The sequence below is a fragment of the Pedobacter humicola genome (assembly GCF_056490705.1).
Genome location: NZ_JBWJIG010000008.1, coordinates 115,343 through 173,013, shown reverse-complemented (window position 1 = coordinate 173,013; position 57,671 = coordinate 115,343). Strand labels below are relative to the sequence as shown.

Here is a 57,671-nt window from a genome sequence, read left to right as displayed (position 1 = left end):
TGTTAAATTCGTGTTTGATGCTGTTCAGGAAATCCGATTTAACATCAGTTTCTTTTTTCTGCCGCATCCAGCTGATATAGGTATAATAATTAATTCCCACAATAATGATAATGCACAGCGCGACCAGCGAAAATGTCGGCAGCATTTGATAGGCTACTTTTAAGGTGCGGCCAGGAGGATCAACAAAAAGATTAAAGGTAATTCTATAGTCGTAAACCAGTTTGCCGCTAACCGAAAGATTGGTTACCCTGTTCTGAAGGCTTGGATCGGCCAGGGTACCATCAATGACCACACCGAAGGGTGTTTTTTGGGCTGCTTTAAAGTCGGTATGGCTATGGTTGTCGAAAATGGTGATATTCCCGATTTTGGTGTCGAAGTTGATTTCTATCTGCTGGAAAGTAAGGAGGTATTGTAGGTTGCTGTCAAGGCCGTTCCTTTTTACGATCGACTGGAAAACACTATCCATAGTACTTTCCTTTTGCAGGTCTTTTAACAGGGTGTTGCTCACGCGTTGAGAAAGCTTAGCAAATTCTTTTTTATTACTGAGGTAAGCTTGTTTTAGCGCTGGCATATTACTGGAGAGGATTGAATCGATGATTTTTCCACCGCCCCTATACACCTTATCTTCTGATATACTGCGTCCATATTCATCGTTGATCAGCGTTTTTTCCTTTAAACTATAGTCTCTGTCTCTCAATACATAAGAATTATAGGTTAATCTGAGCTGTACCAGGAGCAAGATCAGAAAACTGACCAGCACAACGGACTTATATATACGATCTTTCATTTTATCCCTTAAAAATAGACGTATTATTCCACAAATACCATAACGTTAAGCTTTTGTTAGGTTTCTGTTACGGTTTCGTTCGACAAATTTCTATGATGTAGCATGTAGCTTTGGGTAATCAAAGTAAGATGGGGTTCTACAACCGGATTTTAACTGATCAATCAAGAAGGATAAATATCTGTAAGCCAGTTTAACTTTCGAAATAAAAACACAAATACATAACCAAACAAAAAAGAAATGACCTTTAAAAGGATTTTATCACTATTACTTATCGTTTCGGGAACGACATCTATTTACCCGGCAATGGCCCAGCAGAAATCGGCCAATAAACCTTTACCCGAGCTTCAGCAAGATTTTGTTGACCTTGGGCTTGGCATGTTTATCCACTACGGAATGCCTACTTTTATGGATCAGGATTGGTCTGACCCTGATGCCGATCTTTCCCTGTTCCAATCGCCAAAACTCGACGCCGACCAGTGGGCCAAGGCCGCAAAATCGGCAAACATGACCTATGGCTGTCTGACCACCAAACACCATAGTGGATTTCCGATCTGGAATACCAAAACTACAGCCTATAATGTAATGAACACGCCGTTAAAACGCGACGTGGTAAAGGAATATGCAGATGCTTTCCGTAAAAACGGATTAAAGGTAATGCTGTATTATTCTATATTGGATACCCACCATGGCATCCGTCCAAATCAAATTACGCCAGCGAATGTTAAAATGATCAAAGATCAGATTACCGAACTGCTCACCAATTATGGCGAAATCACTGCTTTGATTATTGATGGATGGGATGCGCCCTGGTCGAGGATTTCTTACGATCAGGTGCCTTTTGAAGATATATATTATTTAATCAAATCGCTGCAGCCAAATTGTTTGGTAATGGATTTAAATGCGGCTAAATACCCAACACAGGCGCTATTTTATACGGATATTAAATCTTACGAGCAGGGCGCAGGTCAGTTTATTTCTAAAGAAAACAACAAACTTCCGGCGCTTGCCTGTCTGCCGCTTCAGGCCAATTGGTTCTGGAAAACATCTTTCCCTACAACTCCTGTAAAAAATGTACCCGAACTGGTGAACAAATTCATCATTCCTTACAATGGTGCCTACTGCAATTTTATATTGAATGTGGCGCCAGGTAAAAATGGCCTGATCGATGATAATGCTTTAGCGGCACTTAAGGAGATGGGGCAGATCTATAAAAAACCTGCAGGTCTTCCACGCACCCCTCAATATGCAGCCCCGATCATTTCAAGCAATATTGCCAAGCACATCAAAAGCAACAGTAGCTGGGGTGATGACATGAATATTATGGATTTTGCCAATGATGATGATTTCGGTTCAAGCTGGTCATCTAATCCTACCGTAAAAGCACCTTGGTATGAGCTGAACTTCGAAAAAGCTGTTCCTTGTAATATGGTGGTACTTACCGCAGGCAATAACCGAAAAGCTACCTATAGTTTACAATATTATGCAAATGGCAAATGGAATGCGCTAACCGCAAAAAATGAAGGCGAGAAAAAAGTGAACATTTTTAGGTTCGAGCGCATCTGGTGCGAAAAAATAAAAGTAAGCATTAGTGATTTTGACAGTCCGCCAACGATTGCTGAACTAGGCGTATTTAACGAAAGAAAATAAGATAGCTTAAGCCGGATCAATTTTGGCCCGGCTAATTTATTAACCGCTCTTGTTTACCAGGTGTAAGTGGAAATTGACTACTCCAGGGCATCCCGATAAACATTTTTTGAAATAAACCTACAATAACCAACCAAACTTTATGAACCAAAATTTTACCGCTAGGGTAAGGCATATGCCTTATCTGGGAAGCCTGTGGATACTGCTCTCGGTATTCGCTGCCTGTTTGTTGCTCCTGAGCAACCCCACTTATGCGCAACAGGGCGCAACAATCAAAATTACCGGAACGGTTAAAGATTCGCTCGGTTTAGGTATACCTGGGGTTAGTCTTCAGGCAAAAGGGCAGAGCACTATGGGGACCGTTACCGATGGCGATGGTAAATTCTCGCTCAATGCGACGGCCAAATCTATTATTGTGGTATCGTCTGTCGGTTTTAGGCAGGTAACATTCGTCGCTGACCCCTTAAAACTAAGGGTAGACCTCATCCTGCACTCCGATGATAACAATCTTTCTGAGGTGGTGGTTACCGCTTTTGGAAAGAAGGAGCGGAGAGAAGCCATGGTGGGCTCGGTGACCAGCATTACACCTTCGAAGCTAAAGATCCCCTCAAGCAATTTGACCAATGCTATGGCGGGGCAAATCGCAGGGGTAGTGGCCTATCAGCGGAGCGGTCAGCCCGGATTAGACAATTCGACCTTTTTTATCCGTGGGGTAACCACTTTTGGTTACAAGCAAGATCCATTGATCCTGGTAGATAATGTTGAACTAACCCCAACCGATCTGGCCAGGTTGCAGGTGGATGATATCGCCAGTTTTTCCATACTAAAAGATGCCAGTGCAACAGCTTTATATGGCGCCCGTGGTGCCAATGGGGTAATCTTGGTTACTACCAAAGAAGGTGTAGAAGGCAATGCGAAGGTAAACGTACGTTTTGAAAATTCCATTTCTCAATCGACGCAAAACCTCGAAATTGCCGATCCCATTACCTTTATGAAGATGTACAATGAGGCCTTAACTACAAGGAACCCATTAGCGGTACCCAGATATAGCCAAAATGACATTTATAACCGCGAGCAAACTTTGAGCGGAGCTCCGGGAAGTAACAAATATGTTTATCCTGCGGTAAACTGGATTGATGAACTTTTTAAAACCAGTACCAATAACCAACGCCTCAACGGGAGTGTGAGTGGTGGCGGGAAAATTGCCAGGTATTACATCGGTACTTCTTACAACCGCGACAACGGAATATTAAAAGTGAGCCCGGTAAACAACTTCAATAATAACGTTAAACTTGAAAATTATCAGCTGCGTTCAAACGTCAACATTAATGTAACACCAACTACAGAAGTGGTATTAAGGCTTTCGGGCACTTTTGATGAATACAACGGCCCGATTACGGACGACGGCTCTTTTTCCGCCGATCTGTATAAAAAGGCGCTTCACACCAGTCCGGTATTGTTTCCGGCATTTTATCCCGCCGACCCATCATTGGGGATTGATACGCACATCCTTTTTGGAAACAGCTCAACTGAAGGAACAGGAAATACCGTCGGTTTTTCCAACCCTTATGCCGACATGATGAAAGGATATAAATCCTTTTCCAGATCGAGGATGTCGGCACAGCTGGAACTGAACCAGGACCTGAACTTCCTGACAAAGGGCCTGACCTTTAAAGGGCTCTTTAATACCAACAGGTATTCCTATTTCGACCTGACGAGACAGTATTCTCCGTTTTTTTACAACATAGCTTCTTACGATCGGGTGAGCAATCAATACAGCCTCAACTGGATCAACAACCAACCGGGCCAGGCTTCAGAATACCTGAGCTTTGAGCCGGGCTTTAAGGACATCAATACATTTGTATACATGCAGGGCGTTGTCGATTACTCTAGGCAGCTCGGTAGTAAACATAACATCAGCGGTACAGTTATCGCAACCAGGCAACAACGTTTATATGCCAATGCGATCGATCCGGCTACAGGCTTATCAAGCCTTCAATATTCACTTCCTTACCGGAACGTAGGCCTATCTGGAAGATTAGGTTATGGGTATGATAACCGCTATTTTGCTGAGTTTAACTTTGGTTACAACGGATCGGAACGTTTTGCGGAGAAAAACAGGTTTGGTTTCTTTCCTACAATAGGCGGATCCTGGGTTATTTCGAATGAAAAATTCTGGAATGGCGGCTTGAAAGAGGCTGTAAATAAACTTAAACTGCGGGCAAGTTATGGCTTGGTGGGTAATGATGCCATTGGTGCACAACGTTTCTTTTACCTGTCGAACGTAAACCTGAATGGTGGTAATCCGGCTTATTTCGGGCAAACCAACGGTGTAACCAGGCCAGGGGTGAGCATTACCAATTACGCCAACGATGCGGTTACCTGGGAAACTTCCAGACAGACCAATATCGGACTGGAAATCAGCTTATTTAAAAGCCTGAACATCATTGCAGAGGTTTACAAGCAACACCGTTATAACATCCTAATGGAACGTGCCTCTATTCCTACCAGTATGGGATTGGAATCGGGTGTGAGCGCAAACTTAGGTACCGCCGATTCGAGGGGGATCGATTTTTCTGCTGATTATAGTAAAACCTTCAGGGGTGGATTTTGGATGTCGGGAAGGATGAACTTTACCTTTTCGCAGAATAAATACGGCCAATACGAACAACCAGCCTATAAAGAACCATGGAGAATACTCTCCGGACAGAAAATTGGAGTAAGGTGGGGTTACATTGCCGAGCGTCTTTTTGTTGATGACCAGGAGGCTGCAGCTTCGCCAACCCAGCTTTTTGGTGCCGGAGCATCTGCGCCTAAGGGCGGCGATATCAAATATACCGACGTTAACAATGATGGAAAGATCACCGAAGCGGATCAGGTTTTTATCGGTTTGCCTTCAACACCTGAGATTGTGTATGGTGCGGGTTTATCGATGGGATTCAAAAAGATCGATCTTTCCCTATTCTTTCAAGGGGTAGGCCGTACAAGTTTCTTTATCGATCCTTCACAGGTTAGTCCATTTTTGGAGAACAGACAGGTGCTTCAGCCATTTGCCGATAGCCATTGGACAGAAGAGAACCAGGATCTGTATGCCAAATATCCGCGTTTGGGAACCACCTCTTCTGAGATCAGCAATAACCTCCAAACCAGTTCCTGGTGGATGCGCGATGGTGCTTTTATTAGGTTGAAGTCGGTAGAAATCGGTTATACTTTCCCTGATAAGTTATCAAAAAAAGCATTTCTGTCTAACTGCAGGATCTACTTCAACGCTTTAAATCCGCTTACCTGGAGCAGGTTTAAAGACTGGGATCCGGAACTGGCCTCTAATGGCTTCAGCTATCCGATTCAGAAAGTGTATAACATCGGAATCAATGTAAACCTATAAGCAGACCTGTAATGAAATTCAATTTTAAACTTATCATACTTCTTGTGGTGATTTCGGGAATGGCCCTTTCCTGCAAGAAATACCTGGATGTAACGCCAGATAACGTGGCCACCATCGATTATGCTTTCAGAAATAGAAACGAGGCCGAAAACTACCTTTTTACCTGTTATTCTACGATACAGAATATGGGGCCATCCAATAACGATGCTGCCTTTACCACTTCTGGCGAGATTTATTTCCCCAATACCTTAACCGAGGCTACATTGGGTAGCAGAGATGCAGAACAAGGTTTTCACCTGATCAGGGGCGTACAAACTACGGATAACCCCTCACTAAATTACTGGGATGGAGAACAGCTTGGTCAGCCCATTTTTAAAGCCATTAGACGGTGTAATATTTTTCTGGAGAATATCGACCGTCCGAAAGATCTGCCCCAATTTGAACGCAACCGCTGGATTGCCGAGGTAAAGTTTTTAAAGGCCTACTACCACTTTTATCTGTTAAGGATGTATGGCCCGATTCCATTGATTAAACAGAATTTACCGATAGATGCCGGCACAGATGAGGTAAGGGTGAAACGTGCCCCGGTTGACGAAGCCTTTGCCTATATTGTATCCTTATTGGATGAGGCCACGCCCGATCTTCCACGCACCATACAGGATCCGGCAAGGAGTTTAGGCCGGATTACGCAGAACATTGCCCTGTCGGTTAAGGCTGAGGTGCTGACTACACAGGCCAGTCCCTTTTTTAATGGAAATCCAGATTATATCAGCTTTAAAGACAAAGATGGTCTCAATCTGTTCCCGGCTGCTTTTAGTGCAGAAAAGTGGAACAAGGCGATGCTGGCCTGCCAGGCAGCCGTAAAATCATGCGAGGAAAGCAATCTTTCTCTTTACCGTTTTACCTCTCCGGGCAATCTACCAACCATACCTCCCGCATTGAAAACCGTGATGGACATCAGGCAGAGCATTACCGAGAACTGGGAAAAAAATCCGGAAGTCATCTGGGCACTTAACCCTGAATTTGGGCTGCAATCGATGGCGATGCCAAGACTTACCAATGCCATGGTACAGAACATGGGCGGTGCACCGGGCAATTTTGCGGTACCTATTGGTATGGCCGAGCTGTTCTACTCGAAAAACGGCGTTCCCATGGCTGAAGATGCTGGCTACGATTATAGAGGACGATACGCCGTTGCTGCAGTACCTGCCGAAAGTAAATACTATTTAAAAAGTGGTTATCAGACCATTAAAATGCACATGGATCGGGAGCCCCGGTTTTATGCCGACTTATCATTTGATGGAAGTTGCTTTTTTGGCAACGGACAAACCGATCCGGAAAACATGTTGTATGTACAGGCCCGAGGCGGAACTTCCCTTGCTGGTCCGAAAGATAATATCAGGGTTAACGTATCGGGATACTGGCCGAGTAAACTGGTAAACTATCAATCGGTTTTTGGTACAGAAGTTACTCAAACAGGTTTTAGAATGCCACTGATCAGGCTCGCCGGACTTTATTTGCTTTATGCAGAAACACTTAATGAGGTAAACGGTCCTTCGGCAGATGTATATACTTATATCGATAAGGTACGCACACGTGCAGGTTTAAAAGGCGTGAAAGAATCCTGGGCATCATACTCTACAAATCCTGGAAAGGCTTCGAGTAAAGATGGCCTCAGAGCGATCATTCAGCAGGAACGCCGTATTGAGCTTTGTTTCGAAGGAAGGATTGGCTGGGATTTAAGGCGATGGAAGGTGATGCAGGATGTGTTGAGCAAACCGCTCCAGGGTTGGAACATTCAGGATACTACGCCTGAGGGGTATTACCGTCAGCGCAACCTGGTGATTCCGGTATTTGGCCTGAAAGACTATTTATGGCCGCTGAAATACAACGACCTGATCGTAAATCCGAACCTGGTTCAAAATCCTTATTGGTAAACTCTAAATAGATGATGATGAAAATTAGCTCAAAAATATATAACAGGCTTTGTACTATGCAGTTTTTTGCGTTGTTACTAATGGCCTCCTCACTTTATTCATGTAAAGAAAGCGAAGGTTTTAATGAGGTGGTATCGACAGATATGACAAAACCTGGCGCACTTACCGGTGTAAAAGTAGAAAACCTGGCTGGTGCGGCGGTAATTTCTTATGTCCTGCCCAATTCGGAAAACCTGCTTTATGTTCAGGCCGAATACCGGATCAATTCGCGAACCGTAAGGCAGAGCAAGTCTTCTTATTATAGCGATACGATCAGGGTAGATGGCTTTGAAAAAAGCGAAGATTATGAGGTTACCCTTTATGCAGTATCGCGTGCAAATGTAAAAAGTGATCCTGTACAGGTACGTGTCCGCCCGGCAACGCCATCTTACCTGGCGGTTTATCCTACTGTACAGCTTCAGGCCGATTTTGGTGGGGTGAATGTAACAGCCAGTAATCCTGCTAAAAAACCAATTGGGGTAATCGTGATTTCGAATGATAAAACCACTGGAAAAATGCTGCCTATCGAACAGTTTTATACCGAAGCCGAAACTATCAATTTCAGCGTAAGGGGATTCGATACGCTAAAAAGAGATTTTGGGGTATATGTGACCGATAGATGGGGAAATATCTCTGATACTTTGTATAAATCGATCAGTCCCATTTTCGAAATTATGGTGCCAAAAGCACAGTTTAGTGAATATAGACTACCATCTGATTCACCTCTAGGTGCCATATCATTGGGATGGAATACCACCAGACTCTGGGACAACAATACCTCAGATCCGGGATGGCACACAGAAGCGGGTTATGGTAAGCCACTTCAGCTCTGTACTTTCGATATGGGCGTGCTCACCAAGCTCAGCCGTTATAAGATATGGGAAAGGGGGGAAGCCTATGGAAACGATTATTCTTATAACCATGGTAACCCTAAAGCCTGGACACTCTGGGGATCGGCCAAAGCCGCACCTACGGATATCGAATTGCCCGTTACATCAGCAAAAGGTACCGTTGTTGGCGACTGGATCAATCTGGGCAATTTCAACTGTCCGCCACCACCTTCAGGCAATGCACCCGGGCAAACTACTCCGGCAGATCTTGCTGCAGTTAAAGCTGGGTTTGAGTTTAACATTGCCCTTGATATTCCGAAGGTAAGGTTTATCAGGCTGGCTGTAAACTCTACCTGGGGCAATGCAGATTTTGCCCACGTGATGGAATTATCTTTCTGGGGAAACACCAACTAAAATTTATACAGATGACAACTAAACATATAAACAGCATAATTCTGGTTTTTATGACCATTGCAGTGCTTTTCGGCTGTAGCAAGGATGCGCTTGATTACAGAAAATATCTCGAAGGAAAAGAGCGCGTATACCCAGGCTTTCCAGGCAAGGTTGGGGCAGCCCCCGGTAATTACAGGGTAAAACTGAACTGGAAGGCCAGTCCTGATCCAAGTGTAACCCGTTACAAAATATTCTGGAACAATTCTGCAGATTCATTGGAAATGGCGGCTCCTGACCGCGCCATTACTGATGTATCGGTAATCATTCCTAAACTGGTGGAATACAATTATTCCTTTACCATCTACTCTTACGATAAGGCCGGCAATAAATCTGTGCCCGTTCAGATCAGCAATGTAAAGGTGTATGGTGATAGTTATAAATCGAGTTTAACCAATCGCTTTCTGGTGTCAGCAGATCCATATCAACTCGATGACACCGGTATCACGCTTAACTTTGAAAAACCAGATACCATCAACATCGCGACAGAAATACGTTACACTCATAAAGATGGCACCGTTCATAAAAGTTCGTTAAGCCCTGATGCAAATTCGATCAGGCTGGCCGACTACAAATCTGGTACAAAAATTTATTTCAAGTCGGCCTATGTGCCTGTAAAATCTGCAATTGATACTTTTTATACTGCAGATTTTGACTCTTTGACCAATATCATGGTACCTGTGGATAAATCGCTGTTCCGTCCTTTGAAACTGGCCAATGATGTGGGGACTTATTCAGGGGAAACCTCTTTATCGAAACTGTGGAATGGCAATAAAGCGCCTACCGGATATCCGGATATTTTCCATAGTGACGATAAGACGCCGCTTCCACATCACTTCACTTTTGATATGGGCAAAGCGATTACGAACCTGGCACAGTTCGAGATCATAGGCCGCGATTGTTGTAATAATCCCACCAAATTTGAGATCTGGGGAATCGCCGATCTTACCGGTGCAGAAACACAGTCGCCAGGTAATTCTGCCGGCTGGACAGCGGAATCGATAGGAAGAGGGTGGACACTGCTTAAAACGGTTGAACGTTCGGATGATGGATCAGCGCCATTTAAAGTGAGCCTTCCGGATGGGCTGCCTGCCATTCGCTATATCCGTATCCGGGTAATTCAGGTAGCCAGTGGTGATCCCAATTATAGCAATATTAGCGAAGTGTCCTTCTGGAATAAATAGGTTTCTCCTGTACAATGGAGGGAAAATAAAATTATGAATAAAACTAAAATTATCATTTATGTACTGGTCCCAATTTTTTTATTGGGACTAGTTTCAAGATCCAATGCACAAGCGAAGAATCAAATCAACAAAACAAAAAGCACCCCTGATTCGGTTTGGAAGGAACATTGGTTCGAACATCAGGAGAATCTAAAATTGGTAGAGAGCAATGCGAATGTGGCTGTTTTTTACGATAAAAATATGCCCGCCAATGTTAAATGGCCGATCGCTATAATGGCAGATTGCTGGGCCTATGTGAAGCGGAATTATGGAGAATTCGGACCGGATCCTAAACTGTATGTGATCCTGCACCGCGCAATGGGAAAGGATTATGGTGGAGGTCACCCATCGCCCTTTTTTGATGCGAGCCATGATTATAGAAACGTTATCGATTGTGGTTTAGCGCAATGGGACAACCCAGGCGGAGAACAGATTGGTATGCCGATCCACGAAATGGGACATATCGTAACCAGCGCCAGTCACGGTACAAAGGGTTCGCCATCGGATGTACTGTGGGGCGATAGCAAGTTTATGGAAATCTTCAATTATGATGTACTTAAGAATATAGGCATGAGCGACGAGGCCAATAGGGTATTTACACAGATGCAGACCCAGTATGACGATTTTCCCAGATCAGGTACACAATGGTTCAAGAATTGGTTTTTTCCTATTTATAGCAAATATGGCGAAGGAAAAGTGTTGAACAGGTATTTTGAACTCCTGGCGATAAATTTTCCTAAAAACAAAAACGGCCGCTTTAAGAGAGAGCTCAACTACGGTGAGTTTGTACATTTCTGGAGTGGCGCAGCTGGCGTAAACCTACAGGATGTCGCAACAAAGGCTTTTGGTTGGCCAATGGAGTACGATCTTCAGTTTAAGCAAGCACAAAAGGATTTTCCGAAACTGCCTTATAGGACAGAAAATAGTTCCAGATAAGCACAAAAAATCATATAAAATATTTCCATTGACGACTTTGTTAAATCATGGATTTGATAAATCATGAATGGATAAGATACCGGTGAGGACCGGTCATAAACCAGCTTAGTTAAGATTGATCTTATCAATAGCTGATTTAATTTGGTCAAAACATAGGTTGCGGCGGATACCCAACCTATGTTTTATTTATAAAGCAATCGAATCTAGACGATACTATTTTAGTAAGTAAATGGTCTCGGAGTGTCGTCATTTCGAGCGTAGTGTAGCGAAGCCGAGAAATCTATTTTCAAATTTGATATTACTCATAGATCTCTCCATTCCGCGGTGCTTCAGTCGAGAGGACGACTTTTCCAGAGACGCATAAATGATACCTGTCGAAGGACCTTTTTAAATACAATTGCAGGCATTCAAACAATGATGATATTTTGAACCCTCAACCCCAATTCCTTTATTTTTTACAAACAAAAAATGCGCACCGACAAACATCTGTGTTTATCTGTGCGCATCAGTGGTTAATTGGGTATTTACGATTTAATAAAAGCCAAAAGATCCTTATTAATCGTGTCAGCTTCAGTAGTTGGCATACCATGAGGAAAACCTGGATAAGAAATCAATTTTCCGTTTGGCAATAATTTAGCCGCTCTAGGCGCCTGGTTAAAGGGAACAATTTGGTCGTCTTCTCCATGTAATACCAATACCGGAATTTCTACACTTTTTAAATCTTCTGTGAAATCTGATTCGGAGAATGCTTTTATACCTTCGTAATGCGCCAATACAGAACCCATCATGCCCTGGCGCCACCAGTTGTGTTTTATACCTTCCTGAACGGTTTTACCTTCACGGTTCCAGCCATAAAATGCTACCGGAAAATCGTAAAAATATTGTGCCCTGGTAAAACCGGTACCCTGGCGGATTTCATCAAATATAGCCAAAGGCACCCCTTCCGGATTGCTTTCGTTTTGGATCATAATCGGCGTTACTGCACTGATCAATACAGCTTTGGCCACGCGGCCTTTCCCGTGTTTTGCAACGTAACGGATTACCTCACCACCACCGGTTGAGTGGCCAATGTGAATGGCATCTTTCAGATCGAGTGCTGCTGTGAGTTCTGCAATGTCGGCTACATAAGTATCCATATCATTGCCATTAGCACTTTGTCCTGAGCGACCATGCCCACGGCGGTCATGCGCAATCACGCGGTATCCCTGTTTTAGGAAAAACATCATTTGTGCATCCCAGTCATCACCTGATAATGGCCATCCATGATGAAAAACAATTGGCTGTCCCGTTCCCCAATCTTTGTAATAAATTTCAGTTCCGTCTTTTACTTTAATGGTACTCATAGCTTTTTTTTATTAGATTAATTTTAATTGTTTAAAACAGTTTTTGCGAATCACCCAAAATTAAAAACGGATGTTGAAGTGATCACTACACTGTATGTTAAGTTTCTTACTGCCATATTACAATTTGTGATCCATTTAATTAAGTTTTTGATTTATAGATATTTAGCATTTGTTTTTTAATTATTTATTTGCGTTATTTCGTTAATTTACGTTAGTTATCTGGTAGAACCAATTATTGCTAATGTTTTTATGCACAGAATACTTGTATTGGATAAAACAGCAGGTTGAAGCAGAAGTTTCTGTTGTAATTTAATTTACAGGTTAACGATGTTTTAGCCCGTTTCAGCTGTTATTTAAGGTAAAATCACGTTATCTCGTCAGTTATTTTGTTGAAATATGAGGCTTTTTAAGCTCAAATAACTGATTATTTGTTGATTATATTTGTGGTTTACCCTTTGTTGAAAAAAAGCCATGCATTATACCCTTCTTCAGTTTATTATTTTACTTTCAGTAGCTTTCCTGTTAATCATGTTGGCGCAAAAGGTAAAAATTTCCTATCCCATATTTTTAGTGCTGGCAGGTTTGGGAATCAGTTATATCCCGGGCATTCCCGCTATGTCGATTGATCCTGAAGTAATCTTTCTGATATTTTTACCGCCCTTACTTTATGAAGCCGCCTGGTATACCTCCTGGAACGATTTCTGGCGTTTTAAAAGACCAATCAGTTTGCTGGCCTTTGGTTTGGTGATCATCACCTCGCTGGCGGTCGCATTTTTAAGCTCCTCCATGATCCCGGGTTTTACATTGGCCATGGGCTTTCTTTTAGGTGGGATTGTATCTCCACCCGATGCGATTGCGGCCACATCGGTACTTAAAAATATAAAGATTCCAAAACGCATCACAACAATATTAGAAGGTGAAAGTTTGGTTAACGATGCATCCAGTTTAATTGTTCTCCGTTTTGCCTTAGCTGCGGTGATTACGGGTCAGTTTTCACTTTCAAGTGCGGCTGGCGACTTTTTCTTAAGTACCTTAATGGGAATTGTGATCGGTTTGGCGGTAGCGCATGTAGTGTACCTTATCCACCGGTTTTTACCTACTACACCAAGTATCGACGCGGCCATTACTCTAATTTCGCCATATTTTATGTACCTGGCGGCAGAACAGTTCCATTTTTCGGGTGTGATGGCCGTGGTTAGCGGTGGTTTGTTCTTGTCTTATCGTTCGCACGAAATTTTTGCAGACGGGCAAAGCCGCCTGCAGGCCATTAATGTTTGGGCCACATTGGCTATCATTCTCAATGCTTTTGTATTTATCCTGATCGGCTTAGAACTGCCTGTAATTATGGCTGGCTTAGAAGGTTATTCACTTTGGCAAGCCTGTGGTTATGGACTGATCATTAGTGCGCTGGTGATCGTGCTGCGTATTGCCTGGATTTATCCTGTAGCCTTTATTCCGAGGTGGTTATCCGTAAAGGTGAGAAGGAGTGAAGCACATCCCGGCTGGAAGGGCCCTTTAATTATTGGTTGGGCCGGCATGCGCGGCGTAGTCTCTTTGGCTGCAGCGCTTTCATTGCCACTTACTACTGCGGCTCATATTAATTTCCCGCACCGTAACCTCATCATCTTTATCACCTTTGTGGTGATTTTGGTGACGCTGGTTTTTCAGGGACTTACTTTACCATACATCATCAAAGCGCTTCGTATTGATGAAATCGACGCACTGATGCCCGATGAACAGCAAGAAGCCAGCATTAAACTACGTCTTTTACAGGTTTCCTTGAACCGCCTGGAAGAAAAGTTTATGGAAGAAACTGAGGGTATTGCTTTGGTTAAAGGTTTAAAAAATGAACTCGAAAACAGTTTGAACCATGCATCCAGAAGGCTGGAGTCGATGGAATGCGAAGCAATCGAAAATGCCGAGATGGAAGTGTATAACCATATTTTAAAAGATATTTATCATATACAACGTCAGGAGCTGCATAAAATCCGAAGGGAAAAAGGCTTTAGCGATGAGGTCATCAGGAAACAGGAAATGCAAATCGATTTATCGGACACTAAAATTCTGCATGGTAAAATGACACTGAAAAGTAATGGCTAAATGGTTTTGCATCAATAAGGTTTGGCATAATGTGACTTATGTCGGGAGAGATTTTTCAACATAGTTCAGAGATCTCTCCACTACGGAGAGATCAATACCTCGCGGCCTATTGATGTCACTCCAATATTCTTCTGAAAAACTGACCTCTCAGGATGATAAATCACGGAGCTTAATCGACCCTTGACTCCAGACGACCAACTTATGAATAACTGCCTATTTAACAAATTCAAACTTTATCCCTAGTTTTTTAATTTTTGAGTTTAGGGTTGTTGAGGGAATATTCAGGATTTCTGCTGCTCCGCCAGCTCCAAATATCTTGCCTTTGCACATGGTCAAAATATTCAAGATATGTTCGCGTTCCATTTCTTCCATGGTTTTGATTTTGAAATGATCTTCACCAGTGAAACCTGTTACTGATGGCAAATTGGGAAGGTCAATTTTAGTGATCGTTTCTCCTTCGGTCAACAACATCATTCTTTCTATCAAATGCTCCAATTCCCTGATATTTCCCGGCCAGTCGTATGCCTGTAAGTCATGAAGTGCTTCTGCGGAAATTCCGGTTACATTAGAAGAACCTTTTTTGCCGAAATTGTCAATAAAATAGCTTGCCAGTGCAGGAATATCTTCCTTGCGCTGCCTCAAGGCAGGCAATTCAATGGGAAAAACATTCAAGCGATAGTATAAATCCAGCCGGAATCTGCCTTCTGCAACTTCTTTCTCCAGATTCCGGTTGGTGGCGGTTATAATCCTGACATTTATTTTTCTGGTATAATTGCCGCCTAAACGCTCGATTTCTTTTTCCTGAAGCACCCTTAATAGCTTTACCTGTGCCTCCAGCGGGAGCTCGCCGATCTCATCTAAAAAGATAGAACCACCATCTGCCTGTTCAAATTTACCGATCCGTTTTTCGTTTGCCCCTGTAAACGCCCCTTTTTCATGCCCGAAAAGTTCCGATTCAATTAAGGTTAAAGGTAAAGCCGCACAGTTTACGGTAACTAAGGGTTTGTTTTTACGGGGAGATAATTGATGGATGGTCTGGGCGATTTTCTCCTTACCAGTGCCACTTTCTCCCAAGATCAGCACTGATGTATCATCAGGTGCTACCAATTCTAATTTTTTGAAAGCCGCGTGCAATAAGGTGCTATTACCGATAATGCCATTAAAATCTTTCGGAATTTCTGGCTTTTCCCTTTTAACAATCGGTTTTTCAATGTTAGCTAAAGTTGGGGCAGGGATTTCTACCTCAATATTCTTTCCATAAATAACATGATCTAGAACCAGCTCCAGGCTTTTCTTAAACTGATTCATCACCCCTGTATGCACTTTTGTATATAAATCAGGGAAATGGTTGAAGAAAGCGAACTGGAATTGTTCACCCTCTTTTTCAATGTCGGTAATCAGGACCGATTCAAGCTGGTAATGATCAGAAAGCGCTTGAACCCATGGTCTTTCCATCCTCAGTTTTCTAAAATCATAACCATTGAAAATCGATTTTCCATTATGAACAAGTGCTGTGCTGTTCCAGGCTTTAAAATCACGACTGGAAATATTGACTGCTTTCAATAAGCTTTCGTTATTCAGCATGTTAAATTTGCCATCAGGCGAACGCAGAATATTTAGGTCTTTTGTAGTCGTCCGGGGATTTGATTTGCTAATCGAAAGGAAATCGAAAGGAACAACCGGATGCAATACGGCACTTATTTGTTTCAACCGTTCCGAAATCGGTTCCTGCTTTGCCAGAATGTACTCAATCTGTTTGTGTAGCGAGGGTTCCGCGTGCTGATTGTATTTCAAATTCTGCTCGTGTCTGTAACGTGCAATATCCAGCATCACCATCAGGTCTTTCTCCCGAAAAGGTTTTACCAAAAAACCATAAGGCAGGGTTGCTTTTGCGGCTTCCAAAATCCCCTGATTGGTATTTGCGGAAATATAAATAAAGGGAATTCCCATTTCGGTAAGTTGCCCGGCTAAATCAATGCCTGTTTTGTCGCCCTGTAAAAAGATGTCCAGCAATATCCAGTCGGGTTCTTTGGTTACGATCAATTCGAGCGCCTTTACCACTGACGGCGCAATTCCACACACTTTGTAACCTGCTTTTTCGAGCATGATCCTCAGATCGTTGGCTACAATAAATTCATCTTCTACAATTAAGATTTTCTGTTTCATTTTCAGGCGGGCATAATGTAAAAACCGGCAATCAACAAGCGGTTTGAGCAGATTTAGGCCATTCTACGTACTCAATTAAAATACCAGGAGCTAAGTTTTTGTTTATCAGTGTGTTGTTTTGCTTTGTTGATTTTTAAGTTCATGATATATCGTCGATTTACTAAATATCACTATCGTTTTATACCCAGCTTTTTAATTTTAGAATTCAATGTTGTCGCTGGTATGCCCAGGAGTTCGGCTGCACCACCACTTCCAGCCACCTTCCCTTTGCAGAGTTCCAAAACTCTGATGATGTGGTCTCTCTCATTATCGATAATCGTTTTTATTCCGTTTTGTGAAAGGGGTTCCTCGTTTTTAATTCCAAGCTCCAAATGATCAGGATTAAGTTTTCCATTCGACGAAAGCAGTACGCTTCTCAAAATCACATGTTCCAGCTCTCTGATATTACCTGGCCAATCATATAACATTAGCCGGTCCATAAAATCAGTGGGGATTTCCGAAATGTTTTTACCTACAGCCTTTACATGTTTCTGAACAAAATATTCAGCCAATAACGGAATGTCGGTTTTTCGTCGGCAAAGTGAAGGCACATGTATGGGGAAAACATTAAGGCGATAGAAAAGATCAAGTCTGAACCGGCCCTTGGAAATTTCTTTTTCTAAATTGAGGTTGGTCGCTGCAATTATTCTTAAGTCGACTTTAATAGATTGTTTGCCGCCAATCCGCTCAATTTCTTTCTCCTGTAGAACCCTCAGGAGTTTTGCCTGTAAGTCGAAGGGCATTTCGCCAATCTCATCGAGAAAGATGGTGCCACCATTGGCCTCTTCAAATTTCCCGATTCTGGTGTGAATGGCACCTGTAAATGCACCTTTTTCATGCCCAAATAAAATAGATTCAATTAAATCAGCGGGTAAAGCGGCACAGTTTACTGCTACAATAGGTTTTGTGTTTCGGTGTGATAGCCGGTGAATGCTTTTGGCAATTTCCTCTTTCCCTGTTCCACTTTCTCCGGTAATCAATACCGATGTATCCGTAGGGGCTACAATTTTTATTTTATCTAAAACATTAAGCAAAGCCGTGCTTTTGCCGATAATATTTTCGAAATCTTTTTTAGCCGAGGGATAGCCGTTTTCCTGATGCAAAACCGATTCCGTTCCCGCCTTTTCCAGTTCGACAATATGTGCCAGTTTTTTCTCCAAAGTGCCTGATAAGAAATTAAGCAGTTCCATGTGGGCAGGCTGATAAATATTTTCCGTTCTGCTGTAAAATGAAAAGCTAATCTGATCGCCATTTTCCAGATAGAAGGTTTTGACCAGATTGGAAGAAAGGTGATAGGTATTGGCGATTAAATTTTTCATTGGCGCAGCCTTTTTTACCCCTTCGAAATCATCACCGATATAAATGGCATCGGTTGTCGTTTCTGGAACCAGTTGATTGATGGCATTGTATTCTGCCCTGCTTAAACCTGCATATTTTAAAAATTCATTGGCTGTAAATAAGTCGTACTGATCAAAGTTCTTTCTGGTAATTCCAATTTCGCTATACCGTGTCCCATCTTTTCCTATGCCCGAAAGTGCAATAAAATCAAAAGGAATATAGGGTTGAAAGGCACTTGCGATACATAAGATTTTTTTTTGCCAGGTTAACGATTTCATGGAGATATCTACAATAAAATCCTGCATAAATCGCTCACTGCTCATTTTCATGTTGTTGCTGTTTTCCTTGCGGTAACTGGCAATATCAATGCTTAATAGAACATCCCGGTCGCGGTAAGGCTTAACAATAAATCCGTAGGGGCAGGTAGACTTTGCGGCCTCCAGCACCTTCTCGTTCGAATTAGCGGAGATATAAATGAAGGGAATCTCGCTTTTCATCAAGTCGTGAGCCAGGTCAATTCCGGTTAGCCGGCCCTTAAGGTAAATATCCAAAAGAACCAGGTCTACCTGATGTTTTTCTAATAAGACCTGTGCGTTTTTAACAGAATCAGCAATACCAACAACCTGATAGCCGGCACGCTGCAAAATCATCTGCAAATCGTGCGCCACGATAAATTCATCTTCAACAATAAGAATCTTTTCTGTTTTCATCTCTCATTAATCTTTCAATGGGAATAAATCCTCATTTCTGTTCATAAAAATCAGGCTTAACGAAACACCGTTGTTGCTTTCCATCGTAAAAACCCCATCAATTTGGGCACTCAATCCTTTCATTAAAATAATACCTAAAGTGTTGCTCTGTTCATAATCAAAATCGGGGGGCAATCCAATACCGTTATCCTTAATGTACAAGTGGTAATGATCTTCCTCACATTCTTTAAGGGCAATAACCACTTTTCCACTGTGGCTATTGGGGAAAGCATATTTAAAAATATTGGTAATGGCTTCGTTAATGATTAAGCCAAGTGGAACAGCTTTTGAAATGTCGAGTTCGAGATTTAATATATTTAAATCGAAACTGATCATTTTATCATCGTTTAAACTTTCCTTCAAATATTCTACCAATTCAACAATGTAAGGCTGGATGTTGATGGTGGCCAGATTTTCTGTTTGATAGAGTTTCTGATGAATCAATGCGATACTTTTAAGCCGGTGCTGACTTTCTTTTATGGCTTCAATTGCCGATAAATCTTCCAGGTAATAACTCTGACTGTTGAGTAAACTCATGGTTAATTGCAGGTTGTTTTTAACCCGGTGATGCACTTCCTTAATCAAACCTTCCTTTTCTTCGATTAATTTGTTTTTTTGTTGAATATTCACTTCAAGCTCAGCATAAGCGAGGTCTATTTCGGCTTTTTTCTTGACCAATGTATCATGAAGTTTCTTTTTCAACCGGAATCTGCCATAGATTAAAAGAAGCACAATGGTTAAAAAAGCAAGGCCGGCTATAGTGGCGTTTTTGATCCATTGAATGCGGTTAAGTTCCTGGCTTTGCAACTGCGATTTTTTCCTGAGGATTTCATTTTCATTTTCCTTTTGTGAAGCCTGAAATTCAATTTTCAATCGTTCAATGGTATTTAAATTATCCTGGCTGAGCATGGAGTCCCTCAGCTTATGAAAGTTTTGCAGATGGATAATGGCCTCAGCCGGCCGATCTGTAGAGGCATCTATTTTGTAAAGGATTTCATTTAAACGGATCTGCCTTGGCAAGGTCATGCTGATCTGGTTTTCTCTTGCCTTTTCTGCAAACTGTAAAGCAAGCCCATATTTATTTTGTGCAAAGTAAAACTCGCTTACAGAGAAAAAAACGGAAGTTTGGAAAGGGTTAGAGTATGTTTTTAATGTAGCCTCATCCAGCAGCTTATTAAAATACTGTTTAGCCAGATCATATTTTTTTAATGCAGCATAACATTCGCCAAATGCCAGAAACATAAAATACTCATGTCCGCTTGATGGATTGTTAACCTCGCTCCATGTTTTTTGGAGGATGGACAATGCTTTTTTAGCTTCTCCTAATTTGATCATCTGGCTTGTAATAGAGTAGGCGGTAATAAACCGGAAAGGATCATTTTTTTGTCGACCGTTAAGGGTTTTGCTGTACCAGGCTATACTTTCTTTGGCTTTGCCCATGGCTTCATAAGCAGAACCTACCCGGTTTAAATAGGTGTCGAGTACTTCCTCATGACTGCTCTGCGCTATTTTTACACTGAGCAGTGCACAATTTAATGCCTTACTGAGGTCTCCTTTTCTTTCGTAAACTGCTGAAAGTAAATCGTACGCCATTGGCAGATCTGGAAGTTTGAATTTTTTATCTAAGGCGATTACCTCAAAAAGCTCCTGTATAGCCAGGTCAAACTTTTCTTCTTCTAAATGGAAATCGGCCATCGCTTTTAAAAGCCTCGCCTCTCTATATTTTTCATCGAAAGAAGTGCCAATCTCCTTATACAAGGCATGCGCTTTGGCAGCGCGATTATAGAATGTTTTGTTTTTGTAATCTGAAACCGTATCGGGAACATTAATGTAATAAGAATACCATGCACCGGCTTCAAAACGCTTGTTACCGATTTGTTTAGCGATGGCAATTGCCTTTTCATAAATGAGTGCCTGCTGCACCCGTAAATGTTTTTTGTTTAAAAAACCAGAGTAAGCCATCAGGCTGTGAAATTCCCAGTTTGAGGATTTAAGTTGATTACTTAAACGGAGTGCCTTTTGCAGATAAGGGAACGCCTTTGCTAAGTTTACTTGCTGGTTTTCTTCTTGATTGACGAAATGATTGGCAATTTTGATGAGGTATTGTACGCGGTTTGTATCCGGTTTAGATTCTGTCAGAAGCGTTCTTAATTTTTCAAGCGAATCTTTAGGGTTTAAGCCGTTTACCTGATTTCTGGCCGAACTGCTGTTACTTTTAATGAATATTAAACTAAAAACCACAAGTATGGCGAGTAAAACCATCATTTTATTGATGTACTTTATTGTTGCGGCTTTTTTAAGCAATCTGTTTAATTCGATCATTCAATTCTACTTATTCAGGATGTGTTCCCGTTTAATCTTAAATTTTTTAATTTTGGAGTTGAGCGTCGTCGCTGGAATGTTTAAGATTTCTGCTGCTCCACCAATACCGGATATTTTGCCCTTACAGCGTTTTAATATCGATAGGATATGGTCGCGCTCGTTCTCGTGGATGCTTTTTATCTTCTGCTCTTCAGTAGGGTTAACCGCCTCGTTTCTGTCGATTTTAGGAAGGTGGATCTCTTTTAATATGCTGCCTGACGCCAATAATATGCTCCGTTCAATCAAATGTTCGAGCTCCCTGATGTTTCCCGGCCAGGGGTAGAGCATCAGTTTGTTTAAGGCGCTTTTGGAAATGGCGTTTACCTGTCGCCCGGTTTTCTTCGAAATACGTTCGATGAAAAAGGTGACAAGAGGAGGGATATCATCCAACCGATCCCTTAAGGGGGGGATGGAAATTGGAAATACATTAAGCCTGTAATAGAGATCGCTCCTGAAATTTCCTTTTTCTACCTCTTTTAATAAATTTCGGTTTGTTGCGGCTATGATTCTAACATTTGTTTTAATTACATCTTTGCCGCCTATACGCTCAATTTCTTTTTCCTGTAGGGCGCGAAGTAGCTTTACCTGAAGTTCTAATGATAGTTCGCCAATCTCGTCCAAAAAAAGTGTTCCATGGTGTGCCAGTTCAAACTTGCCAATCCGGCGTTCTGTTGCACCTGTAAAGCTGCCTTTTTCATGACCAAAGAGTTCGCTTTCGGCCAGGCTGGCTGGGATTGCAGCGCAATTGATTTTTACCATAAGTTGGTTGCTTCGAAGTGAAGAATTGTGTAGCGCCCTTGCGATAAGTTCCTTCCCGGTTCCGGTTTCTCCAGTGATCAATACCGTGCTGTCAGTGGCCGCCACAGCGTCGATCAGGTGAAAGATATCTTTTAACGACTTGCTCTGTCCGATAATATCGGTATGGTTGTATTTATGTTGAATCTCTTCCTGCAGGTAACTTTTCTCGTCTTCTAATTTTTGTTTGTATTCGTTGATTTCCGCAAGTTGCTGTTCAATTTTTTCATTTGCAAGGATATTTGATATCGCTATTGAAATTTGTAGTGAAATACCCTGGAGTAAATCAAAATAAATATTCGATAATGAATTTTTGTTTTTAGTGTAGAGGTAGAAGAACCCAATACAACCTGATCGATCGACCATTTTTAAGCCGATCATTTCTCTAATGCCCTTGTTGTGCCAAAATTCCAGCCAGGCTGGCGCATCTGCCCATGTTAAAACTTCTTCAACATTGAAAACGATTGGTTTTTCCAATGAGATCATGGCCCTGCACATGCCGTCGTCAAGTGTGTACTTTTTAGACGATTCTGGCGCAATACCTGTGGTTTTAAGGAAATCTTCTTTTTGGTTGTAGATAAAAGCACTATGTGTTTTCTGGTCATCATTGATCAGGCAGATGACGAAATCATCAAAATCAAATAGTTTTTTTAGCTTTTGATCGATAACCTCGAAGAGATCAAGTTTGTTGCGGATAGAGGCGATCGAATTGCTTAAGGATAAGAGTACCGCGTTTTCTATTTCCTTTTGTTTAAGCCTGTTAAACAATAAGGTGTTTTCGTTTTCGAGAGAGGAGACCATATTCGTATTGGGGCGGGTATTCTTGATGTTCCGAACTTCAGACAGATTACCCTTGCTTTCCATAAAGCTAAGGTAGGACATATAAAATTAAATAATGATTTTTAATATGTTAAATATGTAACGATATTTCGTTAATTTAATATTTAATTGTCTGATTTTTAGTGCTTTTATGTGTATTATGCAAGTTGATATTTTTTGTATTATTTCGTTATATACCGTCTAGCTTACATACTATCCTCATAATGTCCTGCTGAACTTGTTTCAGCATCATTGAAATCATTGATCTTTCTAAAAGATCCTGATCCCGATCTTCAGTACAGGATGATACCTCAATTAAATTATTCAGAAAATCAACTACGTACCCAACCCTGTGCCCTTTGTGTTTTCCTCCATTTTCCCGGTGGTTAAAAAAACATAGCTTTTCCTCAACGCCCTTTGCGGTAAAAGCAAAAGTAAAATTCGTAAATCAACGATATAACGTCATCATAATTCGTTGTGTTTTGTTTAAGTTGCTGGTATTTAGGTTTTTACTTGGTGGTATGTTTCTTGGAACAGTGAGGGAAACAAAAAATATTTAATTATGAAACCATCACCAGACTTATTATCTCCCGAAAACCACGCATTGGTATTAATCGATTATGAAGGACAAATGGCTTTTGCCACTAAAAGTATTTCTATTACCGAACTTCGTACCAATGTGGCTATCGTCTGTGGCGCATCTAAAATCTTTAACGTGCCCACCATTGTAACTACAGTTGCGGAAGAATCATTTTCAGGCCCTGTTTTTCCTGAGGTTGAAGAGTTTTATCCTCAGGCTACTTCAAATTATATCGATAGGACTTCGATGAATACCTGGGAAGATGAACCTGCTTACAAAGCAATTACTGGAACAGGAAAAAAGAAACTTGTGCTAGCCGGTCTTTGGACAGGCGTATGTATTGTTGGTCCGGCTTTATCTGCCTTATCTGAAGGTTTTGATGTTTTTGTAATCACCGATGCCTGCGGCGATGTAAGCAATGAAGCACACGAACGTGCCATTCAACGAATGGTTCATGCAGGTGTAAAACCGGTAACTTCGGTACAATACATTCTTGAATTACAAAGGGACTGGGCCAGAACAGAAACTTATGAGCCTGTAACCACTTTGATGAAAAAATACGGTGCAGGTTATGGTATCGGCATCCAATATGCACACAAAATGGTAAAACACTAATCCTCATTTACCATAAAATGAGAACTCATTATCCCCATTTGGCATGTGTTGTGGCAATTTGTTTTTGCTTGTCAACAACAACGGCATTTGCCCAAAACATCAAACTGATGCGCTACGATGAGGATTATAGCAAATTGAAAGATTCGGCCAGGAACTTCTACAACACATTAAAGTTCCTGCCGCTTTCAACAAATAAAAAAGTTTACCTCAGTTTTGGCGGCGAGTTCAGGGAGGAATATGGCGGGAAAATCAACGAGGACTGGATCAAAGATCAAGGTTTTAATTATTCTTTTTTGCAGCGTTATTCAATTTACGCGGATGTAAATATCGGAGAAAGGCTGCGGGTTTTTGCGCAGGTAAACGGTGCACTCGAAAACGGTAGTAAATATGGGCCATCGCCAGTTGATGAAGATCAGCTTGCGGTACAGAATCTCTTTGCTGAATATAGAATACTTAAAGATTCGTCGAATAAATTAGCCATTCGGGTAGGCAGACAGGAAATTAATTATGGTTCGGGCAGGTTAATTTCTGTTAGAGAGGGTACAACCGTTCGGCAATATTTTACAGGAGCCAAACTGATGTATGCCAGGCCACGGTTTTCGCTTGATGCATTCGTTTTGGCAGCCGATGAAGTTAATTTTGGAATATTCGATAACTACACTAATCATCAGGCCAATCTTTGGGGCGCTTATTCAAATCTAAATGTTCAACAAGCCGGGAACTTCGATTTCTATTATTTAGGGATTAGACGCGATAATGCTGAATTTGAAGAAGGAATTGCCAAAGAAGTACGGCATACTTTAGCTACCCGTTATTGGAAAAGCGGCGGCGGTTTTATCTATAATCTGGAAGCGGCCTATCAGTTCGGCAAATTTGGAAATGGCGATATCAATGCCTGGACAATGGCCCTTGAATTTGGTTATACCTTCGAACAAACCAGATTTAAGCCATCTATTAACCTGCGTAACGACTACATCTCGGGCGATCAGAAAGCAGGCGATGGAAAATTGCAAACCTTTAATCCTTTATATCCCAAAGGAGGCTATTTTGGGTTTAACCCACTCATCGGCCCATCAAATTTAATTGATTTACATCCCTACTTAAGATTAAGCTTAACCGATCAATTAAGTGTACAGGCAGATTTCGTTTTTAACTGGCGATATTCTGTAAACGATGGGATTTATCGTCCGGGCGGAAATTTTAATACCGCAGGCTCCATTTCCAATCACCGCTTTATCGGCACAACCTACCTGCTCAGTGCAGATTATACATTCAATAACAAGCTTTCATTCAGTTGTGGGGGACAATATTTCAGGGTAGGAAATTTCATCAAAGATATCGTACCACTTTGGGACAATTCAAAGTTTTTTAATGCCCAGATATCATACAAATTTTAAACAAAAGATAATGAAAAACAACTTCACTAAACAATCAAAATCCGCCTTCCAAAACATCAGGATAGCGATCATCATACTTGTGGTATTTGTTGCTGGAACAACATTCGCACAAAGTACCACCGCACTTGGAACGGCTAAAGTTTGGGGTACAGTTGATGGCATAGCTATCGAAGGCGTAGTTCAGGGTCCATCGGCACAGGTTAGCGATTTACAGATTGCCTGTGTTTTCGAATACACCGAAGGTGATATTTTTAATTCTCCACCTGCACTTCCGCCTGCTTTAAATGGCCTGGTACATTTAGACCAGGACATGAAAGGTTTGATTACCGAAATCCGCAAAAGCGGGAAATTTTTGGGTCACGCCAACGAAACATTATTAATAACACCTCCCAAAGGCACCATTGGTGGTAAACACCTGCTTTTAATCGGTCTTGGCGACCGTAACAAATTTACCCCAGAACTGATGACGGGAGTAGGCAGCATTGCCATGAGGGAAGCACTTAAGCTTGGTGTAAACAACTTTTCATTTGCAAGCGACTTAAAAGACGCAGGAATCGATTCGCCAACGGCCCTGGTTGCTGGCAACGTGGTGAAAGGCATTTTCGAAGCCTACAGAACCCAAACCTGGCTGAAAGAAAAACACATGGCAAGCTTTAAACCTGTAGCAAAAGTGATCCTTTTGGCGGGCCCTGCATTTTTTACAACAGCAGGAGAAGGCATTCAGGAAGCCATTACTGCTATTAAAAATTAAGATCTCAAACAGTTAACTCCTAAACAAGAAATACATGACTGCAGATATCATTTTATTCAATGGTAAGATACATACCATTGTTAAACACAAGCAAGAAATAACGGCTGTTGCCATTAAAGACGGAAAGTTTATCGCCGTAGGTAGCGATAACGATGTCATGAACTTTTCGGGTTCTGCGACAAGGCTGATTGATCTGGCTAAAAAACGGGTTGTTCCTGGAATTAACGATTCGCACATTCACTTGATCCGCGGTGGATTAAATTTCAATCTCGAATTGCGCTGGGATGGTGTTCCATCACTGGCCGATGCCTTGCGGATGCTTAAAGAACAGGTAGATATTACCCCATCGCCGCAATGGGTGCGGGTAGTTGGCGGCTGGTCGGAATTTCAGTTTGCCGAAAGAAGGATGCCTACGCTCGAAGAAATAAATACCATTGCACCCGAAACACCTGTGTTTATCCTGCATTTATACGACCGTGCTTTTATGAACCGTGCCGCGCTTAAAGCGGTGGGCTATACAAAAGATACGCCCGCGCCTCCGGGTGGGGAAATCCAGCGGGATGCAAACGGAGAACCTACCGGATTGATTATCGCCAGTCCAAATGCGATGATTTTATATTCCACCCTGGCAAAAGGTCCCAAACTTTCTTACGAACATCAGGTAAATTCTACCCGCCATTTCATGACCGAACTGAACCGTTTTGGCATTACCAGTGTGATTGATGCCGGGGGAGGTTTTCAGAATTTTCCCGACGATTATAAAGTGGTAAACGAGTTGAACGAGCAAAAGCAACTTACCGTTCGCATCGCCTATAATTTGTTTACCCAGCGTCCGAAACAGGAATTTGAAGATTTCGATAACTGGACCAACACGGTAAAACTTTATCAGGGCGATGATATGTACCGTCACAACGGAGCAGGTGAGATGCTGGTTTTCTCGGCCGCCGATTTCGAAGATTTTCTTCAGCCAAGACCCGACCTGTCCGATAATATGGAACCCGAACTAGAGCGTGTGGTACGTTTACTGGTCGAAAAAAGATGGCCTTTCAGGCTGCATGCCACTTACAATGAAAGTATCGGCAGGTTTTTAAATGTATTTGAAAAGGTAAACAGAGACATTCCTTTCGCAGGCTTACCATGGATTTTCGATCATGCCGAAACCATCGACGAACGGAACATCGAACGGGTTAAAGCATTGGGTGGAGGTATCGCGGTTCAGAGCAGGATGGCCTACCAGGGCGAATATTTTACCGAACGATATGGCACAAAAGCCGCGTTGCAAACACCTCCGGTAAAGAAGATGCTCGAAATGGATGTTCCTGTTGGCGGTGGTTCTGATGCCACACGCGTAAGCAGTTACAACCCATGGGTTTCGATGTTTTGGTTAACCGCGGGTAAAACCGTAGGTGGCTTAAAAATCTACAATGAAGCTACTGTTTTAACCAGAGAAACCGCTTTAGAACTGTACACCAGGGGTAGTGCCTGGTTTTCGAACGAGCAGCAAAAGAAAGGCGATATCGAAGTAGGCATGCTGGCCGATTTAGCCGTACTCAACCATGATTATTTTGAAGTAACCGATGAGCAGATCAAAAGCATCGAATCAGACTTAACTCTGGTTGATGGTAAGATTGTTTATGCCAAAGGCGATTTCTCTTCCTTTTCGCCGCCAAAAATCCCGATTCTGCCCGATTGGTCGCCAACAAAGAGTTATAACGGATATTACTCGCCCGCTACCCACAAAACCGATCAGCAGGGAAAAACAAAAGGAGCAAGTGGTGCCCGTTCGGTTTTAGCGATGGTACACTCCTGCGTAGGCACTTGCGATGTGCACCACCATAACCACGATGCGGTTAGGACCAGTAATCTCCCTGTAAACAATTACACCGCATTTTGGGGCGCACTGGGCTGCTCATGCTTTGCATTTTAAAAATGGAAAATATCATCAGATACCTGTTATATTCTGATCTGGGATCAGACCTTAACAACTGGGCCGTACTTATTTTCAGGGTATTGCTTATGCTAGAACTCTTCAGGGTGCATGGCATGAAAAAGTTCCGTATTCAAAATGGAGAAAAGGAGCACGTACCCAACCCTTTAGGTTTACCCGATAAACTGAATGGTTTAGTGGCTACCTTTTCGGATACCGTTGTGCCATTTCTTGTGGCCGTAGGTTTCGGAACAAGGCTTTTCCTCCTGCCATCTATTGGCGTAACGGCGATCGGTTACTTTGTGGTGCACCGCAAGGATTCGATTGAGGTGCGCGATGTGCCCTACATGTACACACTGGCCATGTTATTTCTGTGGGTAATCGGTCCAGGAACCTACTCAATAGATCATTATTTAATCAACACTATTTTTAAATTAATATAAAAATCAAATCACAACATCATGGAAGCTAATATTGGAATCAGCGCAGAGCACCTTGCCGAGGTAGCACATTCATTAAGCAAAATTCTTGCAGACGAATACGTTTTGTACACGAAAACACGAAAAGCACACTGGAACGTAGAAGGACCGGACTTTTACAACAAACACAAATTTTTTGAAGAGCAATACACACAATTAGAAGAGATTGTTGATGAAGTGGCAGAACGCATCCGGAAACTAGGCCACTATGCACCTGCCTCACTGAAACAGTTCCTGGAATTAACACACTTAACGGAAGACGATCGTGGTAAAAATGATGCCCCAACCTACATCAAAATGCTGCTTGCCGATCACGAAAGTATTTTAATTCACTTAAGAGAAAACATTAACAATTATGCAGGTGCATTGAAAGATGCCGGAACAAGCGATTACATTACAGGCTTAATGGAAACACACGAAACCATAGCCTGGATGTTAAGGGCGCACTTATCATAAAACAAAAGCAAAATGGAAGAAAAACAGAACAATATCTGGTTAGTAACCCTCATATTGACCATTATAGCTGGTTATTGTGATACGATTACCTTTGTTGCCGCTGATAAAATCTTCTCGGCACACGTTACCGGAAACTTTATTGTATTCGCTTATCAAATGATCAAAGGCTCTGATGGCGATGCATGGATCAAATTGCTAACTTTTCCAATATTTATGCTCTCAGTTATGGCTGGGGGCTGGATAACGGGGAGATTTTCGAACAGGCATTTTCTGCTTTTATGCGAGGGAATTATCCTTTTGCTGGGTGGGGCAATTGCTTATTCGCTTGGCTATATCGACAATGGAGAAATCACCTGGCCCATGTACCTGGTTACCATGATCGTTGTTTTTGCCATGGGCTTGCAAAATGCCTTTGGGAAACTTTTTGCAAAGGAAACTTATGGGCCAACAACCATGATGACTGGCAATGTAACCCAGTTCGCACTCGATATCAGGTCTTTTTGCATTTCTGGTTTTAAAAACGCCGATTTCCTTTCTGGCATCAACAAAGGATTAATTACCCTTGGTGGCTTCTTAATCGGTTGTATTCTTGGTGCCTGGATCGGGCAGCTTTTTGGTCTGGTGGGTATTGTGCTGCCTGGAATAGCCATGATCATTTGCTATTACAGCACAAAACCAGGCATAAATGATGTTAAGCTTTAAAACATGCTGACCAGAAATCGTTCAATCCTTTTTTTTAGCAAGTACATTAAATGTTTGTTCATCACTTTCATTCTGATCTACCCTGCCTTTGCAAAAGGGCAGGGCATTAGAACAAAAACAGAGGTAAGGGCTGCTGAGATAAAACTCCGTAGGCTGGGTCAAACAGAAAATAAGGCCGACGTATTGGTGGATGTGGGTACCTATTACCTCAATCTACCAGGCGAATTAAAGACTGATCTGGCCAAAGCAATGCAACTCCGTGACCAAGCCTTTGCTTTAGCCAGCAAAATTGAGTATCCGAAAGGCATTGCCAGGTGTATGGTGCTTAAAGGCAATATCTTACGCGAATCAGGAGATAAGGCTGGCAGCACCAAAATCTATATACAGGCAATCCATTATACTCTTGGATTGAATTTGAAGGATCAATTGGCAGAGGCTTATGCTGCTATGGCTTCGCTTTTTAGCAATGAAGGAGCGGATATCGACAAGAAGATTAGCTACAATGAAAAATCGCTGGCCTTATACCGCCAAACTGGCAATAGATTGGAAGAAGGGAATTCACTTAAAAACCTGGGCGATTATTACAATATAAAAGGGCAACCTGCCTATGCCATTAAACTGATGGATTCATCTCTCGCGGTTTACAAAGCCATTGGATTTAAGGAACTGCAGGGCGTTTACAATAACATGTGCATCACCAATATCGGTTTGGGTAATTTTTCCAACGCACTAAAATATGGTTTGCTGGCCGAGAAAACAGCCGATCTGATGTCCGATACGAGTTTACAAAGAAGTTCTATAAACAACCATTTGGGCTTAACGTATTATTATCTGAGGAATGATCAGAAAGCGTTGGGGTACTGGTTAGCGGCAAAGAGAATCGCAGAGCGATACAAGGATCCTGGTTACATGCAGACCATTATTGCGAATATAGCCACCATTTATGTTCGGATGAAAAAGTTTGAAGCTGGAATAGCGGTGCTGAAAGAATTGATTAAAAAGTATCCGCCAACCGATACGCAGATGAAACTGCGGATCCCCTACATTTTGTTCAACACCTATTACGATATTGAGCAATATGCAAAGGCCGAACCTTATTTTAAGATGCTGCAAAAGTTTCACCACGATTTATCCAAAGATGATCCCAATCAAATCTATTTATACCGCAGTATCATCAGGAAACTGATCCACGATAAACAGTTTGTAGCTGCCGATACTTATTTGAAAGAACATGAAAAACAAAGTATACAGCAGAAAAACTTATTGGCCCTCTCGCAGCTGCACAGGCTTTGGTTTGATGTTGACTCGGCACTGAATAAGCCCTGGTCGGCAGTAGCGCATTATAAAACCTATAAACGATTAACCGATTCTATCTGGAACAACGACAAGAACAAACAGATTTCAGGATTGGAAATCGAATTTCAGACTGAGAAAAAGGATAAGGATATTGCCTTGCTCAGTCAGAAAAACCAATTGCAGAAAGTTACCATCGATAACGAAGGCAGGCTGAGGTATATATTCATCGCCGGTCTTTTTATCGCCGCCATATTTGTGGCTTTGATTTATAACCGTTATCGTTTAAAAAGACGTAGCAATCTTGTTTTAGAACAAAAACAGGATGAAATCAATGCACAGAATGAACTGCTCAGAAAAATACTCGATGAGAAAGAATGGCTCCTGCGCGAAATCCACCACCGGGTTAAAAACAACCTGCAGATTGTGATCAGCCTGCTCAATACCCAGTCGGCTTACCTCGATAATGAAGATGCTTTGGTGGCCATCAGAAACAGCCAGAACCGCATGCATGCCATGTCGCTCATCCACCAGAAGCTTTATCAGTCTGATAATCTGGCCGAAATCGATATGAAATGGTATATCCAGGAACTGGTTGATTATATGATCGAGTGCTTTGGTACCGATAAAAAAATACAGTTCACCTTAGAAACAGAGGCGATTAAATTAGATGTCGCACAGGCCGTCCCGCTTGGCTTAATCCTGAACGAGGCCATCAGTAATGTGATTAAATATGCTTTTCCAGCCGATAAAAAAGGTAAAGTGCATATTTCTTTGCTGTTTGCTGGAGAAGAGATCTGCGAGCTGAAAATCGCGGATAGCGGTATCGGCTTGCCAGAAGGTTTCGACCCTGAAAATACCGAGTCACTAGGGATGAGTTTAATGACCGGCCTTACCGAACAGCTTAACGGCGAGATTAATATGTGGAATGATAATGGCCTTGTGCTTGATGTCATCTTTAAACGCCACAACGAATTAATTACAGAAAGAACAGAAATATTAACAATTAAAAATTAGACAATATGAACAACAATATTTTAGGCCTGCACCACATCACGGCAATTGCAGGCAACGCACAGCAAAACTTCGATTTCTATACCAAAACATTGGGTTTAAGGTTAGTGAAAAAGACGGTGAACTTTGATGATCCGGGTACTTACCATCTTTATTATGGCGATGAAACCGGATCTGCGGGAACTATTCTGACCTTTTTCCCCTGGGATGGGATTGGCCAGGGGACCGAGGGCGTAGGCATGGCAACAGAAATCGGGTATTCGGTGCCTGAAGGCAGTCATCCATTCTGGTTGGACAGATTTGGTGTTGCAAATGTTAAAACAAAGGAAATTACCGAACGCTTTGGTGAGCAGGTATTGGCTTTTAAGGATCCGGATGGTTTATCTCTAAGTTTGATTGTACCGAAAACAGCAGACGTTAGAACACCCTGGGAAAGCACTGATGTGAAGAAAGATGCCGCAACCAAGGGTTTTCACAGCACTACATTAACCTTGCAAAGTATCGATGAAACAGCAAAGGTGCTTACCGATCTGTTTGGTTACCGTTTATTGGCACAAGAAGAAAACCGTTATCGTTTCATTACCGATACGGTAGACAATGCGGCCATTGTCGATCTGTTGGAAGTTCCGTCAGGCCATAGGGGAAGAAATGCTGCGGGTACAAACCATCATGTGGCGTTCCGTGTTAAAAATGAAGACATTCAAATGGAGTTGAGGGAACAGATTTTGAGTAAAAATTTGCAGATCACGCCAAAAATTGACCGGGATTATTTTTATTCCTTATATTTCCGTGAACCGGGAGGTGTACTTTTCGAAATCGCGACCGAAAATCCAGGCTTTACTGTTGATGAGCCCCTAAATGAATTGGGTACGCATTTAATGTTGCCGCACCAACATGAGCATTTACGCGGTGATTTAGAAAAATTACTTCCAAAATTAACTTAAAAAATATGGCACAAGTAAAATTAAACATTCAGGAAGGCGAACCAAGTTCGTTCGACATTTATGATGAAGATGGAAAAGTTGGCGAAATGATTTTCGACATCAAGGATACCGATTTAACCGTTTACCATACCGAAGTAGACCCTTCAAAAGAAGGAAAAGGTTATGCCAAAATGCTGCTCGATGCGATGGTAGCCTATGTGCGCGAAAACAAATTGATGGTGATCCCGATGTGTCCCTATGTGCACATCCAGTTTAGACGGCACGAAGAGTTGTACCGGGATATCTGGAACAAAATAAAAGAAGAAGAATAGCGATGAAAGAACTTATAAAAGCAGGAAAAAGCTTCAGCCAGGCCGAAAAAGTGCTGATTATGATCCATGGGCGTGGCGGAACGGCAGAAGATATTTTATCAATGGCGGAATACCTTAACGTTTCCAGTTTTGCATTGGTAGCGCCACAGGCAATAAATAATACCTGGTATCCACAGTCTTTTCTAGTCTCTCGGGCAGCCAACGAACCTTCCTTATCTAATGCTTTAAACACGATAAAAAAAACTGTACTTGATCTGGAAGAGGCAGGTTTTTCAAAAGAACAGATTTACTTTCTGGGTTTTTCTCAAGGCGCCTGTTTAACGCTCGATTTTGTTGCCGCAAATGCAGCGCGTTATGGTGGTGTGGTAGCCTTTACAGGTGGCCTGATTGGCGAGGTGCTGGATCACCGCAATTATCATGGCGATTTCGACGGTACACCCATCTTCATCGGTAGCAGCGACCCCGATATGCATGTTCCGGTATCCAGGGTTAAAGAATCAACGGTTTTACTCGAAGAAATGGGTGCGCAGGTTACCGAAATTATTTACGAAAACATGGGGCACACCATTAGCCAGGCAGAAATTACACAGGTGAATAAATTAATTTTTAAAGATTAATCTGGAAATGGAAAAAGAAACGGGTAGGATAGAGGCTTTTAGCGATGGCGTTTTTGCCATCGCGGTTACGCTTCTGGTGCTCGAACTCCATGTTCCGGAACTCCATGATGGCGATACCCCTGTACATTTACTGAAAGCACTTAAAATGCAGTGGCCGGGGTATATTGCCTTCATCATTTCGTTTTTCAGTATCTTCATCATCTGGGTAAACCACCACAAAGTTTTTAAACAGATCTACAGGCGAAACACAGGGCTGATGTTTGCCAACGGACTCATCCTGTTCCTGGTTTCGCTTGTTTCCTTTCCCAGTGCCTTATTGGCCAGGTTCTTTCTTACCGATTCGAAACAGCTTTCCGTTACCATCTATACCGGATTGTTCGTTTTAATTAACCTGGCTTTTAACTTGTTGTGGCAACAAGCTACCTTGGATAAAAAATTATTGCGCCCAGGAATTAGTGATGCCGCCATCAGGCAGCTCCGTAACAACTATCTGTATGGTTTTCCAACCTATTTATCGGCCTTTGCTGTGTCGTTCTTTTATCCGGATTGTGCCCTGGGCATTTGTGTTTTACTCTGGGTTTTCTGGGCAGCTTCATCAAAGAAAATTAACTTTACCGAGACAGCAATGCTTTAATTAAAAAAGGACTTAATTCATAAAACATGTCAAAATATAAAATCGCAATACTGGATGATTATCAGGATGTAGCGAAATCATTTGCCGACTGGGCGCCGGTTGCTCAATATGCAGAAATCGAAGTGTTCACCAACCATCTTTACGAAGAGGATGAAATTGTGGCACGCCTAGCGCACTTTGAAGTCATCTGCGTGATGCGCGAACGTACACCTTTAACACCAGGCTTGCTGATGCGTTTGCCCCATCTTAAACTGATTGTATCTACAGGGGCCAGAAACCGGTCTATAGATCTTGCGGCAGCGGAGAAACTGGGCATTGAAGTGCAGAACACCGGATACCTCGGTCATGGCGCACTGGAGCTTACCTGGGCACTCTTAATGGCCATCGCTAAACACATTCCACAGGAAAACGCCAATCTCCGCGCCGGTGGCTGGCAGCATATGGTGGGTAATGATCTAAAAGGTAAAACCCTTGGCATATTAGGACTTGGAAATTTGGGTGCACAGGTTGCTGCCGTAGCAAAAGTTTTTGATATGGATATCATTGCCTGGAGCGAAAACCTGACACCCGAAAAAGCAATGGCTGGCGGTGCCAGATATGTAGACAAAAAAACTTTATTTCAGGAATCGGATTATTTAACCGTTCATATGGTGCTGAGCGACAGGAGCAAGGGCATTGTGGGTGCCGGAGACCTGGCACTAATGAAACCGACGGCCTACCTGATCAATACCTCAAGAGGGCCATTGGTGGATGAAGATGCGCTGGTTAAAAGTCTGGAAGAAAACAAGATTGCCGGTGCGGCTTTAGATGTTTTCGATAAAGAACCGCTTGATAAAGACCACCCTTTCCGAAAATTGAAGAACGTACTCGCTACACCACATATCGGCTTTGTTACTCAGGATACCTACAGCCTTTTTTTCAACGATATTATTAAAGTCTTACTGGATTGGCTGCCAAAACATCCAAAAAATTAAATTCTGTGGTGTCAGATGGTAACATCTGACACCCTTTTTACCCTGAGGCTCGAAGGATCTGCGACCCACCACGGTTAGCTTTCCCAACTTTTAACACCTCCATCAATTTTGACAGAACAGATTCTTCCTATCGTCAGAATGACAAAAACCCAACAGCATTATAGAGAAACCGATTCCATTTGTCTAGATGTAGTTTAACGTTTTTTATAATTGCGTTTTATTTTTGTAAGATCACATCTAGCTTTTATCAATAATGATTTATTTTTTAATACACGCAATTGTGGTTTTTGAAATAAAATTTAATATTCTTTCAATTATGTTTATAAATCTATCGATGATTTTTAACTCTTTTTAAACCACGTTTGTGAAACTGTCAATGTAATTTGATTTTTTTTCAACTTCGATAATTAACCTATCGGTGTAATTTAACTTTATTTCAACTGTGCTTGTGAAATTTTAAATATAATTTAACTTACTGTCGACTACAATGATAAACCTATCGATGTAATTTAACTTTTTATAACCCGCGTTTGTAAAACTTCTAAGGTAATTTAACTAATACTCAACTGTGTTTTCATTCTCTCATTCAATCCTTCTCCTATTCAACTCCCTATATTTCGTATCCAAAATCGCCTTTTAGCGAAATATCGTTAGCCATTTATGGCCCTGGTATTGATCGTACGGCATGAGCGCTATATTATTCCCTTTGGCATGTTCTTTGAATTCGCGGGTTTGAACCATAAGCAAACGAAGTCCTTATCGAATTAATCCTCAGTATCGCCGTGACGGTGCATAATCAGTTGATTATCGATTGTGTTGGCGATTGTAATAAAGTTCAACATCCAATCCCACGATTGATATTTTCGGGGAATCAATTTTTGAAAAGAATGAGAAAACAGGAATCAGATTTGAGCACCAATACGAATGTTAATGATGTTAAACCCAATTCTTATTTTGAAACACGGGCCAAAACAGTTGCGGAACCAGAAAAGGATTTTACACTAAAGGAACTGTTTCAAGGTGTGTTTTCTAAACTACATCCCTTATTCTCGATTGATTGTGGTGCATTAATTTTGTACAATAAGGAAATGGACCACATTACAAGGGCTTATCTCACCGAAGCCATTTCGGGAAAAATCTCCTGTACCGAAATCATTTCCGATCCGGTTAGCCTTTCGCTGATTACAAAAGAGATTTCGGGTTTTGATTTTCCTGTGCTCAAGTCGCGGCAAGACTGGATTGCTGATTTTGGCGAAAATCATTGCTTAAACAATCATCCTACAGAATATCTCTTTCACTGTTATATCCCCCTGGAGCACAGCGGGAGGATATTAGGTACTTTCGAATTGCATAACCATAACCGCGGATTAAGTGCTGAAGGCTTGACTTTTTGCTGCAATATTGCCGATTTTATTGCCGGCTTGCTGGCTGTAATGGAGGAAAGAAGTGGATATGTGCCAAAGCCGGCAACATGGCCCAACCAGGAGACTATAAATAACCTCAAAACATTAACACATGCTGAGGCGAAAATTAAACAGTTGGAAAATGAAATTGAAAAACTGAGTGCCCAGCTTGCCGAACACCTTGTTTGTAAACCTGAAGAATCCACTGAAATGCTTACGCACTCAGAAATTGTGGGCAGCAGTCCTGAAATGCAGGAGGTGTATAAATTACTCAATCGGATCTCTTCTTCAGAAACTACGGTGCTCATTTTGGGCGAAACAGGAACTGGGAAAGAATTGATCGCCAAAGCCATTCACGATGGTTCAGGAAGAAGTCAGAAAACAATGATTAAGGTGAACTGCGCTGCTATTCCGCCTAATTTAATCGAATCAGAGCTTTTCGGCCATGAGAAGGGGAGCTTTACTGGCGCCACTGAAAGGCGGACAGGTAAATTTGAACAAGCGCACAGGGGTACTATATTCCTCGATGAAATAGGCGAGTTAACACTCGATTTGCAAGTGAAATTGCTCCGTGTTTTACAGGAAAAAGAAATAGAGCGTGTGGGGGGCAAAACAACCATCGCAACAGATGTGCGCATCATCTCAGCCACCAACAGAAATCTCTTAGCAGAGGTGGAAGCGGGGCGGTTTAGGCGTGATTTATATTACCGGTTAAATGTTTTTCCGGTTTCATTGCCACCACTTCGAAACCGTAAATCAGATATTGCTGCGCTTGCCCATTTTTTCCTGGCAAAATTTGCCAGAAAATCGAACCGGAATCTGGATGGATTTTCAAAAAAAGCAATTGCTGACATGATGGCTTACAGCTGGCCTGGGAATGTGAGGGAATTGGAACACCTCATCGAACGGCAGGTGGTGATGGCAGAAGGAAATGTGATTAAGGATATCGAAATTCCAGGCGATCACAAACAATCCATATCTTCAGTTACGTCTGTTAAAACCATATTTGAAAACGAACGCGATCATATATTCGCAGTGTTGGAATTGTGTAACGGCCGGATTTCTGGGCGGCATGGGGCAGCAAAATTATTGGGTGTTCCCGCAACCACACTAAATTCGAAAATCAAGAAACTTGGACTGGCAAAAAAACACATTTATTAATATCCTTAAAGCTATAGTATTCGTGCTTATTCCTTTTGAACAGCTTACTGAAATGGCGATATCTTGCGCGCTTTTTCAAAGATATCGCCATTTTCCTGCTAACAATCGGCTTAAATATCCAGTTCGTATGATGATCTGGACGCTTTATCCGCCTGATCCAATAAATCAGCATCGTGTTCGGCCGCCCGTTCATCACTGATAATTGTACTTTGATTTAACGCATCTTCTTCGCTGGTTAATGCATCTTCTTTATCGTCAGATAGTTCTTCTTTGTTTGGGTCTATAATCATGGCTTTTTTTTATTTAAAGATAACCATTTAAATGAGTTTAAACCACCCCTTTTTGCTTTTAAATTTGATAAACAATTCAATTCGCCGACATTTGTATTAGTGAGAAATTAGACCTGAATTTTATCATAAATTCACTTTATATCGTTGATGTTTTATTGTTGATATATTATTAAGATTTTGTTTTACAGTGTTTTGTGAGTTGGTTTGTTTTTTGGTAAATTAACGCGTTATCTTAAAAGAATAAATCATTATGGATTACGATAATTTAAAACACATCGGAGAAATGACTTCACTTTCTGAAGTGGTGAATGCGCTTGCTAAACAGGGTTATACTATCGATTTCAATCTAAAAAGTAGTCAGGTCAATGATGGTGAAAATCCGATACAGGAGTTTCCGGAACAATTTTTAATCGATAAACATTACCGTTTTGAAGGCGAATCTGATCCCGATGATGAGGCCATTGTTTATGCCATCTCTTCTGTTGACGGGAAAATCAAAGGGATTTTCGTTAATGGCTATGGAACTTCATCCGAAAAATCGGGTGATGAGCTGATAAAAAAGTTAAAAACCCGAACCCATTAGATCTGTACATGAACAAGTTAAAATTATACGGTAAGCCAGACTCGCCTGAAATTTACCCGATCAGGGATTTTTTAAAACGGAGCGTTGTAGATTTTGAATGGTTCGACATAACGCACGATGAATTAGGCTGGGGCCAGGGAATCACCTCATTTAATAATCCTGAAAAACATCCTGTAATAGAATTTCCCGATGGTAAGGTGATCGTAAACCCAAGCCTGGAGCAAATTGCCAGCAATTTAGGCTGGATTACCGAGCCCAAATACCCAGAATACGATCTTTCAATTTATGGCGCTGGTCCGGCAGGCTTAAGTGCTGCGGTTTATGCCGCATCAGAGGGTTTGAAAACTGTTCTGATCGAGCGCGAAGCCATGGGCGGACAAGCCGGTACAAGTTCTTTGATCGAGAATTATCTGGGTTTCCCAGAAGGGATCTCCGGTGCAAATCTTGCTGAAAGAGCCAGGCAACAGGCCCTGAAATTTGGTGTCGAAATCCTGCTGTTAAGGGAAGGGATTAAAGGTTCATTTTACGATAATAGAATCCATGTTGATTTTGCCACAGGTGAGAAATTGGTCGCCAAAACAAATATTTGCGCAACGGGTGTGGAGTATGCCAGGTTGGATCTTCCCGACGAGACCCGTTTCTTTCATAAAGGCGTTTATTACGGTGCTGGCGCAAGCGAGGCTTTTTTCTGTCAGGATAAGGACCTTTATATTGTTGGTGGAGGAAACTCCGCCGGACAGGCCGCTACCTATTTTTCGGGCTTTGCCAAACGTGTTTTCATGGTCATCAGAAAAGGCAATCTTGCTGATACCCTATCGGATTATTTGGTACAACGGATCGCGACGATAAAGAATATTCATGTTTTATACTTTTCGCAGGTAACAGCATTGGAAGGTGATGATTATTTACAGCGGATCAAGATTGTAAATAGTCAGGAAGGAACAGAAGAATGGCGCGATACCTCAAAATTATTCATTTGTATCGGAGGGAAGCCAAATACTGAATGGGCGGTTGAAACAGCAATCTGCAGGGATAAAAACGGATATCTGTATACCGGAAACGACTTGCTATGTTTGGATCAATATAAAATGTGCTGGGAATTGGACAGACCACCTTATCATTTAGAAACCAGTGTTCCGGGTTCATTTGCCGCAGGCGATGTGAGGTTTAACTCCGTAAAGAGAGTGGCATCAGCTGTAGGTGAAGGCGCTATGGCCGTTACCCAGGTACATCAATACTTGTCAAAATTATCATGATGGAAAGCAACAATATATGCAGCCACCTTGAGGCTGTAAAAGAACTAAAAACGGCAAAAGAACGTGTTTGTGAAGAGTGTGTAAAACAAGGTACGGATTGGGTACACCTTCGCACCTGCCAAACCTGTGGGGTAACGTTGTGCTGCGATTCGTCGCCCATGCAACACATGTCGCACCACTGCAGGGCAGAAAAACATCCGGTGATGATCTCATCCGAACCTGGTGAAAGATGGATGTATTGTTTTGTTGACGATGAAATGGCGGAGTATTAAGCTAGCTTATCTGATCACACATTGTTACTTAAACGTTTGCGCAAATAAATATCCTCAATTTCAATTAAACACTTACTTTTTTTAACAAATTCGTTGAGCCGAACGGAAGTATATGATAAAAAAGATAAATGTATTGATTGATCTACCTGATTTTGGTATTGTAGATTTGCCTTTGGCTTATACGCTGGGTGTGGAAAGCGGAAAGCCAGGTGTATATTTAGCGAACTGTAAAGTATTACTCCATCATAAAAAACTTCCGAGCTGGCTACATACACCTATATTTAGTATCACTTATACCAATGCTGATGATGAAAGTGGATATATGGTCTCCGTTTGCGCTAATAAAGGAACAACAAATCATTATCACGAAATGATGCTGAGCATTGTGTCTTCGTATATTAAACGTAAAGAGGATTTATTGGTTTAGTGGAACATTAGTCGATACCAAATAGTCAGCGGGAAACAATACAAGTAGTTTGAATGCGTTTAAACTCGTATGTTGTGTACTATGGTTTTGAGTGGACTATATACCGCAAATGCTTAACTTGCAATATTTTACAAGACTATGAATAGATTTAAACATTTGTTATCGTTAGTATTGCTCTGTCTGTCCGTAACCGGTCTGGCCCAGGTAAATCAATCAACCGGAATTCATTTTTTTAAGGGATCCTGGAAAGCGTTGATGGATGAGGCAGCAAAACAGAACAAGTTAATTTTCGTTGACGTATATACCGACTGGTGCGCTCCCTGTAAAACAATGGATCAGGAGGTATTTCCCTCACAGGAGGTAGGAAAGGAATATAACAACCTGTTTGTGAGCTATAAGTTAAATGCAGAAAAAGGCGAGGGCATTGTATTAAGTAAACATTATGCCGTTAAAGCGTACCCTACATACCTGTTTTTAGATAAAAATGGAAATCTTATAGACCGGTCCGGCGACTATATGCAAGCTTCCGAATTTATCGCTGTCGGTAAAAAAGCTGCAGCATCCAAAAATGAATCAGGGAGTTTAGCCGAATTGGACGCACAATTCCGGAAAGGAGACCGGCGCCCCGACTTTTTAAAAGCATATCTGGAAAAAAGAACAGCACTAAAGATGGACAATGCAGAGGTGCTTAATGCCTATGTTACTGTTCTTTCTCCTCAAATGCTTAAACAGCCCAAAACCTTATTATTTTTAACCCATCACATGGGCGGTACAACTTCAAAGGCATTACCGGTTGTGCTAAATGGATTGAATTATCTGAGTGTGGCGCAGAAAACAGATGTGGCCGATCAGCTATTTAATGATATGCTCTATGCTACACTTGGGACAGCGATAAAGGAGAAGAATGAAGCTGAGGCCAAAAAAGCATTTGCGGATGTAAAGCGGATACAGCCTCTTCTTTCCAGAAAATACGAACCTACAGTAGAGAATCTCGAGTTATATTATTACAGGTTAATAAAGGATATTGCTGGTTTGAAAGCTATTGGCTATAAAATTGCAGCAAAACAAATGGCTATTTCTACCGATTCGCTGAGAAAAAAAGACCGGATGTTATTTGATCAAATTATGCAGCCTTTTTTTAACGGTAAAATGGACAGTACAAAATTTGCCGGTTATGCGGAAGAAAGGAAACTCGCAGCTGTTCAATATTCGGCGGCGACCGCCACAGCACTTTATACGGTTTCAAATGCCTTCAAAAATATGCTCAGCGCTAAGGATAAAGGACTGGATGATGCTTTAATTTGGGCACAGTGGGCCTATCGTATTTATCCCAATGAAAATATTCTCAAATTGGTTGAGCAATTAAAGAAAACAACGAAATAATCTAGTTTTCCGGTTAAGGTCTTACAGGTAACATCCTTAGACCATTTTAAAACCAATTTTCCTTTAAGATTGTTCAATCCAAATCATGATGGAGCGAAAAATAAAATGGAAGGGCTTGAAATACCCATCTCAGGAAGATTGTATCCTGAAAGAAACGGATAATGGTGTAGAGGTTACATCAGTCATTACCGGAACGGTCGGAAACAAGACGTTTAAGTTGAAATACAGGGTTTTAGCAAATAAGCTGTGGGAAACTAGTTTACTGGATTTGCACGTCATATCGAACGGCAATGAAAGAACGCTTTTGCTGGAGAAAATGAAGGGTTGTTGGCTGGTTAACAATGCGGTAGATCATCGGTTTGATGCTTGTGTGGATATTGATATTTCATTAACACCATTTACCAATACCTTACCGATAAGAAGGTTAGTTTATAATGGCCATGTGCGGAATAAGATTGAGGTGGTGTACATCGATATTATTGCTAATATAATTATGCCTGTAACACAGTATTATACCAAAATATCAGATTCGGTTTATTTATATGAAAATGAAAAAACAACATTTAGTGCCGAACTAAAAACTGATTCACATGGCCTGGTGATTGCATACCCGAACTTATTCATCGAACAGTGGTAACAGCTATTTCCGGCCAGATATGATTACAAAAGGTCTTGTTATTGCGCTTCCATTTTTATCGGTTCTTTCTTCGGTCATTTTGTTAACCTTTATATTTACAAAACCCGCTTGATGGAAGAAGTCTTTTACCTGATCAACTTCATAAAATGTAAAATCTACTTGTGTCCAGGGAAGATCAACTCCATAATTTTTTTCAACAAAAGCAATCTCAAATTTCCCTCCTGGTTTTAGTATACGGTAAATTTCCAGGAAATATCTTGCGGGGTTTTTCCAGAAGTAAAGACTGCTAGCTGAGAAACAGCAATCAAAAAAATCATCTTGAAAACCCATTCTGCCACCTTCTTCAATTTTGAGTAATTGATTCCACTTTTCTGTTGTGCTTAACATATCGCCTGATAATGCCTCATGTAACGGCACCTCCGAAATACTGGCGCCATAGTAATTAATCCTGTTTATCTTTTGAAAAAGAAAGGGAAGATGTTTCATGTCATCAAAGCCGATTTCCAATATTTTGGCATCAGCATTCGGTTTTGAGTGCTGCAACAGTTTGAAAATGATCGAATTGCTTGGGAGGGCAGCATCATTCTTCGTTTCTTCAACAGATACCTGATCCCTGTCATATTCCTGCCCGCACTGTTCTGTAAAATCTATCTGCTGATCCATAGCCACTATTTCTTTTTTGTGATGTATTTATTGTTAACTGTGCCAGATCATCTAAGGTATTTGATCTATAAAACCCACTCTGTTCAGGTTATTTAACACATTTGGCAAAAGTGAAGAATCACCAGAGTGTGCTTTTACACTAAAGGGATTTTCTTTTACAGAAAATGGAATTGTTTATAACCGTTTTGGGATAGTTCCGTTTTTTTTATGATAATTGCCCATATGGGAATCAATGTTGGTAAGGATTATGGGAGCTGGAAAAAGGTTGGAGGAAGTTTTGATGAATTTCCGGTTAAAGAGCAGTTGGTAACAGAAAGGAAGGAAAAATATAGCTTCTCTTTTAGTGATGCAGAATTGATGCAGATCAATATGCCGGACATTTATATCGTTTATGGCGACATTCTGTTTAAAAAGCATCAGATGTATTTCAGTCCTACTTATGATGTTCCAGACATGATAAAATTGCGTTTTACTTTATCGGGTAACGGAACAATCTTTAATAAGGTGAACAGCAAGAAATATACCTTTCGCTCTAATCAGCAGAATATCATTTATATGCCCGAACTGGATGGTACGGGTGAGTACGATACCAGCTGTAGCTACCGTTTCTTTGAAGTGCATTTTGCGAAGGAAAAATTTCTACAGCTTGCAGAACATTCGTGCAGAACGCTCCAGGTTTTGGCCGGGCACATGGATTCAGGACATTATACACAGATGGCCGAGCAAAATCTGCCCATTTCATGGGCCATGCAAAATTGCATAAATGATATTCTCAATTGCAATTATACGGATGGATTAAAACTGATGTTCCTTGAATCAAAATGTGTCGAATTGCTTGTGTTGCAGGCCGAGGCTTTTGAAAGCGCAGGGAGGAAGAAACAATCCTTACCATCTACTTATGATAGAGATTGCCTGTATGATGCAAGAGACCTTCTTATTGCAAACGTTCACCAGCCGCCGTCGGTTGCGGAGCTGGCGAAATTATGTGGTATTAATGCGTTTAAACTTAAGCAGGGCTTTAAAGGATTGTTTGACAACAGCATATTTGGTTATCTGAGCGACTACCGGCTAAATTGCGCAAAAGAACTACTACGTGAAGGCAAGCCTATAAAATCGGTTGCATTCGAAATGGGTTATTCTTCTGTTCAGCATTTTAGCAATGCGTTCCGGAAGAAATTTGAAATATCACCTGGTAAAGTGAAAAGCTGAAAAGAATTGTGCTTATAATTTGATTTTTGTATTTTTATACGATGAGAATAGTTGAGCTGGATACTTTTTATAAACACTTCCCGGAAGAGGATACGGCTGTGTCTTCTAAACATCTTGGACATTTCAATATTTTTAAGATAGAAGATATTTTAACACCTGGCGGAAGCAAGCTTTCGTATAGCCGCAGGGCTTTTTATAAGGTGAGTTTAGTGGTTGGACACAGCAAGATTCATTACGCCGATCAATGCATCGAAGTGGGGGGAAGTGTATTGGTTTTTACCAATCCAATGGTCCCTTATTTTTGGGAGCGGATCAGTACCGAACAATCAGGTTACCTGTGTGTGTTTACGGAAGAGTTTTTCAATCGCTTCGAAAATGTTAAGGACTTCGCTGTTTTTCAGGATGCTGCAAATGCAATTATCCCTTTAACTACTGCTGAATCCACTTATTTTGTCGGGCTATTTGAAAAAATGGCTCATGAATTAAAAGGCGATTATGCTTTTAAATATGATCTCATTAGAAATCAGTTAACTGAACTGATTCATAGTGCACAGAAAATGAGACCTGCGGTAGGCACTCCTCATACCGGAAGCAATGCCGCGGAACGGACGACCCATCTCTTTAAAGAATTGCTTGAGCGTCAGTTTCCGATTGATCTGAGCAGTCAGGTGATTCAGCTCAGGTCGGCAGCCGATTTTGCCGCTCAACTTAACCTGCATGTTAACCACCTCAATAAATCAGTCCGTGAGATTACGGGTCGAACAACCTCTCAGTTAATTTCGGGGCGTATTCTGCAGGAAGCGAAGGTGTTGTTGAAAAGTACAGACTGGAACATCGCTGAAATTGCATGGAGTTTGGCCTTTAAAGAATCGAACCATTTCTCTGCTTTCTTTAAATCCCAGACAGGATTGAGTCCTGCAAAATTCAGATTCGCTAAAAATGATTGATTTTTGTATGTATTGATTTCTTTTTCGTATTTCGGTAGCCCTTATATTGTGGAGATTTGTTCCATTAAATCTATTATATCATGTGGACAAATAAAAACATCAATAATCAAAGCGGCCGTACCTTTCTGGTCACAGGCGCCAATTCAGGAATAGGATATGAAACTACCAAAGCTTTATATGAAGCTGGTGCCCATATTATTATGGTCTGTAGAGATTTTGACCGTGCAGAGGAAGCAAAAGAAAAACTCCTTTCGGTAAATGCTGCAGGTAGTCTGGAAACCGCACAGCTTAATCTTTCCAACCTGAGTGCCATTAAAGAATGTACAGATCAGATCATTAAAAAGCATCGTAAAATCGATGTATTGATCAATAATGCAGGGGTAATGCTTCCGCCCGCATCTAAAACCGATGATGGTTTTGAACTTCAGTTCGGCACTAATTTTATCGGTCATTATGCGCTAACAGGTTATCTTTATCCCCTTTTAAAGCAAACAGCCGGTTCGCGGATTGTTACGGTTAGCAGTATGGCCTATCTCCACGGCAAAATTGATTTCGATAATTTAAGATCAGAGAGAGACTATGACCCCATGCGCGAATATGCGCAAAGTAAACTGGCCAACATCCTGTTCACGGTAGAACTTCAGCGCCGTATTGAAGCTGAAGGAGATACTGTTGTCTCCATCGCTGCACAACCTGGAGCAAATAAAACTGAGCTAACCAGACACATGTCGGATGTAGATTACCAGGCTGCGGTAAAACGTGTTGGTGAACTGATGGAGCCTTGGCAAGGCGCTTTGCCTTCACTGTATGCCGCAGTTTCTGATGATGCTGTTCCGGGCAAACTTTACGGACCAGATCAGGATGGGGGATATCGGGGTTATCCGGCAGAATCGCCAATTATACCAAGTGGTTTGGATGCAACAGTTGCAAAACAGTTATGGGATTATGCTGAAGAGGTGACGGGGATTAAATTTCTTTAGGAATTATTATTTATAATTTCTATTTGCCACATCATTTATATTGATTTATCGTCTAAAAATCAATATAAATGATGGAAGATTTTAGAGACATTAAAAGACCTCGATATATCATCATTACTAGAAGGCTTTTCCAGCCTACAGCCTGCCCCAACCCTTCGGGGAAGCAATCTTAAAGCGGTCGCTATTTGTTAGCGTATTAAGATTTCTTCGTGCCTCAGCAATGACGACCATTTATACCATGGTCGGTGGCTCTCAGGCCATTTTAAACCGCAATATTATTCGACATTTTATATTCAGAAGGTGTAATCCCGGTTTGTTTTTTGAAATATTTGCCAAAAAACGATGAATTACTAAAGCAAAGTTCAATTGCCACTTCCGAAATGTTCATTACATGACTCGTTAACAGTAGTTTTGCTTCTCTGATCACCATTTCATCGATAATTTCTCCGGCAGTCCGATCTGTAACCTGTTTAACAACCTGCGATAAATGTCTGGGTGTAATGCGTAAACAGTTGGCATAATAAATCACTCTTTTTTCCTTTTTGAAATTTTCTGATACCAGCGCTAAAAAGCGGTTTGTTAATTCTGTTCGGCTGTTATGCACCAAAGGAAAGGGTTCTTTTTGTTTGTTTTTTAGCAGAAAGATATCGTAAACGAGCTCCAAAAAGCTATTGTGTACAATGTTTTTGATCTGTGGCGTGTCTTTCGAAACATTTAGTTTTTTGTGAAGCGCCAGCATATCGTAATAGATAAAGGTATATTCCTCTTTCGATAATGAAAACTTATGCGATTGAATATCCTGCGACATGCGATAGGTTTCACCGCTGTTAAAAAATATTCCCTTGTTTTTTAAATAACTTTTATTGAAGTGGATGCTGATAAATGCAACGCTGCTATTATCAGTGATTTCATAAACAGAATGGGGCAAAACCAGTAAGATATCTCTTTGGTTCAGTACATGATCCACAAAGTTGATCTTGATATTCAGCTGTCCTTTTGTGATGAGAATTAAGGCATAACTCGATACGCGAAAAGGCTCCGAACTGCAATAATGTGGATCATTACTGTTGTGGATTTTCGCCATCAGCCCTTCGTTTAACGAAAGTGCTTCTTCATGGTTTTTCTCTGAAAAAGTTTTATTAAGTAACTGTTGTTGCATAAAATTGTTCAGCGGTTTTTTAATAATTTCTTAACAGATAGGATCTTCTTTTGCACTATAATTCCTATTATCCTTTTACGGATATTTTGGCCCATTATCTGTCGGATTTTGTATGGGCAAATGTAATGTTCGGGATCAATTCTGCAAGTATAATTTTTTAAAATGACTAATTTCTGATTGATTTTTGTGTTTTTGATTAAGAAATTATATTGTTTTAATTGGCTTAAAAACAGTTATTTATGTGTTTTATGGTGCTTTTTTAGGCGTTTTTGATTATTTTACTATTTTATAATAAAAGTCAGAATGTCAATTGGTCAATTCATCTGAATGTCACATTTTCCAAATCCAACCTTTTGACCAATATATCCCACATTTGAACCTTTTTTTCGCTTCAATTCCGCGTTAAAATTGTGTTATCAAATCGTATGGTTAATGCAACCTTAATCTGTGGGGTTGATTTTATGATCAACAAATAGTTTTAGGGGCAGACCAAACTTTCAGAACAGGGTTTTAAAAAACTGAAGAACAATAGCGTTCAGTATGCGTAAAAAATTACAAGATAGAATTGCCTCTTTTAAGGATGCAGCTATGATAAAGGAAAAGGGATTGTACCCTTATTTCAGGTCGATAGAATCTGCTCAGGATACCGAGGTAGTGATCGATGGAAAAAAGGTATTGATGTTTGGTTCAAATTCTTATTTGGGCCTAACCAATCATCCTCAAATAAAGGAGGCAGCAAAAGCAGCCATTGAAAAATATGGTACAGGGTGTGCCGGCTCAAGGTTTTTGAATGGATCGCTCGATATCCACCTCGAACTGGAAAACCGCCTTGCCGAATATGTGGGCAAAGAGGCTGCTGTACTTTTTAGTACGGGTTTTCAAGTGAACCTTGGGGTAATATCCTGTTTATTAGATCGCAACGATTATCTGCTGCTTGATGAATATGACCATGCATCCATTATTGATGGAAGCCGTTTGGCCTTTGCACGCACGATTAAATATGCCCATAACGACATGCAGGATCTGCGCCGCAAACTAAGCCGTTTACCCGAAGATGCTGCCAAACTGATCGTATCTGATGGTATTTTCAGCATGGAAGGCGATCTGGTTAACCTTCCGGAAATGGTGGAGATTGCCAACGAATTTGGCGCCAATATTATGATGGATGATGCACACAGTCTTGGCGTAATCGGCTTTAACGGATCAGGAACAGCTTCACATTTCAATCTTACCGAAGATGTAGATTTGATTATGGGCACCTTCAGTAAATCGCTGGCCTCATTAGGTGGTTTTATTGCAGGTAGTACTGAAACAATAGAATATATTAAACACCGCGCCAGATCGCTGATGTTTAGTGCAAGCATGCCACCATCGGCTGTGGCGAGTGTTATTGCAGCATTAGACATCATCGAATCGGAGCCTGAACGCATCGATAAGCTTTGGGCCAATACCGAATACGCCAAAAAGCTTCTACTCGAAGCTGGTTTCGACATTGGACACAGCAACAGCCCGATTATTCCGGTTTACATACGCGATAACATTAAAACCTTTATGATTACCAATATCCTTCAACAGAATGGCGTATTCGTAAATCCGGTAGTCTCTCCTGCAGTGCCTTCGGATTCTTCTTTAATCAGGTTTTCTCTGATGGCCACACACAGTTTCGACCAGATCGAATCGGCTATTGAAAAACTAAGTGCAGCTTTTAAGGCCGTTAACGTAGAATTAGTAGGAAGCCAGTCATGAGAGAACTTGTAAAGGTTTCTGGCAAAAAAGCATTGGCGGCATTTGTAGATTTCCCGCACGAACTGTATGCGGGAGATGTAAACTATGTACCCGAACTTTTTATAGCACAGCGCGATCTGCTTACTCCAGGTAAACATCCCTTTTACGAACATTCAGAAATACAGCTCTTTTTGCTGTATGATGAGGGTAAAATCATCGGAAGGATTGCAGCCATCAACAATACCAACCACAATAAGGTTTATGGCGGGCATGATGGATTCTTTGGCTTTTTCGATTGTATAAACGATGCATTGGCGGCCAATGAACTCCTGGGTGCAGCACAGAAATGGTTGCAAGAAAAAGGTTTGACCAAGATTTTAGGTCCGGTAAATTTTTCTACCAATGAGGTTTGTGGATTGCTGATTGAAGGTTTTGACGGTCCGCCTGTAGCCATGATGCCCTATAATCCCCAATATTATCTGCCGCTTTTGGAACAAACCGGTTTTCAGAAGAATGTAGATTTAAGGGCTTACCGTTATACTGCAGGCAACTACAGTGAAAGATCGGTTAAACTTTTGGATAGGATAGAAGAGCGTTTGCTGCGAAATGATATTGTGTTGCGTACAATCAACATGAAGAAATTCAAGGAAGAATGCAATGCAGTAAGGGAGGTATACAACAAAGCTTGGGACAAAAACCTTGGTTTTGTACCGATGACGGATAAAGAATTCGATTATACGGCTAACGATCTGAAAATGATCCTCGATCCAGAGTTTTGCATCCTTGCCGAGCAGCATGGCAAGATTGTAGGTTTTGCACTGGCTATTCCTGATATCAACCAAATCCTGATCAAAATTAAACGGGGCAGGTTATTCCCTACAGGTTTAATTAAATTATTGGCGAATAAAAAGAAAATCGACGGCATCCGCATTTTATTACTTGGTGTAGTAGATGGCTACCGTAAAATGGGCATCGAAGCTTGTCTTTATGGTCGTATCATCAAACATTTCAAGGCCAAAAACATGAAATATGCAGAGGCGAGCTGGACTTTAGATCACAACGACATGATCAATAAACCCATTGAAGATATAGGCGGGAAACTGTACCGAAAATACAGGATTTTGGAAAAAGCGATATGAAAAAGCGGGTGTTGATTACAGGGGCAACGGGATTTGTGGGCTATCACCTGATTAAATCTGCTTTGGCGAATGATCTGGAAGTATATGCAAATGTGCGTCAATCTGCCACTGCTGATCACCTCAAAGATTTTCCGGTCAACTATGTAGATCTTGATCTTTCTTCGATATATCTGTTACAGGAAAATATAGAGGATAAAAAATACGATTATATCGTGCATGCAGCTGCGGTTACAAAGGCTAAAAATCTGAATGAGTATAATCGTGTAAATGCTATTTACACCCGAAACCTGGCTGTTGCAGCTTCGAAGTCTACACACGCTATCGAGAAATTTGTATTCGTGAGCAGTTTGGCGGCATTGGGACCTTTAAATGAAAAACAGGGGAAACTGACTGATCAGGGTGCCTCCAATCCGGTAACCAGCTATGGGATCAGTAAGGCGCTTGCAGAGACCTATCTGGCCCAAATCCCAAATTTGCCTTTCATCATCTTCAGGCCAACAGCTGTGTATGGACCAAGGGAGAAAGATATTTTTATCCTGATTAAAACGATTAAAGCCGGGCTCGAACTTTATATCGGCAAGCAGGAGCAGGAACTGAGTTTTGTATATGCAACAGACCTGGCCGATATCATCATTAATGCATTGGCATCTGAAGTTGTTGGCAAAAGTTATAACATTTCGGATGGTGCGGTATACAGCCGCTCATCGCTGGCTACTTATGTTAGTAAGGCGCTGGGCAAAAGAACAATAAAGGTAAATGTACCTGTGCCGCTTATTAAAGGATTAGCCTGGTCGATGGAACGATTATATGGCGTATTTAATAAGATACCGGCCTTAAACGTAGACAAAATAAAAGAACTCACGGCCATCAACTGGGGCTGTGATATCAAAAATATTCAAAAAGACTTTGGTTTTGTGCCCCGCTTCGGGCTAGAGCAAGGTCTTAATGAAACCATAAACTGGTACCGTAAAAACAATTGGTTATAAGATTTTAAATAAAAATAGAATGAGACAACAAGTAAAAGCAGCTGAAGGCAAGTTGGGTATATTAATGCCAGGCCTTGGCGCTGTAGCAACAACGATGATTGCCGGAGTTGCTGCAATTAAAAAAGGGATATCAAAACCTATTGGTTCGTTAACCCAGATGGGAACGATCCGATTAGGAAAAAGAACTGAAAATAAACAACCTAAAATTAAAGATTTTGTGCCTTTGGCAGGTTTAGACGACCTGGTATTCGGGGGCTGGGATGTTTATGAAGATAACGTTTACGAAGCAGCAATGAATGCCCGTGTACTGGATGCCAACCTTTTGCGCGATGTGCGTGAAGAATTACAGGCCATCAAACCGATGCGTGCTGCCTTCGACAGAAATTATGTAAAAAACCTTGATGGTAAATATGTAAAGGATATCGATAACCGTTACGAACTGGCTTTAGCGGTAATGGAAGATATTAAAAACTTCAAGGCAGAAAACAACTGCGACCGTATTGTACTGGTTTGGTGTGGTTCTACTGAAATCTATTTCGAAGCTTCAGAAGTGCACGAATCGCTTGCTGCTTTTGAGCAAGGTTTAAGAGACAACGACCCTCGCATTGCACCAAGTATGATTTATGCCTATGCTGCATTAAAGTTAGGTATTCCATTTGCCAATGGCGCACCAAATTTAACGGTAGATATTCCGGCATTGATCGAATTGGCTAAAGAGACCGATACACCAATTGCCGGTAAAGACTTTAAAACTGGTCAGACTTTAATGAAAACCATTTTGGCACCTGGTTTGGCAGCACGTTCATTAGGTGTAAACGGTTGGTTTTCTGATAATATTTTAGGTAACCGCGATGGTTTGGTATTGGATGATCCGGATAACTTTAAAACAAAAGAAGTATCTAAACTGGGTGTATTGGAAGATATCTTTAAACCAGATGTGAACCCAGATTTATATGGCGATATGTACCACAAAATCAGGATTAACTATTATCCGCCTCACGGTGATAACAAAGAAAGCTGGGATAACATCGATATTTTCGGTTGGTTAGGTTACAAAATGCAGATCAAAATCAATTTCCTTTGCCGCGATTCGATTTTAGCCGCACCAATTGTATTGGATCTTGCTTTGTTTATTGATTTGGCCAAACGTGCAAATATGTCGGGCATTCAGGAATGGTTGTCATTCTACCTGAAATCACCACAAACCATACCAGGTGTACCAGCAGAAAACGACATTTTTAAACAGTTAATGAAACTTCAGAATACCTTGCGTTACATCATGGGCGAAGAATTGATCACCCATTTAGGTCAGGATTACGAAGAAGAACTGATAGAAACCGTATAAGTGTTTATCCACAAATTTCTTTCAACGGCTCTGGGAATAGGCTATATCGGCAAAGGTGCCGGTACTTATGCTGCAATAGCAACCTGTATCTGCTGGCACCTTTCCCAGAGCCCTTATAGCAACCCATATTTATGGCCGGTACTCTGCACCATGTTCATCGTGACGTTGGGCGTGATGAGTGCCGATCGGGTAGAAGAGATTTGGGGAAAAGACCATCAAAGAGTGGTCATTGATGAAGTGGCAGGAATGTGTATTTCCCTGTTATTTGTGCCATTAAAATGGCAATATACCCTTATCGGACTTGTTCTTTTTAGATTTTTTGATATCCTTAAGCCCTTTTACATCCGTAAACTGGAAGAACTGCCGGGCGGTTGGGGCGTGATGGCCGATGATGTACTGGCTGGTGTTTACGCGAATGTGATTCTTCAGCTGGTTGTTTTATTAGAACTTTTTTAGATCCGATGTTTACGTATTTAAAGGCACAGGGTTCTTCAATAATCGCCTCCGCAATTGATTTCGGCGTAACTGTTTTCGCCGTAAACATTTTGGGTTGGTGGTATCTCGCAGCAAGCATTAGCGGAACTGTTTCGGGCGGGATTGTTAATTTCTACATCAACCGGAAATGGGTTTTCGAAAGCCAGTCTACTGCTATTAAATGGCAGATATTAAAATACATATTGGTGTGGGCAGGGAATCTGGCCATCGTTACAGCGGGTGTATTTGTTTTTACGCATTTTTTTAATCTCAATTACGTACTCGCCAAAGTTTTGAGCTCCGTTTTAACGGGTATAAGCTATAATTATATCATGCAAAAGCAGTTTATTTTTTCAAGTTAAATGAAACCTATTCATTCGTTTTTTCTCCTTGTAGTGTTCAGTTTTATACTGCAGGTAAATGCTTTTGCCCAACGCACCGCAGTTTCGGGTACGGTACGCGATGCCGTGACCAAAGAAACATTGCCTAATGTTTCCGTTTTTTTTAAGGATACCCAGATAGGTACCCAGACCGATGTGAACGGGAAATATACGCTTGCTTCGCCAAACCCACAAAGCGGGCTAAGTTTTAATTATGTTGGGTACCGCACGGTTTTTAAGAATATCGTGCCTTCTGCAACCCAGGAATTTGATATTGCTTTAGTTCCCGATGCTAAGGCGCTGGATGAAGTGATCATTATTGGTGGTAAAAAGATAAAATACCGCAACAAAGATAACCCGGCAGTCGAACTGATCCGCCAGGTGATTGCACATAAAGAAGAAAACCGCATTAAGAGTTACAATACAGTCTCCTTCAGACAATACGAAAAGATGTTATTTTCGCTGAGCAATGTTTCGGATAAGTTTAAGAACAAAAAAATGTTCCGCAATTATCAGTTTTTGTTTCAGGAGCAGGATTCAACCTTAATAGGCGGAAAAAACCTTTTGCCGGTATATATCCAGGAGAAACTGGCCGATACTTACCTCAGTAAAAACCCTGAAAAGAATAAAACCATTGTAATCGGTGAAAAACAGGTTCAGTTTGATAGCAGGTACATCGATAATAAGGGATTAAAAACCTATTTCGATCGGATGTATCAGGATATCGATATTTATAAAAATAACATTTCCGTCATCAGTAATGAGTTCTTGAGCCCGATTTCAGATGGTGCCCCCGCTTTTTATAAGTTTTTTATCACTGATACCCTAAAGAATCAAAAACCTCAGATCATTGAACTGTCGTTTACGCCCCGTAATACAAACGATATGTTGTTCGAGGGGAAAATATATGTCACCAACGATAGTCATTACGCTATTACTGGTGCTTCTTTTGGGGTAAATAAAAACATTAATCTCAATTTTGTCCGCTCCCTAAAAATCGACCTGAATTTTGAAGCAAACGATAAAGGGAAATACAGTTTGAGCAGAAGCAACCTGTTGGCAGATTTTGGTATCGGTAAAACCAAAGGCATTGGCTTTACTGGTGAACGCACGGTTACCTTCAAAAATTACCAGTTTGATACGGTGTTGCCTGATACTGTTTTTCAGGGGAAAAGTACGGTTGTACAGGCCGGTGCTGCAAAAAGAGATGATAAATTTTGGGAGAATAACCGATTGGATACCATCTCAAAAAACCAGTTAAAGATTTATGGCAATATTGATACGCTGCAAAATCTGCCATCCTTTAAGCGGACAATGAAAATTGTTACCCTTTTATTTGCGGGTTATCAGAATTTAGGTCCTTACGAAATCGGTCCGGTAAATACATTTTACAGCTTTAACAATGTGGAAGGGTTAAGGTTGCGTGTTGGCGGAAGAACAACACCAGAGCTGAGCAAACGCTATTATTTCGAGAACTATCTGGCTTATGGCATTAAGGATGAGAAATGGAAGTTTTTCCTTTCAGGAACGTATTCATTTAACAATAAATCCATTTACGAGTTTCCACAGAATTATATCCGGGCAAGTTTCCAGCGTGATACCAAAATACCAGGACAGGAACTCCAGTTTGTACAGGAAGACAACTTTTTGTTATCCTTTAAAAGAGGGGTAAACGATATGCTGCTGTACAACGATTTTTACCGTTTGGACTATGTAAGAGAGTTCGAAAATCATTTTTCCTACAACTTAGGCTTTAAAAAATGGAGTCAAACGCCTGCCGGAGGACTCAATTACCTCAACTCGAATCATCAGTTGGTCAACAGGTTAACCACCAGTGAACTTTCCCTGCAGCTAAGATATGCGCCGAACGAAAAGTTTTATCAGGGAAAAATATACCGTGTGCCTATTGCCGATCGCTATCCTGTATTTAATCTGCGCTATACCGCAGGTTTGAAAGGTGTTTTTGGGGGCGAATACAACTACCATAACTTATTGGGAAGCATTGATAAACGCTTCTATTTATCGCAGTTGGGTTATACTGATGTAACCGTTGAAGGCAGCTACATTGCCGGGAAAGTGCCTTTTCCGCTTTTGGATATACATCGCGCCAACCAAACTTATGCCTATCAGCTCAATTCATACAACCTGATGAACTTTCTGGAGTTTGTGAGCGACCATTATGTGAGCATCAATATCGATCACAATTTTAATGGCTTCTTTTTTAATAAAGTGCCATTGATTAAACGCCTGAAATTAAGAGAAGTGGTATCATTTAAAGCATTGTATGGCGGCTTACGGAATGAAAATAACCCAAATTTTCAAACCGGATTATATCAGCTTCCTATTTACGAAAACGGTGCACAAAGAACTTATGCTTTGGGTAACGAGCCTTATATGGAAGGCAGTGTTGGCGTAGGGAATATTTTTAAACTCTTGAGGATTGATCTGGTGAAGCGTTTCAATTACCTTAATAATCCGGAAGTTTCGGAGTGGGGAATAAGGGCAAGGGTAAAATTTGATTTTTAAGAAAAAGCTATGGAAACTAAATTGCGTGACAGCCTGCAGCAGGGCATATATAGAATAATCAATCCTTTTGTTAAGGGATTGATCAAGATAGGTTTAACGCCAAATATGGTAACTACCATTGGCCTTATCCTGAATATTGGTGTAGCGGTTATTTTCGTACTTGGTGCCGAAAAATCAAACCGAGGCGATATGTCGTACATCGGTTGGGGCGGGGCATTGGTGCTTTTTGCAGGTCTGTTCGATATGCTCGATGGTCAGGTGGCACGATTGGGAAACATGAGTTCTAAATTTGGCGCACTTTACGATTCGGTGCTCGACCGTTACAGCGAAATGATTATGTTTTTGGGCATCTGTTATTACCTGGTGGCACACCATTATTTCTTAAGTTCTTTGTTTGCGTTTATTGCGCTGATTGGTTCGATGATGGTGAGCTATACCCGGGCAAGGGCCGAGGGTTTGGGCGTAGAATGTAAAGGCGGTTTAATGCAACGGCCTGAAAGGGTAGTTACCATTGGTGTTTTTGCTATCGCCTGTGGCATTGCTGGCCATTTTATGGGTGGCGGTTATAAAGTGTATGTGCCGGGCATTTCGTTTCATGTTTTCGAAACGATGTCGATTTTTACCATGCCGATTACCTTAATGGCCGTATTAACCAATATTACTGCAGTTAAAAGATTACAGGAAGCCAAAAAAGGCTTAGAAGCACAAGAATTTAACGAGCGAAAAGGAAATAATAAGGCTGCATTGATTGCAGGTTTGGTATTGATAGGAGGTTTGGGCCTTGGACTTTCCGTTAATGCCAATGCACAGGGCACCGATCCTTCTCCGATTACTTTCCCTACACCAAAAGATATCAGCAATCAACTGTTTTACCTGCAGCGCGATCCGAATACCAATACCATCATCTGCCAGTTAAATATAGATAAACATGGGGTGGTGAATAAAGATCAGCCTGTAAATGTATTTTGGATGCGTTATGGGGATAATGGTGAAAAGAAAGATTTAAGTTATATCCAGCGCAAATTCGCTTATGGCATCATTAGCAAAGATCTTGGTAATGGACAGTTCGAACTTCGGTTTACTTCGCACAA

The 57,671-nt window shown here is 41.3% G+C and carries 47 protein-coding genes (2 of these 47 running past the window's edge); 38 read left to right on the top strand and 9 right to left on the bottom strand.

Going from position 1 to position 57,671, the window contains the following annotated elements:
• Positions 1 to 787 carry the 5' portion of an ATP-binding protein gene (locus tag AC04Q1_RS14470; protein WP_478365301.1) on the bottom strand. 647 nt of this gene lie to the left of the window's left edge, so only the first 787 of its 1,434 coding nucleotides appear in the window; it begins with the start codon at positions 785 to 787; the stop codon falls past the left edge of the window.
• A gap of 237 nt (positions 788 to 1,024) precedes the next feature.
• Between AC04Q1_RS14470 and AC04Q1_RS14465 the strand changes: the two genes are divergently transcribed.
• The 6 genes from AC04Q1_RS14465 (at position 1,025) to AC04Q1_RS14440 (ending at position 11,231) form a co-directional block, all read left to right on the top strand.
• Positions 1,025 to 2,434: an alpha-L-fucosidase gene (locus tag AC04Q1_RS14465; protein WP_478365300.1), complete on the top strand. Its 1,410-nt coding sequence runs from the start codon at positions 1,025 to 1,027 to the stop codon at positions 2,432 to 2,434.
• A gap of 139 nt (positions 2,435 to 2,573) precedes the next feature.
• Entirely contained in the window at positions 2,574 to 5,816 is a 3,243-nt protein-coding gene (locus AC04Q1_RS14460) for a SusC/RagA family TonB-linked outer membrane protein (RefSeq protein ID WP_478365299.1), read from the top strand.
• Positions 5,817 to 5,827: 11 nt separating this feature from the next.
• Positions 5,828 to 7,753, top strand: coding sequence for a RagB/SusD family nutrient uptake outer membrane protein (locus tag AC04Q1_RS14455; RefSeq protein ID WP_478365298.1), 1,926 nt, complete (start codon positions 5,828 to 5,830; stop codon positions 7,751 to 7,753).
• Between the two features lie 11 nt (positions 7,754 to 7,764).
• Positions 7,765 to 9,036: a DUF5000 domain-containing lipoprotein gene (locus AC04Q1_RS14450; RefSeq protein ID WP_478365297.1), complete on the top strand. Its 1,272-nt coding sequence runs from the start codon at positions 7,765 to 7,767 to the stop codon at positions 9,034 to 9,036.
• Positions 9,037 to 9,047: 11 nt separating this feature from the next.
• Positions 9,048 to 10,256, top strand: coding sequence for a DUF4998 domain-containing protein (locus AC04Q1_RS14445; RefSeq protein WP_478365296.1), 1,209 nt, complete (start codon positions 9,048 to 9,050; stop codon positions 10,254 to 10,256).
• Positions 10,257 to 10,289: 33 nt separating this feature from the next.
• Positions 10,290 to 11,231, top strand: coding sequence for a hypothetical protein (locus AC04Q1_RS14440; protein ID WP_478365295.1), 942 nt, complete (start codon positions 10,290 to 10,292; stop codon positions 11,229 to 11,231).
• 524 nt (positions 11,232 to 11,755) lie between these two features.
• On the opposite strand, the gene AC04Q1_RS14435 is transcribed toward AC04Q1_RS14440, so the two are convergent.
• Positions 11,756 to 12,574 carry an alpha/beta fold hydrolase gene (locus AC04Q1_RS14435; protein ID WP_478365294.1) on the bottom strand — a complete coding sequence of 273 codons (819 nt, stop codon included), beginning with the start codon at positions 12,572 to 12,574 and terminating at the stop codon, positions 11,756 to 11,758.
• A gap of 471 nt (positions 12,575 to 13,045) precedes the next feature.
• Here AC04Q1_RS14435 and AC04Q1_RS14430 point away from each other — a divergent pair, with 471 nt between their 5' ends.
• Positions 13,046 to 14,674 (top strand): Na+/H+ antiporter, encoded by a 1,629-nt coding sequence (locus tag AC04Q1_RS14430; RefSeq protein ID WP_478365293.1) that lies wholly within the window; start codon positions 13,046 to 13,048, stop codon positions 14,672 to 14,674.
• 213 nt (positions 14,675 to 14,887) lie between these two features.
• Here the strand turns inward: AC04Q1_RS14430 and AC04Q1_RS14425 are convergent, their stop codons facing one another.
• The 4 genes from AC04Q1_RS14425 to AC04Q1_RS14410 all read right to left on the bottom strand — a co-directional run bounded on the left by AC04Q1_RS14425 (position 14,888) and on the right by AC04Q1_RS14410 (position 22,986).
• The gene (locus tag AC04Q1_RS14425; protein ID WP_478365292.1) at positions 14,888 to 16,840 is read right to left on the bottom strand and encodes a sigma 54-interacting transcriptional regulator; all 1,953 of its coding nucleotides are present in this window, start codon (positions 16,838 to 16,840) and stop codon (positions 14,888 to 14,890) included.
• Between the two features lie 170 nt (positions 16,841 to 17,010).
• On the bottom strand, positions 17,011 to 18,927 hold the full coding sequence (locus tag AC04Q1_RS14420) for a sigma 54-interacting transcriptional regulator (protein WP_478365291.1): 1,917 nt from the start codon (positions 18,925 to 18,927) through the stop codon (positions 17,011 to 17,013).
• Positions 18,928 to 18,933: 6 nt separating this feature from the next.
• On the bottom strand, positions 18,934 to 21,288 hold the full coding sequence (locus AC04Q1_RS14415; protein WP_478365290.1) for a tetratricopeptide repeat-containing sensor histidine kinase: 2,355 nt from the start codon (positions 21,286 to 21,288) through the stop codon (positions 18,934 to 18,936).
• Between the two features lie 6 nt (positions 21,289 to 21,294).
• Entirely contained in the window at positions 21,295 to 22,986 is a 1,692-nt protein-coding gene (locus AC04Q1_RS14410; protein WP_478365289.1) for a sigma-54 interaction domain-containing protein, read from the bottom strand.
• 517 nt (positions 22,987 to 23,503) lie between these two features.
• On the opposite strand from AC04Q1_RS14410, the gene AC04Q1_RS14405 reads away from it, so the two are divergent.
• The 14 genes from AC04Q1_RS14405 (at position 23,504) to AC04Q1_RS14340 (ending at position 38,199) form a co-directional block, all read left to right on the top strand.
• Complete coding sequence (locus AC04Q1_RS14405; RefSeq protein WP_478365288.1) at positions 23,504 to 24,136, top strand: hydrolase; 633 nt, start codon at positions 23,504 to 23,506, stop codon at positions 24,134 to 24,136.
• Between the two features lie 68 nt (positions 24,137 to 24,204).
• A complete protein-coding gene (locus AC04Q1_RS14400; RefSeq protein WP_478365287.1) occupies positions 24,205 to 25,533 on the top strand; it encodes an alginate export family protein in 1,329 nt (442 codons plus the stop codon).
• A 10-nt stretch (positions 25,534 to 25,543) separates the two neighbouring features.
• On the top strand, positions 25,544 to 26,284 hold the full coding sequence (locus AC04Q1_RS14395) for a M17 family peptidase N-terminal domain-containing protein (RefSeq protein WP_478365286.1): 741 nt from the start codon (positions 25,544 to 25,546) through the stop codon (positions 26,282 to 26,284).
• A 34-nt stretch (positions 26,285 to 26,318) separates the two neighbouring features.
• Complete coding sequence (locus tag AC04Q1_RS14390; protein WP_478365285.1) at positions 26,319 to 28,211, top strand: amidohydrolase; 1,893 nt, start codon at positions 26,319 to 26,321, stop codon at positions 28,209 to 28,211.
• Positions 28,212 to 28,213: 2 nt separating this feature from the next.
• Positions 28,214 to 28,654, top strand: coding sequence for a DoxX family protein (locus tag AC04Q1_RS14385; protein ID WP_478365284.1), 441 nt, complete (start codon positions 28,214 to 28,216; stop codon positions 28,652 to 28,654).
• An 18-nt stretch (positions 28,655 to 28,672) separates the two neighbouring features.
• Entirely contained in the window at positions 28,673 to 29,146 is a 474-nt protein-coding gene (locus AC04Q1_RS14380; protein ID WP_478365283.1) for a Dps family protein, read from the top strand.
• A 12-nt stretch (positions 29,147 to 29,158) separates the two neighbouring features.
• Positions 29,159 to 29,848, top strand: a complete 690-nt coding sequence (locus AC04Q1_RS14375; protein WP_478365282.1) for a YoaK family protein — start codon at positions 29,159 to 29,161, stop codon at positions 29,846 to 29,848.
• Positions 29,849 to 29,851: 3 nt separating this feature from the next.
• Positions 29,852 to 32,158, top strand: a complete 2,307-nt coding sequence (locus AC04Q1_RS14370) for a tetratricopeptide repeat-containing sensor histidine kinase (protein WP_478365281.1) — start codon at positions 29,852 to 29,854, stop codon at positions 32,156 to 32,158.
• Between the two features lie 5 nt (positions 32,159 to 32,163).
• Positions 32,164 to 33,099, top strand: a complete 936-nt coding sequence (locus AC04Q1_RS14365; protein ID WP_478365280.1) for a ring-cleaving dioxygenase — start codon at positions 32,164 to 32,166, stop codon at positions 33,097 to 33,099.
• 5 nt (positions 33,100 to 33,104) lie between these two features.
• Positions 33,105 to 33,410: a GNAT family N-acetyltransferase gene (locus AC04Q1_RS14360; RefSeq protein WP_478365279.1), complete on the top strand. Its 306-nt coding sequence runs from the start codon at positions 33,105 to 33,107 to the stop codon at positions 33,408 to 33,410.
• A gap of 2 nt (positions 33,411 to 33,412) precedes the next feature.
• On the top strand, positions 33,413 to 34,027 hold the full coding sequence (locus tag AC04Q1_RS14355; RefSeq protein ID WP_478365278.1) for an alpha/beta hydrolase: 615 nt from the start codon (positions 33,413 to 33,415) through the stop codon (positions 34,025 to 34,027).
• Between the two features lie 7 nt (positions 34,028 to 34,034).
• Positions 34,035 to 34,661 (top strand): TMEM175 family protein, encoded by a 627-nt coding sequence (locus tag AC04Q1_RS14350; RefSeq protein ID WP_478365277.1) that lies wholly within the window; start codon positions 34,035 to 34,037, stop codon positions 34,659 to 34,661.
• A 26-nt stretch (positions 34,662 to 34,687) separates the two neighbouring features.
• Positions 34,688 to 35,635 carry a D-2-hydroxyacid dehydrogenase family protein gene (locus AC04Q1_RS14345; RefSeq protein WP_478365276.1) on the top strand — a complete coding sequence of 316 codons (948 nt, stop codon included), beginning with the start codon at positions 34,688 to 34,690 and terminating at the stop codon, positions 35,633 to 35,635.
• 887 nt (positions 35,636 to 36,522) lie between these two features.
• Entirely contained in the window at positions 36,523 to 38,199 is a 1,677-nt protein-coding gene (locus AC04Q1_RS14340; RefSeq protein ID WP_478365275.1) for a sigma-54 interaction domain-containing protein, read from the top strand.
• A gap of 110 nt (positions 38,200 to 38,309) precedes the next feature.
• Here the strand turns inward: AC04Q1_RS14340 and AC04Q1_RS14335 are convergent, their stop codons facing one another.
• Positions 38,310 to 38,489, bottom strand: coding sequence for a hypothetical protein (locus AC04Q1_RS14335; RefSeq protein WP_478365274.1), 180 nt, complete (start codon positions 38,487 to 38,489; stop codon positions 38,310 to 38,312).
• 250 nt (positions 38,490 to 38,739) lie between these two features.
• Here AC04Q1_RS14335 and AC04Q1_RS14330 point away from each other — a divergent pair, with 250 nt between their 5' ends.
• The 6 genes from AC04Q1_RS14330 (at position 38,740) to AC04Q1_RS14305 (ending at position 43,047) form a co-directional block, all read left to right on the top strand.
• Complete coding sequence (locus AC04Q1_RS14330) at positions 38,740 to 39,072, top strand: phosphoribosylpyrophosphate synthetase (RefSeq protein ID WP_478365273.1); 333 nt, start codon at positions 38,740 to 38,742, stop codon at positions 39,070 to 39,072.
• A gap of 8 nt (positions 39,073 to 39,080) precedes the next feature.
• Complete coding sequence (locus tag AC04Q1_RS14325) at positions 39,081 to 40,328, top strand: NAD(P)/FAD-dependent oxidoreductase (protein ID WP_478365272.1); 1,248 nt, start codon at positions 39,081 to 39,083, stop codon at positions 40,326 to 40,328.
• A complete protein-coding gene (locus AC04Q1_RS14320) occupies positions 40,325 to 40,600 on the top strand; it encodes a UBP-type zinc finger domain-containing protein (RefSeq protein WP_478365271.1) in 276 nt (91 codons plus the stop codon). The genes AC04Q1_RS14325 and AC04Q1_RS14320 overlap by 4 nt, the downstream gene beginning before the upstream one ends.
• A gap of 112 nt (positions 40,601 to 40,712) precedes the next feature.
• Positions 40,713 to 41,027 (top strand): hypothetical protein, encoded by a 315-nt coding sequence (locus tag AC04Q1_RS14315; RefSeq protein ID WP_478365270.1) that lies wholly within the window; start codon positions 40,713 to 40,715, stop codon positions 41,025 to 41,027.
• A 138-nt stretch (positions 41,028 to 41,165) separates the two neighbouring features.
• Positions 41,166 to 42,410: a thioredoxin family protein gene (locus AC04Q1_RS14310; RefSeq protein ID WP_478365269.1), complete on the top strand. Its 1,245-nt coding sequence runs from the start codon at positions 41,166 to 41,168 to the stop codon at positions 42,408 to 42,410.
• An 85-nt stretch (positions 42,411 to 42,495) separates the two neighbouring features.
• Positions 42,496 to 43,047 carry a putative glycolipid-binding domain-containing protein gene (locus tag AC04Q1_RS14305; protein WP_478365268.1) on the top strand — a complete coding sequence of 184 codons (552 nt, stop codon included), beginning with the start codon at positions 42,496 to 42,498 and terminating at the stop codon, positions 43,045 to 43,047.
• A 3-nt stretch (positions 43,048 to 43,050) separates the two neighbouring features.
• Here AC04Q1_RS14305 and AC04Q1_RS14300 read toward each other — a convergent pair whose 3' ends face one another.
• Positions 43,051 to 43,710 (bottom strand): class I SAM-dependent methyltransferase, encoded by a 660-nt coding sequence (locus tag AC04Q1_RS14300; protein WP_478365267.1) that lies wholly within the window; start codon positions 43,708 to 43,710, stop codon positions 43,051 to 43,053.
• Between the two features lie 222 nt (positions 43,711 to 43,932).
• Here AC04Q1_RS14300 and AC04Q1_RS14295 point away from each other — a divergent pair, with 222 nt between their 5' ends.
• The 3 genes from AC04Q1_RS14295 to AC04Q1_RS14285 all read left to right on the top strand — a co-directional run bounded on the left by AC04Q1_RS14295 (position 43,933) and on the right by AC04Q1_RS14285 (position 46,846).
• Entirely contained in the window at positions 43,933 to 44,919 is a 987-nt protein-coding gene (locus tag AC04Q1_RS14295; RefSeq protein WP_478365266.1) for a helix-turn-helix domain-containing protein, read from the top strand.
• A 41-nt stretch (positions 44,920 to 44,960) separates the two neighbouring features.
• Positions 44,961 to 45,866, top strand: a complete 906-nt coding sequence (locus tag AC04Q1_RS14290; RefSeq protein ID WP_478365265.1) for a helix-turn-helix domain-containing protein — start codon at positions 44,961 to 44,963, stop codon at positions 45,864 to 45,866.
• Positions 45,867 to 45,946: 80 nt separating this feature from the next.
• Entirely contained in the window at positions 45,947 to 46,846 is a 900-nt protein-coding gene (locus AC04Q1_RS14285) for an oxidoreductase (protein ID WP_478365264.1), read from the top strand.
• A 262-nt stretch (positions 46,847 to 47,108) separates the two neighbouring features.
• Here AC04Q1_RS14285 and AC04Q1_RS14280 read toward each other — a convergent pair whose 3' ends face one another.
• On the bottom strand, positions 47,109 to 48,005 hold the full coding sequence (locus tag AC04Q1_RS14280) for a helix-turn-helix domain-containing protein (RefSeq protein ID WP_478365263.1): 897 nt from the start codon (positions 48,003 to 48,005) through the stop codon (positions 47,109 to 47,111).
• Positions 48,006 to 48,545: 540 nt separating this feature from the next.
• Here AC04Q1_RS14280 and spt point away from each other — a divergent pair.
• The 8 genes in view from spt to AC04Q1_RS14240 are tightly spaced (at most 19 nt apart) and all read left to right on the top strand, a layout consistent with a single transcriptional unit that may run on beyond the window.
• Complete coding sequence (gene spt / locus AC04Q1_RS14275; RefSeq protein WP_478365262.1) at positions 48,546 to 49,751, top strand: serine palmitoyltransferase; 1,206 nt, start codon at positions 48,546 to 48,548, stop codon at positions 49,749 to 49,751.
• Positions 49,748 to 50,869, top strand: a complete 1,122-nt coding sequence (locus AC04Q1_RS14270; RefSeq protein ID WP_478365261.1) for a hypothetical protein — start codon at positions 49,748 to 49,750, stop codon at positions 50,867 to 50,869. The genes spt and AC04Q1_RS14270 overlap by 4 nt, the downstream gene beginning before the upstream one ends.
• Entirely contained in the window at positions 50,866 to 51,855 is a 990-nt protein-coding gene (locus AC04Q1_RS14265; protein ID WP_478365260.1) for an NAD-dependent epimerase/dehydratase family protein, read from the top strand. Before AC04Q1_RS14270 ends, AC04Q1_RS14265 begins: the two co-directional genes overlap by 4 nt.
• Positions 51,856 to 51,874: 19 nt before the next feature.
• Complete coding sequence (locus AC04Q1_RS14260; RefSeq protein WP_478365259.1) at positions 51,875 to 53,200, top strand: inositol-3-phosphate synthase; 1,326 nt, start codon at positions 51,875 to 51,877, stop codon at positions 53,198 to 53,200.
• Positions 53,201 to 53,656 (top strand): phosphatidylglycerophosphatase A family protein, encoded by a 456-nt coding sequence (locus tag AC04Q1_RS14255; protein ID WP_478365258.1) that lies wholly within the window; start codon positions 53,201 to 53,203, stop codon positions 53,654 to 53,656.
• 5 nt (positions 53,657 to 53,661) lie between these two features.
• Positions 53,662 to 54,036, top strand: a complete 375-nt coding sequence (locus tag AC04Q1_RS14250) for a GtrA family protein (protein WP_478365257.1) — start codon at positions 53,662 to 53,664, stop codon at positions 54,034 to 54,036.
• Positions 54,037 to 56,580, top strand: coding sequence for a DUF5686 and carboxypeptidase-like regulatory domain-containing protein (locus tag AC04Q1_RS14245; protein ID WP_478365256.1), 2,544 nt, complete (start codon positions 54,037 to 54,039; stop codon positions 56,578 to 56,580).
• A 9-nt stretch (positions 56,581 to 56,589) separates the two neighbouring features.
• Positions 56,590 to 57,671: the 5' portion of a DUF4833 domain-containing protein gene (locus AC04Q1_RS14240; protein WP_478365255.1), read on the top strand. 208 nt of this gene lie beyond the right edge of the window; the window shows 1,082 of its 1,290 coding nt (coding positions 1-1,082); it begins with the start codon at positions 56,590 to 56,592; the stop codon falls past the right edge of the window.

Coding starts and splice junctions, on each gene's coding strand:
- AC04Q1_RS14465 (WP_478365300.1), top strand. CDS start 1,025: ATGACCTTTAAAAGGATTTTATCACTATTACTTATCGTTTCGGGAACG.
- AC04Q1_RS14460 (WP_478365299.1), top strand. CDS start 2,574: ATGAACCAAAATTTTACCGCTAGGGTAAGGCATATGCCTTATCTGGGA.
- AC04Q1_RS14455 (WP_478365298.1), top strand. CDS start 5,828: ATGAAATTCAATTTTAAACTTATCATACTTCTTGTGGTGATTTCGGGA.
- AC04Q1_RS14450 (WP_478365297.1), top strand. CDS start 7,765: ATGATGATGAAAATTAGCTCAAAAATATATAACAGGCTTTGTACTATG.
- AC04Q1_RS14445 (WP_478365296.1), top strand. CDS start 9,048: ATGACAACTAAACATATAAACAGCATAATTCTGGTTTTTATGACCATT.
- AC04Q1_RS14440 (WP_478365295.1), top strand. CDS start 10,290: ATGAATAAAACTAAAATTATCATTTATGTACTGGTCCCAATTTTTTTA.
- AC04Q1_RS14435 (WP_478365294.1), bottom strand. CDS start 12,574: ATGAGTACCATTAAAGTAAAAGACGGAACTGAAATTTATTACAAAGAT.
- AC04Q1_RS14430 (WP_478365293.1), top strand. CDS start 13,046: ATGCATTATACCCTTCTTCAGTTTATTATTTTACTTTCAGTAGCTTTC.
- AC04Q1_RS14425 (WP_478365292.1), bottom strand. CDS start 16,840: ATGAAACAGAAAATCTTAATTGTAGAAGATGAATTTATTGTAGCCAAC.
- AC04Q1_RS14420 (WP_478365291.1), bottom strand. CDS start 18,927: ATGAAAACAGAAAAGATTCTTATTGTTGAAGATGAATTTATCGTGGCG.
- AC04Q1_RS14415 (WP_478365290.1), bottom strand. CDS start 21,288: ATGATCGAATTAAACAGATTGCTTAAAAAAGCCGCAACAATAAAGTAC.
- AC04Q1_RS14410 (WP_478365289.1), bottom strand. CDS start 22,986: ATGGAAAGCAAGGGTAATCTGTCTGAAGTTCGGAACATCAAGAATACC.
- AC04Q1_RS14405 (WP_478365288.1), top strand. CDS start 23,504: ATGAAACCATCACCAGACTTATTATCTCCCGAAAACCACGCATTGGTA.
- AC04Q1_RS14395 (WP_478365286.1), top strand. CDS start 25,544: ATGAAAAACAACTTCACTAAACAATCAAAATCCGCCTTCCAAAACATC.
- AC04Q1_RS14390 (WP_478365285.1), top strand. CDS start 26,319: ATGACTGCAGATATCATTTTATTCAATGGTAAGATACATACCATTGTT.
- AC04Q1_RS14385 (WP_478365284.1), top strand. CDS start 28,214: ATGGAAAATATCATCAGATACCTGTTATATTCTGATCTGGGATCAGAC.
- AC04Q1_RS14380 (WP_478365283.1), top strand. CDS start 28,673: ATGGAAGCTAATATTGGAATCAGCGCAGAGCACCTTGCCGAGGTAGCA.
- AC04Q1_RS14375 (WP_478365282.1), top strand. CDS start 29,159: ATGGAAGAAAAACAGAACAATATCTGGTTAGTAACCCTCATATTGACC.
- AC04Q1_RS14370 (WP_478365281.1), top strand. CDS start 29,852: ATGCTGACCAGAAATCGTTCAATCCTTTTTTTTAGCAAGTACATTAAA.
- AC04Q1_RS14365 (WP_478365280.1), top strand. CDS start 32,164: ATGAACAACAATATTTTAGGCCTGCACCACATCACGGCAATTGCAGGC.
- AC04Q1_RS14360 (WP_478365279.1), top strand. CDS start 33,105: ATGGCACAAGTAAAATTAAACATTCAGGAAGGCGAACCAAGTTCGTTC.
- AC04Q1_RS14355 (WP_478365278.1), top strand. CDS start 33,413: ATGAAAGAACTTATAAAAGCAGGAAAAAGCTTCAGCCAGGCCGAAAAA.
- AC04Q1_RS14350 (WP_478365277.1), top strand. CDS start 34,035: ATGGAAAAAGAAACGGGTAGGATAGAGGCTTTTAGCGATGGCGTTTTT.
- AC04Q1_RS14345 (WP_478365276.1), top strand. CDS start 34,688: ATGTCAAAATATAAAATCGCAATACTGGATGATTATCAGGATGTAGCG.
- AC04Q1_RS14340 (WP_478365275.1), top strand. CDS start 36,523: ATGAGAAAACAGGAATCAGATTTGAGCACCAATACGAATGTTAATGAT.
- AC04Q1_RS14335 (WP_478365274.1), bottom strand. CDS start 38,489: ATGATTATAGACCCAAACAAAGAAGAACTATCTGACGATAAAGAAGAT.
- AC04Q1_RS14330 (WP_478365273.1), top strand. CDS start 38,740: ATGGATTACGATAATTTAAAACACATCGGAGAAATGACTTCACTTTCT.
- AC04Q1_RS14325 (WP_478365272.1), top strand. CDS start 39,081: ATGAACAAGTTAAAATTATACGGTAAGCCAGACTCGCCTGAAATTTAC.
- AC04Q1_RS14320 (WP_478365271.1), top strand. CDS start 40,325: ATGATGGAAAGCAACAATATATGCAGCCACCTTGAGGCTGTAAAAGAA.
- AC04Q1_RS14315 (WP_478365270.1), top strand. CDS start 40,713: ATGATAAAAAAGATAAATGTATTGATTGATCTACCTGATTTTGGTATT.
- AC04Q1_RS14310 (WP_478365269.1), top strand. CDS start 41,166: ATGAATAGATTTAAACATTTGTTATCGTTAGTATTGCTCTGTCTGTCC.
- AC04Q1_RS14305 (WP_478365268.1), top strand. CDS start 42,496: ATGATGGAGCGAAAAATAAAATGGAAGGGCTTGAAATACCCATCTCAG.
- AC04Q1_RS14300 (WP_478365267.1), bottom strand. CDS start 43,710: ATGGATCAGCAGATAGATTTTACAGAACAGTGCGGGCAGGAATATGAC.
- AC04Q1_RS14295 (WP_478365266.1), top strand. CDS start 43,933: ATGGGAATCAATGTTGGTAAGGATTATGGGAGCTGGAAAAAGGTTGGA.
- AC04Q1_RS14290 (WP_478365265.1), top strand. CDS start 44,961: ATGAGAATAGTTGAGCTGGATACTTTTTATAAACACTTCCCGGAAGAG.
- AC04Q1_RS14285 (WP_478365264.1), top strand. CDS start 45,947: ATGTGGACAAATAAAAACATCAATAATCAAAGCGGCCGTACCTTTCTG.
- AC04Q1_RS14280 (WP_478365263.1), bottom strand. CDS start 48,005: ATGCAACAACAGTTACTTAATAAAACTTTTTCAGAGAAAAACCATGAA.
- spt (WP_478365262.1), top strand. CDS start 48,546: ATGCGTAAAAAATTACAAGATAGAATTGCCTCTTTTAAGGATGCAGCT.
- AC04Q1_RS14270 (WP_478365261.1), top strand. CDS start 49,748: ATGAGAGAACTTGTAAAGGTTTCTGGCAAAAAAGCATTGGCGGCATTT.
- AC04Q1_RS14265 (WP_478365260.1), top strand. CDS start 50,866: ATGAAAAAGCGGGTGTTGATTACAGGGGCAACGGGATTTGTGGGCTAT.
- AC04Q1_RS14260 (WP_478365259.1), top strand. CDS start 51,875: ATGAGACAACAAGTAAAAGCAGCTGAAGGCAAGTTGGGTATATTAATG.
- AC04Q1_RS14250 (WP_478365257.1), top strand. CDS start 53,662: ATGTTTACGTATTTAAAGGCACAGGGTTCTTCAATAATCGCCTCCGCA.
- AC04Q1_RS14245 (WP_478365256.1), top strand. CDS start 54,037: ATGAAACCTATTCATTCGTTTTTTCTCCTTGTAGTGTTCAGTTTTATA.